General features: G+C 57.9%; 57 protein-coding genes (2 of these 57 cut by a window edge). 14 read left to right on the top strand and 43 right to left on the bottom strand.

Translation table 11 applies throughout. The features are described from left to right. On the top strand, positions 1 to 24 hold the 3' end of the coding sequence (gene arsH, locus ABD735_RS00515) for an arsenical resistance protein ArsH (RefSeq protein WP_344802190.1). The gene continues 702 nt to the left of window position 1, outside the view; 24 of the gene's 726 nt are visible here — the last part of the coding sequence; its start codon lies beyond the left edge, outside the window; the stop codon is at positions 22 to 24. Positions 25 to 27: 3 nt separating this feature from the next. On the opposite strand, the gene ABD735_RS00510 is transcribed toward arsH, so the two are convergent. From ABD735_RS00510 to ABD735_RS00500, 3 genes are read right to left on the bottom strand one after another with little or no spacing between them, the layout of a single operon-like run. Further along, a complete protein-coding gene (locus ABD735_RS00510) occupies positions 28 to 642 on the bottom strand; it encodes a class I SAM-dependent methyltransferase (protein ID WP_344802188.1) in 615 nt (204 codons plus the stop codon). Beyond that, entirely contained in the window at positions 639 to 1,235 is a 597-nt protein-coding gene (locus ABD735_RS00505; protein ID WP_344802186.1) for an ATPase, read from the bottom strand. The genes ABD735_RS00510 and ABD735_RS00505 overlap by 4 nt, the downstream gene beginning before the upstream one ends. Continuing rightward, on the bottom strand, positions 1,232 to 1,642 hold the full coding sequence (locus ABD735_RS00500) for a TA system antitoxin ParD family protein (RefSeq protein ID WP_344802184.1): 411 nt from the start codon (positions 1,640 to 1,642) through the stop codon (positions 1,232 to 1,234). The genes ABD735_RS00505 and ABD735_RS00500 overlap by 4 nt, the downstream gene beginning before the upstream one ends. A gap of 148 nt (positions 1,643 to 1,790) precedes the next feature. Between ABD735_RS00500 and ABD735_RS00495 the strand changes: the two genes are divergently transcribed. After that, positions 1,791 to 2,702 (top strand): fructosamine kinase family protein, encoded by a 912-nt coding sequence (locus ABD735_RS00495; protein WP_344802182.1) that lies wholly within the window; start codon positions 1,791 to 1,793, stop codon positions 2,700 to 2,702. Between the two features lie 3 nt (positions 2,703 to 2,705). Further along, positions 2,706 to 3,710, top strand: coding sequence for a ribonuclease Z (locus tag ABD735_RS00490; protein WP_344802180.1), 1,005 nt, complete (start codon positions 2,706 to 2,708; stop codon positions 3,708 to 3,710). Between the two features lie 3 nt (positions 3,711 to 3,713). Here the strand turns inward: ABD735_RS00490 and ABD735_RS00485 are convergent, their stop codons facing one another. Then, positions 3,714 to 4,727: a LysR family transcriptional regulator gene (locus ABD735_RS00485; RefSeq protein ID WP_344802178.1), complete on the bottom strand. Its 1,014-nt coding sequence runs from the start codon at positions 4,725 to 4,727 to the stop codon at positions 3,714 to 3,716. A gap of 69 nt (positions 4,728 to 4,796) precedes the next feature. Between ABD735_RS00485 and ABD735_RS00480 the strand changes: the two genes are divergently transcribed. From ABD735_RS00480 to ABD735_RS00470, 3 genes are all read left to right on the top strand, one after another. Next, positions 4,797 to 4,955 (top strand): DUF1127 domain-containing protein, encoded by a 159-nt coding sequence (locus tag ABD735_RS00480; protein ID WP_344802176.1) that lies wholly within the window; start codon positions 4,797 to 4,799, stop codon positions 4,953 to 4,955. 96 nt (positions 4,956 to 5,051) lie between these two features. Beyond that, complete coding sequence (gene pyk, locus ABD735_RS00475; protein WP_344802174.1) at positions 5,052 to 6,482, top strand: pyruvate kinase; 1,431 nt, start codon at positions 5,052 to 5,054, stop codon at positions 6,480 to 6,482. A gap of 17 nt (positions 6,483 to 6,499) precedes the next feature. After that, a complete protein-coding gene (locus ABD735_RS00470; RefSeq protein WP_344802172.1) occupies positions 6,500 to 6,994 on the top strand; it encodes a phosphatidylglycerophosphatase A family protein in 495 nt (164 codons plus the stop codon). Here the strand turns inward: ABD735_RS00470 and ABD735_RS00465 are convergent. The 13 genes from ABD735_RS00465 to ABD735_RS00405 form a co-directional block, all read right to left on the bottom strand. After that, entirely contained in the window at positions 6,978 to 8,426 is a 1,449-nt protein-coding gene (locus tag ABD735_RS00465) for an ABC1 kinase family protein (RefSeq protein WP_344802170.1), read from the bottom strand. The genes ABD735_RS00470 and ABD735_RS00465 overlap by 17 nt on opposite strands. Continuing rightward, positions 8,426 to 9,448: a lipoyl synthase gene (gene lipA, locus ABD735_RS00460; protein WP_344802168.1), complete on the bottom strand. Its 1,023-nt coding sequence runs from the start codon at positions 9,446 to 9,448 to the stop codon at positions 8,426 to 8,428. Before lipA ends, ABD735_RS00465 begins: the two co-directional genes overlap by 1 nt. After that, positions 9,445 to 10,161 carry a lipoyl(octanoyl) transferase LipB gene (gene lipB, locus ABD735_RS00455; protein ID WP_344802166.1) on the bottom strand — a complete coding sequence of 239 codons (717 nt, stop codon included), beginning with the start codon at positions 10,159 to 10,161 and terminating at the stop codon, positions 9,445 to 9,447. The genes lipA and lipB overlap by 4 nt, the downstream gene beginning before the upstream one ends. Further along, positions 10,161 to 10,454, bottom strand: coding sequence for an HP0495 family protein (locus ABD735_RS00450; protein WP_344802164.1), 294 nt, complete (start codon positions 10,452 to 10,454; stop codon positions 10,161 to 10,163). Before ABD735_RS00450 ends, lipB begins: the two co-directional genes overlap by 1 nt. 66 nt (positions 10,455 to 10,520) lie before the next feature. After that, positions 10,521 to 11,744, bottom strand: coding sequence for a D-alanyl-D-alanine carboxypeptidase family protein (locus tag ABD735_RS00445; protein ID WP_344802162.1), 1,224 nt, complete (start codon positions 11,742 to 11,744; stop codon positions 10,521 to 10,523). An 80-nt stretch (positions 11,745 to 11,824) separates the two neighbouring features. Beyond that, a complete protein-coding gene (locus ABD735_RS00440; RefSeq protein WP_344802160.1) occupies positions 11,825 to 12,748 on the bottom strand; it encodes a septal ring lytic transglycosylase RlpA family protein in 924 nt (307 codons plus the stop codon). A gap of 66 nt (positions 12,749 to 12,814) precedes the next feature. After that, positions 12,815 to 13,879, bottom strand: coding sequence for a lytic murein transglycosylase B (gene mltB, locus ABD735_RS00435; protein ID WP_344802158.1), 1,065 nt, complete (start codon positions 13,877 to 13,879; stop codon positions 12,815 to 12,817). A gap of 39 nt (positions 13,880 to 13,918) precedes the next feature. Beyond that, positions 13,919 to 15,073 (bottom strand): rod shape-determining protein RodA, encoded by a 1,155-nt coding sequence (rodA, locus tag ABD735_RS00430; protein ID WP_344802156.1) that lies wholly within the window; start codon positions 15,071 to 15,073, stop codon positions 13,919 to 13,921. After that, the gene (gene mrdA / locus ABD735_RS00425; RefSeq protein WP_344802154.1) at positions 15,070 to 17,040 is read right to left on the bottom strand and encodes a penicillin-binding protein 2; all 1,971 of its coding nucleotides are present in this window, start codon (positions 17,038 to 17,040) and stop codon (positions 15,070 to 15,072) included. The genes rodA and mrdA overlap by 4 nt, the downstream gene beginning before the upstream one ends. Positions 17,041 to 17,080: 40 nt before the next feature. After that, positions 17,081 to 17,557: a 23S rRNA (pseudouridine(1915)-N(3))-methyltransferase RlmH gene (gene rlmH, locus ABD735_RS00420; protein ID WP_344802152.1), complete on the bottom strand. Its 477-nt coding sequence runs from the start codon at positions 17,555 to 17,557 to the stop codon at positions 17,081 to 17,083. After that, positions 17,557 to 17,931, bottom strand: a complete 375-nt coding sequence (gene rsfS, locus ABD735_RS00415; RefSeq protein ID WP_344802149.1) for a ribosome silencing factor — start codon at positions 17,929 to 17,931, stop codon at positions 17,557 to 17,559. The genes rlmH and rsfS overlap by 1 nt, the downstream gene beginning before the upstream one ends. 157 nt (positions 17,932 to 18,088) lie before the next feature. After that, positions 18,089 to 18,787, bottom strand: coding sequence for a nicotinate (nicotinamide) nucleotide adenylyltransferase (nadD, locus tag ABD735_RS00410; RefSeq protein ID WP_344802147.1), 699 nt, complete (start codon positions 18,785 to 18,787; stop codon positions 18,089 to 18,091). 2 nt (positions 18,788 to 18,789) lie between these two features. Further along, positions 18,790 to 20,076: a glutamate-5-semialdehyde dehydrogenase gene (locus ABD735_RS00405; protein ID WP_344802145.1), complete on the bottom strand. Its 1,287-nt coding sequence runs from the start codon at positions 20,074 to 20,076 to the stop codon at positions 18,790 to 18,792. Positions 20,077 to 20,253: 177 nt separating this feature from the next. Here ABD735_RS00405 and ABD735_RS00400 point away from each other — a divergent pair, with 177 nt between their 5' ends. Genes ABD735_RS00400 through ABD735_RS00390 form a run of 3 tightly spaced genes read left to right on the top strand, consistent with a single transcriptional unit; the run spans position 20,254 to position 23,736 of the window. Next, positions 20,254 to 21,333 (top strand): GGDEF domain-containing protein, encoded by a 1,080-nt coding sequence (locus ABD735_RS00400; protein WP_344802143.1) that lies wholly within the window; start codon positions 20,254 to 20,256, stop codon positions 21,331 to 21,333. After that, the gene (locus ABD735_RS00395) at positions 21,323 to 22,306 is read left to right on the top strand and encodes a GGDEF domain-containing protein (RefSeq protein ID WP_344802141.1); all 984 of its coding nucleotides are present in this window, start codon (positions 21,323 to 21,325) and stop codon (positions 22,304 to 22,306) included. The genes ABD735_RS00400 and ABD735_RS00395 overlap by 11 nt, the downstream gene beginning before the upstream one ends. A gap of 11 nt (positions 22,307 to 22,317) precedes the next feature. Next, positions 22,318 to 23,736, top strand: coding sequence for a bifunctional DedA family/phosphatase PAP2 family protein (locus ABD735_RS00390; RefSeq protein ID WP_344802139.1), 1,419 nt, complete (start codon positions 22,318 to 22,320; stop codon positions 23,734 to 23,736). Between the two features lie 12 nt (positions 23,737 to 23,748). On the opposite strand, the gene ABD735_RS00385 is transcribed toward ABD735_RS00390, so the two are convergent. The 6 genes from ABD735_RS00385 to ABD735_RS00360 all read right to left on the bottom strand — a co-directional run bounded on the left by ABD735_RS00385 (position 23,749) and on the right by ABD735_RS00360 (position 28,856). Beyond that, a complete protein-coding gene (locus tag ABD735_RS00385; protein WP_344802137.1) occupies positions 23,749 to 24,372 on the bottom strand; it encodes an LON peptidase substrate-binding domain-containing protein in 624 nt (207 codons plus the stop codon). Between the two features lie 55 nt (positions 24,373 to 24,427). Continuing rightward, entirely contained in the window at positions 24,428 to 25,702 is a 1,275-nt protein-coding gene (locus ABD735_RS00380) for an HDOD domain-containing protein (protein ID WP_344802135.1), read from the bottom strand. A gap of 66 nt (positions 25,703 to 25,768) precedes the next feature. Beyond that, positions 25,769 to 26,365 carry a dihydrofolate reductase gene (locus ABD735_RS00375; protein ID WP_344802133.1) on the bottom strand — a complete coding sequence of 199 codons (597 nt, stop codon included), beginning with the start codon at positions 26,363 to 26,365 and terminating at the stop codon, positions 25,769 to 25,771. 2 nt (positions 26,366 to 26,367) lie between these two features. Then, positions 26,368 to 27,201 carry a thymidylate synthase gene (locus tag ABD735_RS00370; protein ID WP_344802131.1) on the bottom strand — a complete coding sequence of 278 codons (834 nt, stop codon included), beginning with the start codon at positions 27,199 to 27,201 and terminating at the stop codon, positions 26,368 to 26,370. After that, on the bottom strand, positions 27,201 to 28,022 hold the full coding sequence (lgt, locus tag ABD735_RS00365) for a prolipoprotein diacylglyceryl transferase (RefSeq protein WP_344802129.1): 822 nt from the start codon (positions 28,020 to 28,022) through the stop codon (positions 27,201 to 27,203). The genes ABD735_RS00370 and lgt overlap by 1 nt, the downstream gene beginning before the upstream one ends. Positions 28,023 to 28,040: 18 nt before the next feature. Then, positions 28,041 to 28,856 carry a sulfite exporter TauE/SafE family protein gene (locus tag ABD735_RS00360; RefSeq protein ID WP_344802127.1) on the bottom strand — a complete coding sequence of 272 codons (816 nt, stop codon included), beginning with the start codon at positions 28,854 to 28,856 and terminating at the stop codon, positions 28,041 to 28,043. Between the two features lie 103 nt (positions 28,857 to 28,959). Between ABD735_RS00360 and ABD735_RS00355 the strand changes: the two genes are divergently transcribed. After that, on the top strand, positions 28,960 to 29,775 hold the full coding sequence (locus ABD735_RS00355; RefSeq protein ID WP_344802125.1) for an NRDE family protein: 816 nt from the start codon (positions 28,960 to 28,962) through the stop codon (positions 29,773 to 29,775). An 8-nt stretch (positions 29,776 to 29,783) separates the two neighbouring features. Here ABD735_RS00355 and ABD735_RS00350 read toward each other — a convergent pair whose 3' ends face one another. Both ABD735_RS00350 and pomA read right to left on the bottom strand, forming a co-directional pair. Next, positions 29,784 to 30,767, bottom strand: a complete 984-nt coding sequence (locus tag ABD735_RS00350; protein WP_344802123.1) for a flagellar motor protein MotB — start codon at positions 30,765 to 30,767, stop codon at positions 29,784 to 29,786. Positions 30,768 to 30,779: 12 nt separating this feature from the next. Next, complete coding sequence (gene pomA / locus ABD735_RS00345) at positions 30,780 to 31,544, bottom strand: flagellar motor protein PomA (RefSeq protein WP_344802121.1); 765 nt, start codon at positions 31,542 to 31,544, stop codon at positions 30,780 to 30,782. Between the two features lie 165 nt (positions 31,545 to 31,709). Between pomA and ABD735_RS00340 the strand changes: the two genes are divergently transcribed. The 3 genes from ABD735_RS00340 to dxs all read left to right on the top strand — a co-directional run bounded on the left by ABD735_RS00340 (position 31,710) and on the right by dxs (position 35,082). Further along, entirely contained in the window at positions 31,710 to 32,012 is a 303-nt protein-coding gene (locus ABD735_RS00340) for an exodeoxyribonuclease VII small subunit (RefSeq protein ID WP_425548543.1), read from the top strand. Then, positions 31,972 to 33,006, top strand: coding sequence for a polyprenyl synthetase family protein (locus tag ABD735_RS00335; RefSeq protein ID WP_344802119.1), 1,035 nt, complete (start codon positions 31,972 to 31,974; stop codon positions 33,004 to 33,006). The genes ABD735_RS00340 and ABD735_RS00335 overlap by 41 nt, the downstream gene beginning before the upstream one ends. Positions 33,007 to 33,129: 123 nt before the next feature. Beyond that, complete coding sequence (gene dxs, locus ABD735_RS00330) at positions 33,130 to 35,082, top strand: 1-deoxy-D-xylulose-5-phosphate synthase (protein WP_344803758.1); 1,953 nt, start codon at positions 33,130 to 33,132, stop codon at positions 35,080 to 35,082. Here dxs and ribA read toward each other — a convergent pair. From ribA to ABD735_RS00290, 8 genes are all read right to left on the bottom strand, one after another. Beyond that, positions 35,049 to 35,678, bottom strand: a complete 630-nt coding sequence (gene ribA / locus ABD735_RS00325; protein ID WP_344802117.1) for a GTP cyclohydrolase II — start codon at positions 35,676 to 35,678, stop codon at positions 35,049 to 35,051. The two genes, dxs and ribA, sit on opposite strands and share 34 nt — an antisense overlap. Positions 35,679 to 35,735: 57 nt before the next feature. Further along, entirely contained in the window at positions 35,736 to 36,683 is a 948-nt protein-coding gene (gene moaA, locus ABD735_RS00320; protein WP_425548567.1) for a GTP 3',8-cyclase MoaA, read from the bottom strand. 78 nt (positions 36,684 to 36,761) lie between these two features. After that, positions 36,762 to 37,025: a MoaD/ThiS family protein gene (locus ABD735_RS00315; protein ID WP_344802113.1), complete on the bottom strand. Its 264-nt coding sequence runs from the start codon at positions 37,023 to 37,025 to the stop codon at positions 36,762 to 36,764. After that, entirely contained in the window at positions 37,022 to 37,510 is a 489-nt protein-coding gene (gene moaC / locus ABD735_RS00310; protein WP_344802112.1) for a cyclic pyranopterin monophosphate synthase MoaC, read from the bottom strand. Before moaC ends, ABD735_RS00315 begins: the two co-directional genes overlap by 4 nt. A 33-nt stretch (positions 37,511 to 37,543) precedes the next feature. Beyond that, on the bottom strand, positions 37,544 to 38,812 hold the full coding sequence (locus ABD735_RS00305) for an NUDIX domain-containing protein (protein WP_344802110.1): 1,269 nt from the start codon (positions 38,810 to 38,812) through the stop codon (positions 37,544 to 37,546). Positions 38,813 to 38,851: 39 nt separating this feature from the next. Then, positions 38,852 to 40,087: a bifunctional glutamate N-acetyltransferase/amino-acid acetyltransferase ArgJ gene (gene argJ / locus ABD735_RS00300; protein ID WP_344802108.1), complete on the bottom strand. Its 1,236-nt coding sequence runs from the start codon at positions 40,085 to 40,087 to the stop codon at positions 38,852 to 38,854. 1 nt (position 40,088) lies between these two features. Beyond that, positions 40,089 to 42,890, bottom strand: a complete 2,802-nt coding sequence (gene secA / locus ABD735_RS00295) for a preprotein translocase subunit SecA (RefSeq protein WP_344802106.1) — start codon at positions 42,888 to 42,890, stop codon at positions 40,089 to 40,091. A gap of 204 nt (positions 42,891 to 43,094) precedes the next feature. Next, positions 43,095 to 44,048, bottom strand: a complete 954-nt coding sequence (locus tag ABD735_RS00290) for a peptidoglycan DD-metalloendopeptidase family protein (RefSeq protein WP_344802104.1) — start codon at positions 44,046 to 44,048, stop codon at positions 43,095 to 43,097. A 102-nt stretch (positions 44,049 to 44,150) separates the two neighbouring features. Between ABD735_RS00290 and ABD735_RS00285 the strand changes: the two genes are divergently transcribed. Then, positions 44,151 to 44,726 (top strand): DciA family protein, encoded by a 576-nt coding sequence (locus tag ABD735_RS00285; protein ID WP_344802102.1) that lies wholly within the window; start codon positions 44,151 to 44,153, stop codon positions 44,724 to 44,726. Positions 44,727 to 44,797: 71 nt separating this feature from the next. Here ABD735_RS00285 and lpxC read toward each other — a convergent pair whose 3' ends face one another. The 10 genes from lpxC to mraY all read right to left on the bottom strand — a co-directional run. Next, complete coding sequence (lpxC, locus tag ABD735_RS00280; protein ID WP_344802100.1) at positions 44,798 to 45,706, bottom strand: UDP-3-O-acyl-N-acetylglucosamine deacetylase; 909 nt, start codon at positions 45,704 to 45,706, stop codon at positions 44,798 to 44,800. A gap of 325 nt (positions 45,707 to 46,031) precedes the next feature. After that, positions 46,032 to 47,198, bottom strand: a complete 1,167-nt coding sequence (gene ftsZ / locus ABD735_RS00275; protein WP_344802098.1) for a cell division protein FtsZ — start codon at positions 47,196 to 47,198, stop codon at positions 46,032 to 46,034. A gap of 73 nt (positions 47,199 to 47,271) precedes the next feature. Next, positions 47,272 to 48,504 carry a cell division protein FtsA gene (gene ftsA / locus ABD735_RS00270; protein WP_344802096.1) on the bottom strand — a complete coding sequence of 411 codons (1,233 nt, stop codon included), beginning with the start codon at positions 48,502 to 48,504 and terminating at the stop codon, positions 47,272 to 47,274. Next, positions 48,491 to 49,654: a cell division protein FtsQ/DivIB gene (locus ABD735_RS00265; RefSeq protein ID WP_344802094.1), complete on the bottom strand. Its 1,164-nt coding sequence runs from the start codon at positions 49,652 to 49,654 to the stop codon at positions 48,491 to 48,493. Before ABD735_RS00265 ends, ftsA begins: the two co-directional genes overlap by 14 nt. Continuing rightward, positions 49,647 to 50,654: a D-alanine--D-alanine ligase gene (locus ABD735_RS00260; RefSeq protein WP_344802092.1), complete on the bottom strand. Its 1,008-nt coding sequence runs from the start codon at positions 50,652 to 50,654 to the stop codon at positions 49,647 to 49,649. Before ABD735_RS00260 ends, ABD735_RS00265 begins: the two co-directional genes overlap by 8 nt. Beyond that, a complete protein-coding gene (gene murC / locus ABD735_RS00255; RefSeq protein WP_425548542.1) occupies positions 50,651 to 52,171 on the bottom strand; it encodes a UDP-N-acetylmuramate--L-alanine ligase in 1,521 nt (506 codons plus the stop codon). Before murC ends, ABD735_RS00260 begins: the two co-directional genes overlap by 4 nt. Continuing rightward, positions 52,164 to 53,276, bottom strand: coding sequence for an undecaprenyldiphospho-muramoylpentapeptide beta-N-acetylglucosaminyltransferase (gene murG / locus ABD735_RS00250; RefSeq protein WP_344802090.1), 1,113 nt, complete (start codon positions 53,274 to 53,276; stop codon positions 52,164 to 52,166). The genes murC and murG overlap by 8 nt, the downstream gene beginning before the upstream one ends. Further along, positions 53,266 to 54,480, bottom strand: coding sequence for a putative lipid II flippase FtsW (gene ftsW / locus ABD735_RS00245; RefSeq protein WP_344802089.1), 1,215 nt, complete (start codon positions 54,478 to 54,480; stop codon positions 53,266 to 53,268). Before ftsW ends, murG begins: the two co-directional genes overlap by 11 nt. After that, complete coding sequence (gene murD / locus ABD735_RS00240) at positions 54,477 to 55,832, bottom strand: UDP-N-acetylmuramoyl-L-alanine--D-glutamate ligase (protein ID WP_344802087.1); 1,356 nt, start codon at positions 55,830 to 55,832, stop codon at positions 54,477 to 54,479. Before murD ends, ftsW begins: the two co-directional genes overlap by 4 nt. Before the next feature lie 28 nt (positions 55,833 to 55,860). Then, positions 55,861 to 56,672, bottom strand: partial view of a phospho-N-acetylmuramoyl-pentapeptide-transferase gene (gene mraY / locus ABD735_RS00235; RefSeq protein ID WP_344802085.1) — the 3' portion only. Its footprint extends 271 nt past the window's final position; the window shows 812 of its 1,083 coding nt (coding positions 272–1,083); the start codon falls outside the window, past its right edge — the gene reads right to left on this strand; the stop codon is at positions 55,861 to 55,863.

Genomic DNA, 56,672 nt, shown 5'->3' with positions numbered 1-56,672 from the left:
CGCGTGAACCAGGGTACGCACTGAGACCTAACTCGCGCGACCCGCGTAATTGTAGGCTGCGAATTTCGGGATCATCGGCAGGTAGCCTTCGTCCATGCCGCTGATGCTGAAGCCGCCTTCGCGCAGCAAGCCTGGAATGTCCCGCTTGATACTGCAGCCGCCAGCCAGTTTGCCCCAGAGTGGGTCGACTACTGACTGCCAACGAGCCACCGCCGCATCAGGCGCCTTGCCGTGTTCACTGAACAACAGCTGTCCGCCCGGCTTGAGCACTCGGCGCATCTGCTTGAGGACCTGCCGCCAGTCGGGAATAGTACAGAGCGTGTAGGTCAGCACGATACTGTCGACACTCTTCGAGTCCAGAGGGATCTCTTCGCCTGGCAGTTCCAGCCACTCCAGCTCAAAGGGCGCAGCCGCTACCTGTGCTGCCGCCTTCCTGCGCATACCCTCCGAAGGCTCCAGTCCCCAGACCTTGGTGACTCTGGTCGGGTCGTAGAGGGGAATATTCAGTCCTGAGCCCATGCCGATTTCAAGCACCCGGCCGGTGGCCTGCGGCACGATGAGCTGGCGCTGATGCATTACCGCGGGGGCGCCACAGGTCAGGTGGATGACGTGCGGTAAAATTCGGTTTTCGTAAAAACTCATGGTGCATCCTTGGCGGGGCCATGTTGTAGCATCGTCTGCGCCCAGGCTGGCAGTGGCTCGACCTTCGCCTCGGGCTTGCCTGCATTTATTCGGGCTACGACCTGATAGGGATTGTCCGCCGAACTGTTGTCCAGCAGATAAGCACTATCGACAATCTGTAGCGCCGTCTGCATGAGTTGCAGCACGCGAGGAATGCGACTGAGCACCTTATCGTCGGGAACATGATGGCCGCCAGTGCTGACCCTGCCGGCGACCCTGGCGAGATTCAGATTATCGTCCGACAGATGGATATACACGAGCGTGATCTTATAGCCAAGCGACTTGGCTTTAGCGATAAAGTCGATCTTTGAAGCATGGGAAAATACGGTTTCGAAGCAGAAGCTGCGACGCTCTTCGAGCAGCTTGTCGCGCATCTTGCCGGCGAGCTTCGCCGCACTGTAAGAAGCTTCAGGGCCGAGGCCTTTGAACATGGCACGCTGAATGAGATCAGCGTTGACGAAAGCGATGCCGTGTTGCTTCAGTCGGGTCTCGAAGAAGGTCGACTTACCTGACCCGTTGCCACCTGCCAGCACCCATAGATGCGGGGGGCTCACGATACGCGCTGGACCTGAAATTCACCGTTGACGAAACGGCCGAGCGTCACGCCCTCGGCATCGATGCGTTCCAGCAAACCGGGGTGACCTGCTGCGGCCTGATAACGAACCGGGGCCAGTTCACTGATGGCACTGGCCAGCGCGCCTGATTCACGGTCCGCCTCGAGACTTGCGAAGACATCTTCCGGGTCGACATCCACATCACCAATCTGTTCCACTTTCAGCGTGGCCATGCCGGATACCAGGCTGGCGAGCATTTCAGGATTGACTCGATCACAGAGGGTGCGGCCGATGCTGGCCCAGTACTCGATCTGCTGTGCCGTGCTGCGATGCTCCTGCACCGAAGTCAGTGCTGCATCCTGCATCAATGAGGCCTGAAGACGAACGGGCGAGGAATACTTGGCCATGGCTTGCTACCTTCACAGTCGATATCGTGGATACACTGCCCTGATTGTAGCATTATGCTACATTGCTTTCAAAGGCAGTCATCGAGATCGTTTCGTGATAGCGTCGAGATCCTGACATTCAGCTTCACACTCATTAAAGTTTCCGCACATGGCACGCGAAGTAGACAGCAGAATTCCCCAGGAAGTCATCGACTTTCTCGATACCCGCGAGCGCTCGTACAGCCGGGGTGGCCGGGGCGGCAAGCCTGCATCCAGTCGACAATTCGACAGCGTCAGTGGCGGCAGTATCAGCACGGCCTTCAAGGTGGCTTCCGGCAGCTCGACGCTGTTCATCAAGACGCACGCCGAGCCACCGCTGGACATGTACGCCATCGAGGCTGAATCGCTCGACCTGCTGCGCGGCGCCGTGAAGACCGAGAGACTTGTGATTCCGGAAGTGCTCTTCCAATCCGAGAACGCCCTGGTGATGAGCTTCGTCGAGATCATTCGTGGCGACGCCCATGCCGAGGCATTGGCAGAGGGCCTTGCAGAGATCCATCGCCAGACCCAGGATGAGTTCGGCTACAGCCGTGACACCTATTGCGGCCTTACCCTGCAGAACAATACACGCACAACTGATGGCCATGAGTTCTTCGCGGAGCGTCGACTACTCTATCTCGCGCGTCTGTGCTACGACATGTCACGCATCTCGCGGCAGGATATGAAGGCGCTTGAAAGATTGCTGCAAGATCTGCCGTCTATCGTTCCCCAGCAAGCGGCTTCACTACTGCACGGCGATCTCTGGACCGGCAACCAGTTCGGCACAACGGGCGGCCGCGCGGTATTGATCGATCCGGCGATCAGCTATGGCTGGCGCGAGGCGGACATCGCGGCGACCATGCTCTTCGGTGCCCTGCCCGAGGCCTTCTACGCCCGCTACGAAGATTGCTGGCGCATGGAGGCCGACTGGCGCCAGCGCGTGCCGGTGTACAATCTCTATCACTGGCTGAACCACCTGCTGATGTTTGGCGATCCCTATTCGACGGCAGTGCAGGCGATACTCAAACCTTACCGGGCGTGACAGATGGAACTGATTTTTCTGGGCACATCGGCTGGCACGCCGACGCTACGACGTAACGTCAGCGGCGCAGCGATTCGCAGGCAACATGCCAAACGCTGGTATCTGGTGGATTGCGGCGAAGGCACCCAGCACCGCATTCTGAAGACGCCACTCAGCCTGTACACGCTCGACGCCATTTTCATCACCCATGTGCACGGCGACCATTGTTTTGGCCTGCCAGGGCTGCTGGCGAGCGCGAGCATGTCTGGTCGCACTGAGCCCATGCGGATCTATGCCCCGCCTGCAATCGAGCAATTCATACGCGTGGCCATCGACACCTCACAGAGCTGGCTGAGTTATGAGATCGAGTTCATCCCGATTACACAGGCCCAACAGGACCTTGACTGTGGCGACTTCACGGTTGACGTCACCGAGCTTTCACATCGCGTGCCATCCTTCGCCTACGGTTTCACCGAAAAACCGGGGCAGCGGAAGCTGAACGTAAAGAAGCTGCGTGCAGACCAGGTGCCTGCAGGACCGGACTGGGGGCTGATTCATCAGGGTAAGGATGTGACGCTGGCGGATGGGCGGCTACTGCGAAGTAATGAGTATCTGCTGCCTGAGCCGAAGCGACGCAAGATCATCATCTGCGGTGACAATGATACACCTGACTGTCTGGCCGACAGCGCGAAAACCGCTGAGGTCGTGGTGCATGAAGCCACCTATACCGAGGACGTGGCACAGGCGCTGAAATTCGACCCACAGCACAGCACGGCGCAGGCTATTGCGGCTTTTGCCGAAGCGGCTGCAGTGAAAAATCTGGTATTGACGCATTTCAGTTCGAGATTTCAACAGATCGGTCGCGGGCCACGCACGATGGCCGAGATCGAGGCGGAGGCGAGAGCCTGCTACTCAGGTCACCTCCATCTTGCCAACGATCTTCACAGGTTCAGGCTTGACGCAGAGGGACGGCTCGAAAGATTCATTCAGCCAGATACAACTACTGCGTCCGAAGACGCAGCATCGTGATCGTTACAAGGCGACCTCCCCTGCCAGCCCGCGCTCGCTCAGCTCTGGCCACAGCTGCGCCAGGACGGTCTGCAGCGCGACGATCAGTGGTTCCTGATCGCGATTCTTCCGCCAGGCGATCGACAGCTCGATGCTCGGTGTCTCCCCCTGCCAGCGCACGCCCCAGCCGGCCGCCTCTGCCCGCTCGACATCGTCTTCGCGCAGAAACGCTATGCCAGCCCCACGCTGCACCAGCGCCCTGATAGCATCTTCACTATCCACGAACGCGGTTTTCTGCAGCTCATAATCCATGCCCTTGAAGAGCGCTCGCTGAAGCTGGAAAAAGGGGCAGCGTGGCGTGGTGTAGATCCACGGCAGCTGCACCAACTCTGCCAGCGAGGCGTGCTCGAAGCGGTCGCGCCAGTCTATCGGAGCGACCAGCGCCATCTTCGTAGTGCAGAGTGAGCGCAGCTGGAGATCGCCGGGGTTGTCGCAAGGACCGAAATAGAAACCGGCATCCATGGTGCCTCGCCTGACCTGCTGAACGATATCGTAGGACATACCGTTGAGCAGCGAGAGTTCGATACCACTGTACTGCTCGTTGAAGGCCTGGGTCATATCGCCCAGCTTCAGGAAATCAAAATCCGAATTGATGCCGACTGACAGCTGCCCGAGCGTTTCCCCACGGAGCGCTTTCGCCTGCTCCATGACGGCACCCGCAGCGTCCAGTGCGGCGCGGGCCTGAACCAGCAGACGCTCACCGGCAGGCGTCAGCTTCATGCCCTTGGGCAGGCGGTTGAACAAACTCACGCCGAGCGTCTCTTCAAGCGCCTTCAACTGCGCAGACACCGCTGGCTGGCTGGTAAAGAGCCGCTCCGCCGCACGGGTGAGGTGGGCCTCTTCGGCAACAGCCACGAAGGTCCGTAGATGTGTCAGTTCCATAGCCTTCATCCCCTGTTCGATGCTACTCACCTGAGCCTCATATTCAAGCGCATCCGGCACACGGACGCCATCGCAATAGCGGATGACGTTCATCATGAATGACGATTGGATGTCGTCAGAGCACTCGCCGCACACTATGGACTCAGACAACACGAGGACAGGATCATGACACTTTTCAGGGCACTCAAGGTCATCAAACAGTGGTATCGACGCAGTCGCGAACGCGACGAACTCCGCCGGCTCAGTCCTCACCTGATGAAAGATATCGGGCTCAGACAGTGCGATATCATCAGGGAGACCAGCAAGCATTTCTGGCAGCGGTGAGGACTGCTTACAAAACTGCTGGGCTATGCGAGACTGTGGGGCGTAACTTACTCAGGTACACCAGGTACCACGACTCCCGCTCACAAGGACAAGACGATGCGCCGCACGAAGATCCTCGCCACCCTCGGCCCAGCCACCGACTCAGAAACGACATTGGAAAACCTGCTGCTGGCCGGTGCCAATGTCGTTCGGCTCAACTTCTCCCATGGCTCGGCCCAGGACCATATCAAGCGGGCTGAGCTGGTTCGTCATTGTGCGGAAAAGCACCAGCTCAATGTGGCGATACTGGTCGACCTGCAGGGCCCGAAAATCCGTATTGGCCGTTTTGAAAACGACAGCGTGAAACTGAAGGAAGGCGATACCTTCGTGCTGGATGCCTCCGACGAAAGCATCATGGGCAACGAGCAGGGCGTCTCCATTGCCTATCCCGAACTACCGCGGGACTGCAAGAAGGGTGATATCCTCATGCTCGACGATGGCCGCATACAGCTGCGCGTCGAATCGGTCGATGGCCTGAAGCTGAACTGCCAGGTACGCGTTGGCGGCAAGCTGTCGAACAACAAGGGTATCAACAAGCAGGGTGGCGGGCTCTCGGCACCGGCCCTGACCGACAAGGACCGCGCCGACATCAAGACCGCCAGCGAAATCGAAGCCGACTATGTCGCCGTGTCCTTCCCCAAGACCGGCGATGACATCCGTGAGGCACGCGAGCTGCTCGAGGCTGCCGGATCGAATGCGGCCATCGTTGCCAAGATCGAACGCGCAGAAGCCGTCATTCATTCCACACTCGATGACATCATCGAAGCTTCCGATGCCGTCATGGTGGCGAGGGGTGATCTAGGTGTGGAGATCGGTGATGCCGAACTGGTCGGCACGCAGAAACACATCATACGCCGCGCCAATGATCTCAACCGGCTGGTCATCGTCGCCACACAGATGATGGAGTCGATGATCACCAGCACGATGCCGACCCGCGCCGAGGTCTTCGATGTCGCCAACTCGGTGCTCGACGGCGCCGACGCCGTCATGCTCTCAGCCGAAACAGCGACCGGCGAATATCCTGTCGAGGTCGTGCGCGCAATGTCGCGTATCTGTGTGGGCGCCGAGAAGAACCCTATGGCGCAGCTGACCGACCATCGCATGAGCCGCAAGTTCGAGCGTACTGACGAGATGATCGCCATGGCCACCATGTACACTGCGAATCACCTTGGCAGCGTGAAGGCCATTATCTGCCTGACCGAGTCCGGAGACACTCCCAAGTGGATGTCTCGCATCAGTTCCAGCCTGCCCATATACGGCCTGACGCGTCGCAAGCCAACCCAGCGGAAGATGGCGCTGTTCAAGGGCGTTCAGGCATTGTACTTCGACTCGACTGCCATGGAGAGCAATCAGGTCAACGAGGCCGCAATCGATTTCCTCAAGCAGCGTGGGGCCATCTGCTCTGGCGACCGGGTCATCTACACCAAGGGCACACAGATGGGTCTGCATGGCGCGACGAACGCGTTGATGATTCTTCAGGTTCCCTGATCACAGCGAGTCCCTTGATGACAGAAAGTGCGGTTCTACTGGTCGCGACCGGCTTTGGAGCAGGTTGGCTGCCGATTGCGCCGGGAACCATTGGTACAATGATTGGCCTACCTCTGGCGTGGTGGCTGCTTGATCTATCGCAGGGGCGGCAGCTAGCCGTCATGGCGCTATTGCTGGCCATGGCTGTTCCGCTCTGCTATTTGGCTTCCGTCTGGCTCGGGGGTGGGGACGCTTCGCAGATCGTTGCCGACGAATATCTGGCTTTTCCCGTCGCCGTCATGGCGCTTTCGATGAAGCGTCGGCTCTGGGTGCTGGTTCTGGCTTTTCTGGTCTTTCGACTATTCGATATCACCAAGCTGCCGCCAATCAATTACCTCGAGATGATTGGTGGCGGCTTTGGAATAGTCATGGACGACCTCATGGCCGCCATGTATACGTGGATCGTGCTGGCGATAGGACTCGTCTTCTGGCGTCGTTACCAATCGATGCAGCAGCTCAGGCAGAAGCCCTGAAACCCTCACTTCGCGTCTTCACATCTTCGTCGTAGAGATACTTCTCCAGTAGCGGGGCACCGTTGAACTCAGCTTCCATGACGGCGATGAAGGTATATACGCCGATCAGTTTGCGATTGAGGAAAACGAACTCCTTGGGCGGGATCTTGAAGTAACGGCTGATCGCTGAGCGGGTTGCACGACGTGCAATCCGCGACGGCAGATCACTCTGCTTCCAACAATATTGCCCTTCGTCGTTCAGCACCACACCGGGCTGGCTGCCGTCGATGTTCTTCATCAACGGCTCCAGCGTTGCCATGCAGACTTCGGCAAATTCACACAATACTGGCATCGGCCACTCGGCACGCATGAACCTGAGCTCGACAGCACCGCTGACGACGGCATCCAGATCACGTTCATAGCTCGCGCGAATCATCTCGCAAACCGGGTCCAGAAAGCTGGCCGGATAGCGCTGCACGGCACCAAAATCGAGCAGAATCAATTTGTCAGGCTCAGCGGGACCATCGCCTTCATCACCCAGGCGAACGCGATAGTTACCGAAGTTGGGGTCAGTCTGCAGCTCGCCCCAGACGAAGAGCTCTTCCAGGAAGAGCTCCAGCGCGGCTTTCGCCAGATCATTGCGGCGTGACTGCGGGAGTGCATGCACCTTGGCATGGTTCGGACTGATGCCGGACTCATAGGACATGCACATGACCTGGGATCCTGATAACTCCGGGAACACCTCAGGCACGATAAAGCGGTGATCGTCCTTCAGCTTTTCGTGAAAACGTCGTGTGGTGCGCAGCTCAAGTTCATAGTCCACCTCGCGATGCATCATGCTGCGAACTTCTTCGAGCCACTCATTGAACTCGGGCCCGCGTGAAACCAGTCGAGCGACCTTCAATATGCTGGCTACCGCATCGAGATCTGAATCGACCGCTGCAGCGACACCAGGATACTGAATCTTCAGACACAACTGCCGGCCATCTGATTTGCGCGTGGCGCGATGCACCTGCCCAAGCGACGCAGCCCCAATGGGCGTGTGCTCGATCTCGAGCTGATCGAGCTTGTCATGGCCGAGCTGATCAATCAGTACCTTCTCGATACTGCGCCAGTCCAGCGCCAGATTCTGGTCTTCAAGGGTATGTAAGGCTTCAGTCACTTCTGGCGGGAGGAAATGCTCGCCATACAGCGCCATCACCTGACCAATCTTGACCACGCTCCCTTTGAGGTGACTGAGCTCCTTGACCAGATAGGCCGCCTGTTTGGCATAAGCATCACGTCGGCTTTGTGCCTTTTTTTCCTTGCCTGAAAACATCGAACCAGCCATGGAGCTGGCAAGCCGACCACCGGCTACGACGCCAGCTCTGGTCAGACTGAGTCTTCTCTCGAAACTGCCGGTCTTGAGACCGAGCATTGGCTTGTCATCCTGACTACTTTTGCGGAAAACCATTACTGCACTTTTTCCCCTGCGGCTTGCTTGTCGGCATGATATGACGAGCGGACCAGCGGTCCGCTGGCCACGTGATTGAATCCTATCGATTCGGCGTAGTGTCCGAGTTCTGCGAACTCATCCGGTGTAACAAACCTTACGACGGGCAGGTGTGAATTGGATGGGGCCAGATATTGCCCTAAGGTAATACGATCGATGTCATGCGCACGCATATCGCGCATGACTTGCTTGATTTCATCGATCTCTTCCCCAAGCCCAAGCATCAGACCGGACTTGGTGGGCACTTCCGGCCTCAGCGCCTTGTAACGCTTGAGCAGATCCAGCGACCACTGATAGTCGGCACCTGGCCGAGCTTTCTTGTAGAGTCGCGGCACGGTTTCGAGATTGTGATTCATGACGTCGGGCGGGGTGCCAGCGAGGATCTCCAGCGCCACATCCATACGCCCCCTGAAGTCCGGCACCAGCACCTCCACCTTCAGGTCCGGTGAGAGCGCCTTGCTCTCACGAATGCAGTCCGCAAAATGTTGTGCGCCACCGTCGCGAAGATCGTCCCGGTCGACAGAGGTGATGACGACGTAGCGCAGCCGCATATCGGCAATGGCCTCCGCCAGGTTGCGAGGCTCTTCGGCATCCAGCGCCAGCGGGCGGCCGTGAGCGACATCGCAGAATGGGCAGCGTCGGGTACAGATATCACCCATGATCATGAAGGTGGCGGTGCCATTGCTGAAGCATTCCGACAAATTCGGACAGGTCGCTTCTTCACACACGGAATGCAGTTTATGGTCGCGCAGCTTTTGCTTGATCTGTTCAACACGCGGAGAGGTGCTCAAACGAATACGCAGCCAATCGGGCTTGCGCAAGGCAGCGTCGGTCGCGATGATCTTGACCGGGTTCCGACTGACCTTGTCAGCGCCGCGAAGTTTTTCACCAGGAATGATTTTCGCTCGGCGTGCTGGCTGAGGCGCTGCTGGCTCGACCAGTGGCGCGGCGGCATTTACTGAAATATTGTCGGGTGTCGTCATGCGACAGACTCCTTATGGGTGTCGGCGAGCAGTGCCAGAAAATGCAAGCGCCAGCGAGTAGCCACGGCTTGCAGGGCTGCATGGCGATCGGCCGGTAGCAGCGTAGTGTCTTTGCAGTAATCCCTGATCTGTGACATGGCAAGTCCGGCATAGCCACAGGGATTGATCAACCGGAAGGGCGTCATGTCCATGTCTACGTTGATGGCGAGCCCATGATAACAGTAGCCCCGGGTGATGCGCAGCCCGAGACTCGCTATTTTCGAGCCATCTGCGGAAACATACACCCCCGGCGCCTCGCGTTTCGCCGCAGCCTCGATACCAAAGTCGGCGAGCGTGCTGACGATCGAGGCTTCGAGCAGGCTGACCAGTGATCTTGGTTGCAGGCGGTAACGGGACAGTTGGAGAAGTGGGTAGATCACTAGCTGGCCGGGGCCGTGGTAGGTCACCTGCCCGCCACGGTCAGTCTGCACCAGTGGAATGCCGGCCACCATCAAGGGGCCACCGCTCGCATCAGGCTCGGTCAGCAGATGCTGCGGCTTGCCAGCCTGCCCCTGGGTGAAGACGGGCGTGTGATCCACTATCCAGATTTCATCAGGTGTGGCGTCAGTGCGTTCGCGACTGAAAGTCTTCATCGCTTCAAAAACTGGTTCGTAACTATCCGCCTGCCGCTCGCGAAACACCAGCTCGGGCAAGCCTGCGGCGGCGGCAGTCATCAGAGAACCATGTGAATGTTCTTGAGGGTCTTGATGGCAGTAAAGATATCGGCGACGTGGGTTTCGCTGCGTGCAACGATAGTGAAGCGGAGCGAGACGAAGCGCTGGTTGCGCGAATCCTTGATATCGAAGTCGCTGGCCTGCAGATCTGGCAGTTCAGGCCGCAACACCTGGATCAGCTCGGCGATGAGCGACTCCCTGGCATCCGCGATGACCTTGAGCGGGTACTGACAGGGAAACTCGATTTTCGGCGGCTTCTGCTCACCGGCCGTCGGCTCGTCTGCAATGCTCACTCAACCCTCCCATGTTTCAACCCAGTCATCTATCAGCCCACTCACAGCCCATCATAGGCCCAGCACTTAGTCAAACAGGCCAGTTACAAACAGCCAGATGGTGTGCCACAGCCGTTTGAAGATGCCCGCCTCAGCGACATCCTGCAGCGCGACCACCGGCCGCTTCGCCAGAACGTTGTCTTCAAGTGAGACAACGAGGGAGCCCAGCACCTGCCCTTTGGTAATCGGCGCGGTAATACTCTCGTCGATATCCAGCTTGATATCGAGCGCTGCTTTCTGCCCTTTCGGAATAGTCAGGGTAACTGCTTCACCAGTACCAAGCGCCACGAGGTCTTCAACGCCCATGAAAATCTTGCTATCGACCAGCTTGGCCCCCGCCTGATACAGCGGCAACGTTTCAAAGAACCTGAAGCCATAGTTCATCAGCTTCATGGTTTCCTGCGCTCTCGACTCCTGGCTTTTCGCACCAAGCACCACGGTAATGAGACGCATTTCATCGCGCACGGCAGAGGCGACCAGACAGTACCCCGCCTCCTCGGTATGGCCTGTTTTCAAGCCATCGATAGACTTGTCCCGCCAGAGCAGGAGGTTCCTGTTCGGCTGGCGAATCTTGTTGTATGTGAAGTGCTTTTCCGAATAGATCGGATATTGCTGCGGGAAGTCGTAGACGATGGCCTGTGCAAGCAGCGCCAGATCGAAGGCCGTAGAGTAGTTGTCTGGGGATGGCAGACCAGTCGCGTTGGAGAACTGCGTGTTCTGCATGCCGAGGCGTTGCGCATGGCCGTTCATGATGGTCGCAAAGGCCTGCTCACTGCCAGCGAGATATTCGGCCACAGCAACGCTGGCATCGTTACCGGATTGAATGATGATACCGCGTAGCAGATCTTCAAGCCGGACCCGTGTGCCTTCCTGAATGAACATCTTCGAGCCGCCGGTCTTCCATGCGCGCACAGAGATGGGCACTTCGTCGTCAAAGCCGACATTTCCGCGTGCGACTTCGTAGTCCAGCACGTAAGAAGTCATCATTTTGGTCAGACTGGCGGGCGGCAGGCGCTCATCAGCGTTCTTCTCCGCGATGACCACGCCTGTTCTGGCGTCCATGAGCACGTAAGCAGTGGCAGCCACCTGAGGGGCGGCAGGAATGATGACCTGCGACGGTGCTTCGCTGCGTGATGGCGGCGTGGCAAAGGTGGGCACTTCTTCTGCTGCGCCAGCTGGGTATGCGCCAATCAGCGCGGCGCCCAGTAGCAATCGGCTCAAAGCCAAAGACATGGAATATCTGGAATTCATGTGTGTCCTAGGTGTACTGCCTTTCTCGTAATGTAAGGGTCGGCGGGTTGATGGCTCCGGCCAGCGGCCACGGTTTACATCTACTGAACGGTTTCGGCGGACGCTTGCGGATTCGCCGGAATGACAAGGGTACCAGAATAGCTCGTTTTTGCGAGCCTCGACTGAAAGCGCGGCAGTTCGCCTGATGATTCAAGCGGACCGATTCTCACCCGGTGCAACATCCGTTCAGCACTCGCAATTTCTTCTATGAAGACATCAGGCCCTTTCGGCTTGACCAGACCCTGCAGCATCGATTGCAATTCACCCTTCACCTGAAGCGCACGTTCGCGTGTGGAAAACGCGCCGACCTGCAGGAACATGGGTTCGTTACTGTGTTCAAGCTGGCCCGAGGGCAAGGCAGGCTGGACGGGCTGGGTGACGGAAATTTTTGCTTCAGTGGACCCAGGCAACTGCGTGGCCGGTGTCGTCGCCTGTTGTAGCGAATCCATTGGCGAGAGCTCGTCCTGAGGGAGGAGTGCTTCAACGCGGACTGGCGCAGTACCGGTTTTGACCACGTCTAACGAAAGCGCAGCGGCATAGGACAGATCGATCAATCGGTCTTCATGAAAGGGACCGCGATCGTTGACGCGCACGACGATCGAGCGCCCATTCTTCAGGTTCGTGACGCGTGCAAACGTCGGCAAGGGCAGGTTCTTGTGTGCTGCCGAAAACGCATACATGTTGTAGATCTCGCCATTGGAGGTGGCGTGACCGTGAAATTTCGCGCCATACCAGCTCGCCAGCCCGGTCTGGTTATAACCCTGAGCGGAGTCCATCACGGTGTACTGCTTGCCCCACACTGTGTAGGGCGACTTGTTACCACCTCGGCTCTTCGGCTCAGCGGTCGGGATGACGGGCGGTACGTTCGTGGGGTCGAAGCCACCTTCCGGCTCGACGTCCTGCTTGATCGAGTAGCGTGAGCTGCTGGTCGGCGTGGATGAGCAGCCGACCAATGTCAAAAGCATTGCGATGGCCACTGGCAGAACTGCTCTACCCTGCCATCCCCGACCATTGTTCAGCAACATCCCGAATCAGGCCCCTGCCAGTTCGCGACTGAGCTGATAGACCGCCATGGCATATCGATCGCTATGGTTGTATCGGGTAATGACATAGAAGTTGTGCGTGACCAGCCAGTGCTCGATGGCGTCGGTATTTTCATAGCGTACCAGGCGCACCGGTGCGTCCTTGGCAATGCTGTCAGGCGCCTTGACGCCGACCTTGGCAACATCGGCAAGCTTCTGTGCAGGCTTGCGGTTTTCAGGGAGCAGTTCGGCTGGCACCGGCTCCTTGACATCAACCGGAAAAGCGACCGGCTCATCAGTCTTCCAGCCGTGGCGCTTGAAATAATTCGCCACACTACCAATGGCATCTTCGACATTATTGAGGATGTCCGCCGTATCATCGCCATCGAAGTCGACCGCATAGGCGCGATAGCTGCTGGGAATAAACTGACCATAGCCCATGGCGCCTGCATAGGAGCCCTTGAGAGCCATGGGATCGAATTTCTGTTCCCGGCTCAGCAGCAGGAGCTCTTCGAGTTCCTTGGAAAAGAACTTGCTGCGGGCCGGATAATCAAAGGACAAAGTACTCAACGCGTCGACTACGCGATATCGGCCCATGATCTGACCGTAACTGGTTTCAACGCCAATGATGGCGGCTATGATTTCCTTGGGTACGCCAAACTCCTTTTCGGCGCGCTCGAGTGTGTCCTTGTGCTCTTCCATGAATTTTTTGCCACCGGAGATACGCTTCTCTGTGAGAAAGATCTTGCGGTATTCGCCCCAGGTCAGCATCTTTTCGGCAGGTCTGCTGATGGCGTCGATGATGCTCTGTTGCTTCGAGGCATCGTCAAACAATCCCTGGAGATAGGGCCGATCAAAGCCATGCTGCTCCACCATGCGATCGATGAAGCCAGCGACAGCTTCGTGCTTGCCGTAGTTGATCATTTCTGGCACTGCGGCCTGGCGGGTAGTCTCGTCGGCGAAGCCCTGAACTGGTAGCACACTGAGCATCACACCAGCCAGCAGTCCGGCGATTCGAAGAGAGGGCGTGCGTGTCAGTTGAATGTTGTTCTTGTCTGAAAGACAGGCGGTCATAGTAAGTTTCCAGTCATTGCGGGAGTCGAAGCATTCGAATCAGCGCTTGAGTATTTTCTTGTGAGAGTGAACGGACATCAGGACGCCGAAGGACGCCAGGAGCGTGAGCACCGATGTGCCCCCATAGCTCACCAAGGGTAAAGGTACCCCTACAATTGGGAGTATGCCACTCACCATACCCATATTAACAAAAACGTATACAAAGAAGATCGATGTGAACGCCCCTGCCACGAGTCGGGCGTAGGTCGACTGTCCGTTAATGGCAATATAGAAGCCGCGCAACACTATCGCAACGTAGAGCGCCAGAATACTGAGCACGCCGATGAAGCCGAATTCTTCACCCAGCACGGCGATAATGAAATCGGTGTGGCCCTCAGGCAGGAAATCGAGCTGCGACTGCGTCCCCGACAGCCAGCCCTTCCCCCCCATGCCGCCGGACCCGATCGCTGTTTTCGACTGTATGATGTTCCAGCCCGCGCCGAGTGGATCGCTTTCCGGATCGAGCAGGGTGAGCACGCGCTGCTTCTGATAGGGTCGCATCACGAAAAACCACATCAGTGGCGCAGCGATACCGGCCACTACCGCCGAACCCATGATCCAGCGCCAGCTGAGCCCTGCAAACAGCAGTACGAAGATGCCGGATGAAGCGATAAGAATCGAGGTACCGAGGTCTGGCTGTTTGAGAATCATCACCGTCGGGACGAAAATGATCAGCAGCGCCACCATCAGGCGACGCGGCGACGGCGGCAGCACACGGTCGGACAGGTACCAGGCCACCATCATGGGCACCGCCAGTTTCATGAATTCGGAAGGCTGCACCCTGAAGCCGATGAAGGGAATCTCCAGCCAGCGCTGCGCGCCTTTGGCATCGATACCGACCACCATGACGCCAATGAGACCGAGCAAGCCGGCACAATAGACCCATGGTGACCAGCGCCTGAGATGGTCCGGGTCTATCTGGGCCACCAGCAACATCAGAATAAGTCCGAGCCCGAAGTGAGCGCCCTGACGCTTCACATCGCTCACATCCTGGCCACTGCCACTGTAGAGCACAAACAGGCCACTACCAATGAGCATCAGCAGCAACATCAGCAATATCGCGTCCATATGCAGCCAACGCACCAGCAATGAGGGGCCATTGAAGCGCTCATCATTCTGCGGCAACTGACGAAGGAAATCGGTACTCCGGCTCATTGCACGACTCCGCCGACGTCTGCCGCAGTGCCAGCTACCCCAGGCACGATCACGCCCTCATTCTGCCGCGGGCGCGCAGGTTGCTCGACGCCGTCGGGGAGCAGCCAGTCTATGAGCTCTTCAGTCACTTCATATTCACCCTTGAGGTGGGCATCGAATATGACACGCGCTACCGGCGCAGCGGCCGTACTGCCACCACCACCGTTTTCAACGATGACAGCCACCGCGATGGTGGGATCATCGGCGGGTGCGAAGCCAATGAAGAGGCCATGATCCCGGTGCCATTCGGCGATGGCATCGGCGTCATATTTCTCACCCTGCTTGATTCCAATGACCTGCGCCGTGCCGGTTTTCCCGGCGATCCTGTAATCGGCGCCGCGGCCACTTCGATTGGCGGTTCCCTTGCGCGTATGCATGACGTCTTCCATGGTGTTGATGATGTACTCCCAGTACCAGTCTTCACGCAGCACGATATCGTTGCCTGGCGACTCCGGCACCGTCATGCTTTCCCCGCTCATGGTATCGACGAGGCGGGGCGTGACCCATCGCCCCCTGTTGGCGAGAACGGCCGTTGATGTCGCCAGCTGAAGCGGTGTCATCAGCATGAAACCCTGACCGATACTCATGTTGAGCGAATCACCGGGAAACCAGGATTGGCCGCGTGCAGCGCGCTTCCAGTCTCGCGAAGGCAGATTGCCCTTGCGTGCTTCCGGCGCGTCATAGGTGGTTCGTTGACCCAGCCCGAACTGATGCAGGTATTCATACATGATATCGACGCCGGTCTTGAAGCCGGTATCGTAGAAAAACACATCACAGGATTCGACGATTCCGGTGCGAAGATCCACCCAACCGTGACCCTGGCGCTTCCAGTCGCGATACTGGCGTTTGTCGTTCTTCAGCGTGTAGAAACCTGGATCCCAGACCTTGGTCTGCAGATTGATCTTGTCGGTATCCAACGCTGCAAGGGCCACCATCGGTTTGATGGTTGACCCGGGCGGATACTGCCCTTTATAGGCGCGATTGAACAGCGGCAGCTCGCGCGAATCCTGCAGGCTACGGTAGCTGACGGTATCGATGCCAGTCACAAACAGGTTGGGGTCGAAACTCGGTGTGCTGACCAGCGCCAGTATGCCGCCGGTACGGTTATCGATGGCCACCACTGCGCCACGACGCCCGGCCAGAGCGTCCTCTGCGGTCTTCTGCAGACGGGCATCAAGGAAGAGCTTGAGATCCTTGCCTGGCGCCGGCGGTGTGGCGGCCAGCTGACGCAGCACCCTGCCCCGGGCATTGGTCTCGATGGTCTCATGCCCGGTCAGGCCATGGAGCTCATCTTCATATCGTTTTTCGATGCCGAGCTTGCCGTAATACTGCGTGCCACTGTAATTGGCGGCATCGACCTGCTGCAGCTCAGGCTCACTGATACGCCCGACGTAGCCGAGCACATGGGCGAAGAGATGCTTGTAGGGATAATAGCGAATGAGCTCGGCGCCAACGTCCACACCCTTGAGCCGATACCGGTTCACAGCGAGCGTGGCGATTTCGTCTTCGGTGAGGCGTGAGCGCAGGGTCACCGGCTCATAGGGTCTACGGCGCTGACGAATACGCTTGCGAAAATCGGCGATGTCGTCTTCGCTGATGGCGACCAGAGAGGATAAGGTGGCCAGTGTCTCATCAAGATCGCCGAGCAGCTCGGCAGTGAGCCGCAGGGAAAAGGTCGGCTGGTTATCAGCCAGCAACAGCCCCTGACTGTCATAGATCAGCCCGCGTGTCGGCACCACTGAACGCAATTGCATTCGGTTCTGATCAGACAGGGTCTCGAAGACTTCATGCTGATTGACCTGCAGGAAATAATAACGCGCACCTAACAGGCACGTCAGGACCAGGATGACCAGAAGAGCCAGTACTGCGCGTACCAGGAAGGTTTCCTGCTCCTGGCGGTGGTCTTTGAAATCGGAATGGGTACTCATGCGGACCTTGGAATTTGGTCTTCAACAACGCAACCTGGCTTCAGGCACGATGATACGGATGTCCTTGATTATAGCTCCATGCGCGATAAATCTGTTCCGCGAGCATGATTCTGACAAGAGGATGGGGCAAAGTTAATCTGGAGAGCGAGAATTTTTCGCTGGCGCGTTTGAGTACCGCGTGCGAGAGCCCGTCAGGGCCGCCGATCGCCAGGGCCAGCGGCTTGCCGGTCAACTGCCAGTGCGACAGCCTGTCGGCAAAGGCTTCGGTGGTAAATTGCGTACCTTTAACGTCGAGGGCGACAAAGGTCGCTTTGGGGTCGAGCTTCGCGAGCAGCTTCTCGCCCTCCCAGTCGTTGAGTCTGGATGGCGGCATGCTGTTGCTGCCCTGCCGGGGCGCGAGTGGCAGTTCCACGAGTTCGAGCCTGACGTCTCTGGTGAGACGCCTGCTATATTCGTTGAAGCCTGTTTCGACCCAGCCCGGCATCTTGCTGCCGACAGCAAGGATCTGAATCAGCATCAGACGAGATGGGCTGAACTGCCTGTGGCGCTTCCTGCAGAACTATCGACTGGCGCATCACGCCAGAAGCGCTCGAGATCGTAGAACTCGCGTGCCGACGGCATCATAATATGCACGACGACGTCACCGAGATCGACCAGCACCCAGTCAGAGGCATCTTTGCCCTCTTCACCAAGTGGACGCTCTCCGGCTTTCTTGATTTCGAGAATCAGGTTGTCTGCGAGGGATTTGATGTGCCGGCTCGATGTTCCGCTGGCGATGATCATGTAATCGGTGACGCTGGTTCTGTCTTTGACATCGAGGACACTGATGTCTTTACCTTTCAGGTCTTCGAGTATCTTGACTACCAGGTCTTTCAGGGGTTCTGTATCCATGCGTGTGGTGTGCACCTCTCTCGTGCTTTCCGGTTATGGCCCTCTCATGATACGACTGATAGCAGCGAGTCACCAGCGCGAAAACCCCAGAATGGGGCCTCAGTCACGTGACAAGTAACAATAACCCTTTTAAAACATAAACTTACTAGATTACAAATTAGATCAAATTGTGATCAGCGGCGCAAGAATACAGATCATTTCTGGCGATATAATCCAGGACCGCCGGCGCCGTGAGGTAACTGGCGGGGCGGCCACGGCTGATGAGCGCGCGAATTCGCGTGCTTGAAATATCGAGCAGACTCAGCTGTACGAGGTGGATATGGCCTGCTGGCCGCTCAAGCAAGACACCGGGCTCTTCGACGAAGGCGCCTGAGAATTCATCGAGCTGCCTGAGCTCGGCCAGCGCCGCGCTGCCAGCCTCATCTTGACTGCCTGGCCGCCCGATCACCAGCAGATGGGCATGGCGGGTGAGCTGCGACCACTGATGCCAATCACGAATATTGAGAAATGAATCCATACCCATGACAAAGATGAGTGGCTGTTCCTGCGGCAACTGCTGCCGATAGCGGCTCAAGGTATCGATGGTGTACACAGGACGGAGGTCATCTGCACTGCGCAGATCGACTTCGCTGCGGTCGGCCCGCAATGGCGGCTGCTTCAGGGCGTTTGCTTCGGCAAGCGCAAGCTGCAACATATCGACCCGCTGCTGAGCCGTAGCGCGATTCCGCTTACCTGCCTGAGCCGGACTTGGTAGCAGTCTAACCTCCGCCTGCAACAACTCCCCGACTTCCACGGCCATGCGCAAATGACCATAATGGACCGGATCGAAAGACCCGCCGAAGAGTACACAGGGCATGCTCACCCGCGGATATGACCGTCGCCGAATACGATGTATTTCTGTGAGGTCAAACCCTGTAGACCGACCGGACCACGGGCATGCAGCTTGTCCGTCGAAATACCAATCTCTGCACCCAGACCATATTCAAAGCCGTCGGCAAAGCGTGTGGAGGCATTCACCATGACCGAGCTGCTGTCGACTTCGGTAAGAAAGCGCCGTGCCCTGGTGTAGTTTTCGGTGACGATGCTTTCGGTGTGGTGCGAACTGTAGGTATTGATGTGCTCGATGGCCTCATCCAGGCCGCTGATGACCTTCACCGCAATGATGGGCGCCAGATATTCCTCGAACCAGTCTGCCTCGGCAGCAGCGCTGGCATCAGGCAGATAGCGCCGTGTCTGGTCGCAGCCACGAATCTCTACGCCGGCCGCCTTGAGTCGCTCACCAATCTGTGGCAAGAAGGCTTCGGCAATGGCGGCGTCAACCAACAGGGATTCAGCTGTGTTACAGGTACCGTAGCGATGGGTCTTGGAGTTGAAGGTGATCGCCAAGGCCTTGGTGAGGTCTGCGTCGGCGTCGACATAGACGTGGCAGTTGCCGTCGAGATGTTTGATGACCGGCACTTTCGAGTCGCGGCTAATCCGCTCGATGAGTCCCTTGCCGCCTCTAGGTACGATGACGTCGACATAGTCCGGCATGGTGATGAGTTCGCCTACGGCGGCCCGATCAGCGGTATTCACGATCTGCACGGCAGCCGCGTCCAAACCTGAGCTCGCCAGCGCGGCGCTGATGCATTCGGCAATGGCCAGATTGGAATGCAGCGCTTCGGAGCCGCCCCGCAAAATAGTGGCGTTGCCGGACTTCAGGCACAAGCTCGCTGCTTCTACGGTCACGTTGGGTCGGGACTCGTAGATGATGCCGATAACGCCGAGCGGGACGCGCATCTTGCCGACCTGAATGCCGCTGGGGCGATAGCTCATATCGCTGATTTCACCGATCGGATCTGGTAATGCGGCGACTTCGCGCAGACCGGTGATCATGGCGTCTATTCGAGAGGGCGTCAGTTCGAGCCGATCGAGCAGCGCGGCATCAAGCCCGCTATCACGGCCAGCGGCCATATCGAGACGGTTGGCTTCGGCCAGCGACTCGCGGCTATTGCCAAGCTGCTCGGCAATCGCCAGCAATGCATCATTGCGCATTTTCGTGCTGGCGCGCGCCAGTTGCCGGGAGGCTGCTCTCGCAGCCTTGCCGACGCTCTGCATATAAGCCTGCACGTCCTGCTGCGCGGCTTCTGAACTGACTGTAGTCACTCGTACCTTCCTGCCTGTAAATCCTGAATCATCCGAGTATACCGTCCGGCACGACTGCGAGCCAGACTGCCGCCGCGCATTAAAGTGGCGGATACGCATGACTACGCTGACTTGCCGGCGGGCTTGGACTAAGCTGTAGGCAAACAACAGCTAACGGCAAGTCCGACCCGGGTCAATATGGAACTGACTGAATTCAATGAACAGCTGCGCGCCAAGGCGTACGGCTATGGCGCCCTTGCCTCCATTCTTCTGGCCATTGCCGCCGCCTTTGCAGGGCACTGGGTGCTTGCTGTCGTCTGCGTCGGCATGATGGCCCTGCTCATGGCCAATCATTTTGTATATCGCCGACAGGCAGCGATCGTGAAGCGGCTCGAGGAGATACAGGCCAACCCGCGCAACCCTCGATCGGTCTACAACGTCAGAGGATTTCTCGGCGCGCAACAGGGCGTGCACTGGCTATCCCATACTGTATTGCTGGCGCTGATGCTGGTCACGACTGCCGGCGCCATTTACATGCCGCAGGGCATCACGCACTGGAGTTATTTTATCCCGCTGCTGGCCTTCCTGAACTATCAGATGCATGTCGCGACCGTAGTGACCGCGATCTATTCCGTAGTGTTCTCGACCATACTGATTTTTGCCGTCGATGGTTTCGAGCGCATACAGGTATTCTTTATTTACCTCGTCAGCCTGTCGATCACACTGGCCTTCGTATATCTGCGCGAAATCAAGGAGCAGCAGCTCAAGCCGCTGCGGCGTACTGACCACCTGACGCTGGCCTCCACACGCGAATATCTGACGCAGGATCTCGAGAAGGAGATACAGCGCAGTGAACGCGAAGGCACGGACCTGAGCGTGTTTGCCCTCCGCGTCGACGATATCAGTCTCGAGGACCTGGACGAACCCAGGCGAAATGCCCTGCTCCAGCAATTGGGTCAGCTTCTGCATGAAAATCTGCGACTGTTTGAAGGCTATTATCGCTACGAGCCTGAAGAGTTCATCGTCGTGCTGCCACTCATAGGTTCCAGAACAGCGGAAAAGCGTGCGACCGGGCTACGCCAGCAGATTCGGGCGGTCTTCGACAAGCAGCGCAATCCCGTCACCGTAGGGATCGGCATTTCGACTCTGAATGTCGACGACACAGCTGAATCGCTGATCGAGCAGGCGCGACGGGCACTGAAGCACGCACGGCACAAGGGCCCGAACCAGTCTGTCTCGTTCAGTCAGATTTCCCAGGAGGGTAGCCTTGCTCACTGAATCACAGCTCCGTAACCGGGCACGCATCTACCTCTATCTCATCGGCGCTGGTCTGTTTTTCATCCTGGCCCTGCAAAACGCGCGATATGGGCTTTACGGTCTCTTCTATGCCGGATTGCTGCTCTTGCCTCTGCTGATCTCGGGCGCGGTGTATGCCTGGCAGAAGCGTAGCGAGCTCGACGCCTACAAGGGACATGTGGTCATCCTCAGCGCGGCACAATGCATCATCCTGTGGCAGTTCCTCAGCGGACAGGCGGAAGTCATTCACTGGTCCTATGCACTGGCGCTGCTCAGCTTTCTACTGCTGTCACAGTCGCTGGCACTGCTCTACAACTGCGTGTCGCTGTTCATACTTGGGCTGTCGTCACTATTCACCCAGAGCTTCTTCGAGTCGGTGAATTTCTTCGTCAGCTATGCCCTGCTCATCGGCATGGCGGGGCTGTATGCCTGGCTGTACCACCACAAGAGTCGCTTTCTCCGCGAAATCACCATCAAGGATCCGCTCACCGGGGCCTACAACCTGCGGCATCTGGAATTCACCCTGCGACAGGAGATTGCGCGTTCGGCGGCCGTTGGCCATCCGCTGTCGCTGGTCGTGATCAACATCGATTATTTCGCCCAGATCAGTGAGATGCACGGGCTCAACAGCATCAACGAACTGCTGGCCGAAACCGGGCAATTGCTGCTGAAGGAGACCCGGGCTGGCGACAGCCTGTATCATGGGCGGGGTAGCATCTTCTATCTGTTGCTGCCGTTTACGCCCGAAGAAGGTCTGCTGGTGATCGCCGAACGACTGCGCCGTGCCATCGAAGCCTACAAGTGGAAACTTGGAGATCCGATCACCGCCAGCGTGGGCTGTCTGACCCGTGAACCTGACGAGAGCGACGAACTGGCCCTGCTGAAGCGTCTTGAAAATTCGCTGCAGCAGGCACAGTCAGCCGGCGGCAACAGGGTAGTCTTTTCCAAGCCCTGAACTGAGACATCGTGACTGAACCCCTGACTGCTCTACTGGACTGGCTACAGGCCAATTCCGGCTGGATAACCGGCGCCATCGCACTCACGGCCTTTGCCGAATCGCTGGCCATGGCTGGCATCATCGTACCCGGCGTCATCATGCTGTTTGGTTTTGCCGCCCTGGCCGGCTTTCTACAATTCGATATCATGACGATTCTTGCCGCCGCCTTCGTTGGTGCAGTGGCGGGCGACGCCATCAGCTTCGCACTGGGCCGGCATTACAAGGCGCAGACGCGTCAGCTCTGGCCCTTGAGCCGCTATCCGATGCTGGTGGCCAGGGGAGAAGCCTTCTTCCTCCGTCACGGCATGCTCAGCATTGTACTGGGGCGCTTTATCGGGCCTATCAGGCCCATCGTGCCGATGATTGCGGGCATGATGCTGATGTCACCTCGCAAGTTTCTCATCGTGAATGTATTGTCGGCCCTGGCCTGGGCGCCATTCTACATCTTTCCGGGCTTTCTCACCGGCAGCAGCCTCGAGGCGGCGGGCTTCGACTTCTCCCTCGACTCCGCGGTCTCCTATTCTGCGGGGCGACCTGGCGAAAATACAGGCCCGGTAGCGCAGCTCTGGGCCTTCTGGCACCTTTGGTCACCGCTGGCCGTGCTGGCCGCCGGCGCCATGACTGGCGCATTGGCGAGCTATCTGCTCAGGGCCTTTGAGACGAGGCTCTGGCTGCCTGGCACAGCCTTCCTGATCGCCTTGCTGTGCTGGACGCTGATTGTCATCGAGTCGCTATTCAGGCTGTCGACCATCGACATCATCGATCAATCCATGTTCAATATCGCACAAGCCATCAGCATAGAGTGGGTGCGTCTGCTGGCTATTGGACTGACATTGCTGGGAGATACGATCTGGCTCTATATTCTCCTGGGCACGAGCTGCGTGTGGCTGTGGTTCCAGGGTCATCAACGGCTGGTCGTCTGCATCGCGCTCGGGGGCCTGGCTACCCACGCGCTGACTTCGGGACTGAAAATGCTGTTCGATGTCGTGCGACCCGAGGTGACCTATCTACCTGGCAACGCGGCTTACCCAAGCGGACACACCAGCGGCGCCGTGTATACCTACACCGTGCTGGCGATGCTGTTTGCCCGCAAGCAGCGCTGGCTAATCCTGTGCCTGGCGCTGGCGACACTGGTTGGCACCAGCCGGCTGCTGCTCGGCGTTCACTGGTTCTCGGATATCGTTGGCGGTAGCCTGCTGGGACTCGGAACGGCCTGTTTCGCCTTGCAGGCGGCACGAGTCCCGCTGGGCGGATTTCTCTTCAGACACCACCGCAGGCAGAAAAACCATGCGGTGATGGCATGCGTGCTGGTGGCTGCAGCCATCTATGTGAGCGTAAGGATGAGTCAGGTCGGGCAGCAATATCTGGCAAACTGGAGCGGCGCCTGAGAGCCCGCACACCTAGCTTTCCTCACCATGCTCGACGATGGCATGCAGCATATAGCGCATCTGTTCCAGCCGATAGGCAGGGCGCTGCAGGCTTAGTAGATACTGCTTGTCTTCGTTTCGCAGAGGCAGGAGTTCGAGCAGTCGATAGCCGACCTCTCTGCAATCATCATAATCGATGTCCAGGTCCAGCCGCTTGACGGCCGGATGCTTCTGCAGGTCCCGCAGCAGAGTTACGAGTTCTGCATAATCGTCACCGACGGCGACTTCGGGCTCGGGCGGCATGGTGGCCACCTCTCCGATAAACAGCCCGGTGTCATCCTGCCTGAATGACTTGATCCTGACCTTTTCCCGCCCCTGAACCGTGATCCCGAGCAGGCCGTCCTGCAGCTGCTGAAAATCGCTGATCCGCCCATAAGTGCCGAGATCGAAGAAACCGCTTTCAGCGTCTGTTCTGGTGAGCACGATCACGAAGCCCATTTCATGCTTGAGGCAGTCGCTGATCATTTTCAGATAGCGTTGTTCAAATATCCGCAGGGGCAGTTGTCCGCCTGGGCAAAGTATGGTGCCCAGCGGAAAGAGTGGCACCTCCATCTGGTGCCCGGTCTGAGCTGATTGTGACTCGGATCGGTCCGGCATGACATCGAGCGCCTTTGGCTGGTGTACATGAGTGAAGAGGCTGAGGCCGTGCGGCTCAGCTTGTCACTTCAAATACGGTCGCAGACTGTGCACGGGCCAGTTCTATGATATTTAAACTTTCCTGCGGCGTGATGTTGAAGCGGGCCAGACGCTTGAAGGCCGGTATGCGATTCATCGGCGGAAGCGAGGCCTGCTCTGCCGTACCAATGAAAGCGTGAACCTGTGCCAGCGTCACGATATCGGCGCATAGTGGCACCGCCTCACTGAAATCGCCGGTGTAGCGTTCCGCATGTTCGACACTGGCGATCACGCTATCCGGAAAGCCCCACTCCCTGAGCATGGCCACACCGATCTCCTCACGCAGATCGGTAATGAGATGTTCGAGCAGATCGTCATGCCGTCGCGCTGCTGGCAGTGCGGCTGCCTGCTGTATGACTGGAATAGCGCCGATATCATGCAGTAGACCCGCGAGCAAAGCCTGCCCCGGGTTCACCCCTGGAACGCGCTCGGCAATCACGCTGGCAAGCGTGCCAACCTCGATGGAATGTTGCCACAGTTTTTCCATGCGGATGCGCAACTTTTCATGGCGGGTGGTGAACAGTTCGCGCACTGTGAACAGCGCTACCAGTTGCTTGGTGGTTTCGACGCCGAGGCGAATGACCGCATCGCGACAGCTCTCGATTTTTCTGAATCCGCGAAATAAGGGACTGTTGACCGCATAGATGATCTTCGCAGTGATGGCGGGATCGGTTTGCACGATATCGGCAATACGAGCGACATCACACTCAGGGTCGGCTGCCGCCCTGCGGATGCGATCGGCTGCCAGTGGCAGTGATGGCAAACTCAGACAACGGTTCTGCAGGTCCCGGCTGATCTGGACGACGATGCGGTAGCCCTGTGAGGCTTCATCGGCGGCATCGGCCACATCGAGCCTCTTGGCCTGCCCGTTGTTAAGCGCTGCCGAATCGTCGTCGATACCCGGTTGGGGCGCCTGCTTCATCAACTGCGTCAGCTCCAGGTCATCTACCAGCAGCAGTTGAGCAGCTTTGGTAGCCGTGAGCATGTGACCTTCGGCCAGACGGAGCGGACTTCTCGCCGCCTGCGCACCTGCGGCCAGTCTGACCTGTGGAAGCTCGGGGGCCTGCAATTCAACTTCGCCGGTCAACAGGAAGAGCACTTGCTTGGCCGACTCTTCACTACCCCGACGAGCGTCACCAGGCTCCAGTGATACCCGCCCGGCACGTGCGGCCAGCAGTACCCGCTGTGCGCGGGACAGTCGATAGAGGGGATGAAAGAGTTCCAGCGAGTCCGCTGTCAGCTCGGTATTCAAATCGGAGACCCTTCTGCTTTGCGAGCGGTGAACGGGAGACGCCCCCTCACTGCAGCGCGGGCGGTCTCAGATGGCGGACAACTGTTCGACCTGCGTGTCGGAACGGGTATAGATGGCAAAGCGATGAGCGTAAGCGTTTCGCTCATCGATCTGGCCCTCTGTAAGCTCACTGAGCTGCCAGCCTGTACCAGAAGCATAGCTTGGAAAGAAGGTATCGCCAGCAACGTCCAGATCGATCTGAGTCACGAAAAGCGCTTCGCAGTAAGGCAGAAGCTGCTCGTAAATGCCGCCCCCACCAATGACGAAACAGTAGTCCTGACGGGCTTCCGCGGCACGCTTGAGGCCTGCGCTGGCAGCTTCGAATGGATCCTGCCACCAGCTTTCGGTAGTTTGCTGATTCGTGGGCTGCGTCTCAAACTGACCAGTCACCTTCCGTGGGTGGCCAGAAACGATCAGATTATCCCGACCGGGCAATAGTCTTCCTATTGAGTCGAGGGTTTTGCGACCCATGACGACCGGGCTGCCGAGGGTACAGGCCTTGAAGTATTTGAGGTCTGCTGGCAGATGCCACGGCATCTGCCCATCACGACCGATCACCAGATCGTTGGCGTGGGCGACGATGGCAGCAAGCTTCGGTTTTTTCGGCGTGGTGCTATTGGTCATGATCAGATCGCTATAGCGGCTGGTATGTGCGGCTGAGGCTCATAGCCCTCGATCTCGAAATCTTCGAAGCGATACTCGAACAGGCTGTCAGGCTTGCGCAGAATCTTCAACTGCGGCAGCGGACCTGGCGTGCGGGTGAGCTGCAGCCGGGCCTGTTCAAGATGGTTGCTGTAGAGGTGGGCATCGCCAATCGAAAGAATGATATCGCCGGGCGTGTAGTCACACTGTTGCGCCAGCATATGCGTCAGCAAGGCCAGCGAAGCGGTGTTGTATGGGTTGCCGAGAAAGAGATCATTCGAGCGGATATAGAGCGAGGCGCTCAGACGACCACCAGCTACATAGAACTGGTACAGCACGTGACATGGCGGCAGAGCCATCTTGCCGGCGGCTGCATTTTCCCAGGGTTTGAGCTGCTCATCCGGCAGATCGGCCACGTTCCAGCCACTGAAGATGTGTCGACGGCTATCCGGATTGGTTTTCAGTCCATGGACCAGACGGTCGAGTTGGTCGACATGGCTGCCATCCGGGCAGGTCCAGTTGCGCCATTGCGAGCCATACACCGGGCCCAGCTCTCCGTCCTCTGTCGCCCATTCGTTCCAGATTGAAACGCCGTTTTCCCGCAGGTACCTGATATTGGTGTCGCCGCTGATAAACCAGAGCAGTTCGTGGGCAATGCTCTTGAAATGCAGTTTTTTCGTGGTCAGCAGCGGAAAGCCCTGGGCGAGATCATAGCGAATCTGCCGGCCGAAGACGCTGCGGGCTCCGGTGCCGGTGCGGTCGTTCTTGTCGTAACCGTTGTCGAGGACGTCCTGTAGCAGGTCTAGATAGGCACGCATCAGTTGGGAGCTCCTGTTGTAGTACGGGCGTCAGCCCAACGGTAAGCCAGCACCATGAGCACGATACCAGCGATGATCATCGGTATAGACAGTAGCTGCCCCATGGTCATCCACTGAAAAGCGACAGGACCAAGGTGGGCATCCGGCTGGCGGAAAAATTCTACGACGAAGCGTGAACAGCCGTAAACCAGCAGGAACAGACCTGAAACGGCCATGGTGGGGCGCGGCTTTCTCGAATATACCCACAACACCGTAAATAGCAGCACACCTTCCAGCGCAAACTGATAGAGCTGCGAAGGATGCCGGGCAATCTGAAGCGGGTCAGTCGGGAAGACCATGGCCCAGGGTACATCGGCGGCCCGACCATAGAGCTCTGAACCGATGAAATTACCAATGCGCCCGAGGCCCAGGCCGATCGGCACCAAAGGGGCGACGAAATCGATCATGTTCCAGAAACGTATATTCTGTGAGCGTGCATAGAGCCAGATGGCAATGATGACACCGAGGAGACCGCCATGAAAGGCCATGCCGCCAGTCCAGACCTGAAATAGCCAGAGCGGATCTTCGAGGAACTTGTCGAAGTTATAGAATATGACATAGCCGAAGCGCCCGCCGAGCACGACACCGATCGCGCCGTAGAAAATGACATCGCCCACCTGCTCTTCGCGTAACGGCGTATGCGACTGCCTGGCCCGATACCGACCCAGCCACCAGGCGGCCAGGAAGCCGATCAGATACATCAGCCCGTACCAGTGCACCTTGAGTGGCCCTATGGCCAGTGCAACGGGATCAATTTCAGGGTATTCGAACCAACGTTCCATGAAGTATTCCGTCAGTAATTAGAATGACTGGGTCAGCAAGCGAAGACCAACCACGATGAGCAGGCAGGCGAACAGCCTGGAGAGTAACTTCGCCGGCAGACGATGAGCCAGGCGGGCACCCGCCTTTGCGGTCACCATGCTGGTCAGCACAATACCGAAGAAGGCCGGGAGATACACGAATCCTAGCGCAAAATTGGGCAGATCAGGCTCATTCCAGCCGGCGACGACGTTGGTGAGGGCCCCTGCGATGGCTATGGGCAGGCCGCAGGCTGCAGATGTGGCTACTGCATCCTGCATACGTACATTATGCCAAACCAGCCAGGGTACTGTCAGCGTTCCACCACCGATACCAAAGATTGCCGACCCCCAGCCAATGAAGGCGCCGCCGCCGGCAAGCCCGGGCCAGCGGGGGACGACCCGGGTTGGTGCGGGCTGGAAGCCGGTGAGCATCTTCGCAGCCACCGCAAGGGCGAACAGGCCGATAATCAGTTTGAGTGCTGAGCCGCTGAGACTGCTTGCAGTGAAGACGCCCAGCACGGCCCCCAGCACGATGCCGCAGGCCATTGGCCTGAACAGGTCCCAGCGCACCGCCTTGTACGCGTGATGTGCCTTTATGCTGGACATCGAAGTCAGCATGATCGTGGCCAGCGAGGTGCCAATCGCCAGGTGCATGCTGACGTCCGGCGAGACATTCTGCATGTCGAAGGCGAGCAGAAGCAGCGGTACGATGATCAGCCCGCCACCAATACCGAACAGACCGGCCAGTAGACCGGCAATGGCCCCTATGGCAAGGTAGCCTGCCAGAGTGATGGCCAGTACCAAGGCTTCGTTCATCTTGCGGTCCTGATGTGCTGCAGCTGCGGCCGCATATGATGCCTACCGAAAGCCCCGAGCTCAATGTCACTGTTCATTCAAATCGAGATCTGCGGACAACACCATGTGCCTGATAGCGCTTGCCTATAAAGCTACGCCCGACTTCGAGTTACTCGCCCTCGCGAACAGAGACGAATTCTATGCGCGCCCAGCCGCCCCTCTACACCTTTGGGAGCCATCCAGTCAGCACGGGCCCGTTGTTGGGGGTCAGGACCTGCAGGCTGGCGGCACCTGGATGGCCGTTTCAAGATATGACGGGGTCAGACGCTTCGCCGCCGTGACCAATTATCGCAACCCTGATCAGGCGCTGGCAGCGCGCTCACGTGGCGAACTGGTCTCTGATTTCCTGGAAGGCGAGCTCAATGCCGCTGACTTCGCGGCGGGGCTGGGCCGCACCGCCATGCAGTATGGCGGTTTCAACCTGCTGCTGCAGGACGACAGCGGCCTGCACTATTGCACGAATCGCTGGCCGCGCCAGGGTGAGCCGGCGGGCTTCCAGGTGCATTGCAGGGCGCTCGAGGCCGGCGTGTATGTCCTGAGCAATCACCTGCTGGATTCGCCCTGGCCGAAGTCGCTTCGATTGCGGCAGCAGGTCGATGAGCTATTGCGCGGGCGCAGTGCTGGCGATGCGCTCGATTCGACAGCCTGGCTGGACCTGATGCTCGATCGCTCCCAGGCCGCTGATGAGGCTTTGCCTCTGACTGGCATGCCGGTCGAGATGGAACGCCAGCTGTCCAGTGCCTTCATCGCCCTGCCCGGTTACGGCACGCGCTGTAGCACACTGGTGTCGATCGGCGATAGCAAGGCAGCGTTGATGACAGTGACGGAACGTCGTTTTAGCCAGGCAGGCATCGAAGGGGAAACAACGCTACGGCTTTGAGGAGTTGCCTAGAAGATCTCGTCTGCCGAGAGTCCCCTGAACTGCAGCTGCTGGCGGATATTCGGCAGCGGAGATGTGTTCTCCCTGATAGTCTCAAGCTTTTCAGCCAACTCTGGATCCAGCGGTTGCTGCACGATGATCTCCACCCGGCGATTACGAGCACGTCCTTCAGGGGTGTCGTTCGACATCAGCGGATTGGTGTCGGCAGCGCCCGTCACCGTGAAGCGGTCCTGACCGATATCTCCGCTCTCGAACAGGGCATGGGCGACTTCGAGGGCACGGGCCGCCGACAGATCCCAGTTTGAACGGAATCGCGCGGTCCTGATTGGTATGTTATCGGTATGACCCTCCACCGCGATACCGCCTTTGTACTCTTTGAGGATGTTCACCATATTGTCGATGACGGGGAAGAAATCGGGATTGAGGCTTGCACTGCCTGAAGAAAAAGCGCCGCGCTCCTGCACCCTGATGATGATCTGACGCCCGCGGGTTTCCACTTCGATCTGATTGTCCCTGACCTGCGGCTCGAGTGCAGTCGCCAGCTGGACAGCGGTCGATTCGGCTTCGTCTGCCATTGCTTCCAGTTTCTCGACTATCTCGTCGCTGAGCTCGGCCTGAGTGGGCACCGGGCACTGATCTGCCAGCGCCTTTTCGACAACCTGCTCGCACAGCTGCTCGAGATTGGGCAGATCAGCGTTGGAGGTCTGCTGCATGATCATCTGCAGAGGCGTGGGTTCGGGCTTGCCAGGGCTGAACTCCTGAGCGATGACGCTGGTGCCTTTTGGTATCGATGTAACGTCGACCTGATTCTGCACACCGAAGGCATCACGCATCGACCCGGCCAGACGCTTGAACTCCATGGCATCCATCTGCGCGAACGACAACAGCAATACGAAGAAACACATCAACAGCGACATCAGGTCGGCGAATGTCGCCATCCAGGCGGGGATGCCGGTAGGACACTCGTGCTTCTTTTCTTCCTCGACGATCATCGCAGCGCCTGATCAGGCATCGTCAGCGGCGCTGGGACGCTTGCCTTCCGGCAGGTAGTTCCGCAGCATCGACTCGATGACGCGAGGGTTCAGACCGGCCTGTATGGCCATGAGGGCGTCAATGACCATATTCTTGGTCTGCTCTTCCTCGGCCTGGCGCACTTTTAACTTATCCGAAATGGGAATGGCGAACATGTTGGCCAGCATCGCTCCGTACAGCGTGGTCAACAGGGCTACAGCCATCGCTGGACCGATCGATTTCGGATCGTCCATGTTGGACAGCATGGCCACGAGGCCTACCAGGGTTCCAATCATACCCATCGCAGGACCGACATCGCCCATGGAGCTGAACACTTTGGAACCCATGCCATGCCGTTCCACAGCCATGTTCTTGTCTTTCGTCATGAGATTTCTCACAACATCGGCATCGTGACCGTCGATGAGCAGGCCGATACCCTTGGCCAGAAACTTGTTTGGAATCTCCTTGCCTTCGAGCGACAGCAGACCACCCTTGCGGGCAGCGTCAGCCAGTTCGACCACAAGGTCGATCAGCTCTTCAGGATCATCGGACTTGAACATGAAGGCCTTCGCAGCCACCTTACCAGCTCCAAGAAACTGGCCCAGCGTGAACTTCATCAACACGACAAAAATACTGCCAACGATGACGATCAGAACGGACGGCACATCCACAAACATCATCAGTGTGCCACTCAGGAGCATCGCCATGATAATAATGGCAAATGCGCCGAGCAGGCCCACCAGGGTTGCTATATCCACCAGAAATCCCCGGAAAATCTATGTGTTGAGGTAGAAATCGAGCCTACCCAGGCATGGGTAAGAGTATAGACAGGGTTGGTGAATTTTCCTGAAAAAGGCTAGCATGGCGCCCAGGCACCACCGACAGCTACCCAAGCGCACATCAAACGTCAGCAGGAATCTCTTATGGCCGCACGGAAGTCACCGCAAGCTGCTGAAAGCAAGGCAGCCGAGCCCATGAAACTTGCCGATTTCGAGAGCACGCTACAACGACTCGAAAGTCTGGTGCAGAAGCTCGAACGGGGCGATCTCAGTCTTGATGAGTCATTGAGCGTGTATGAGCAGGGCATTTCCCTGTCGCGACATTGTCAGCAGGCACTGCAGACCGCTGAGCAGAAAGTCAGCCTGCTGTCGCGCGAAGCCATTGCTGCACTGCAGAATTCAGGTCATGGCGCCGCGCCTGACCCTGAGGACGATGCAGGTCGATAGGTTCATGCAGCAGGAAGAGACCGCCGCTCAGGCGCCGAAGAACGCCACGGTGAATCTGGATTTCGATACATTGAGACTGGAGATCGATCGCGAACTCGATCGCCTTCTGCCAGTTGACGATGCTGCGCAGTCAGATCCGCAACGGAAAACCGTTCTGATTGATGCCATGCGCTATGCCCTGCTCACCGGTGGGAAGCGTATCAGACCTATGCTTTGCCTGCTGACCGCAGATGCACTGACGGCCGCAGGCACTGCCGTTCAGGCCGAACGGGGATCGGTAGCCGGCGAGGCTGCGCGAATGGCCGGTTGTGCCATCGAAGCCCTGCACGCCTACTCGCTGATCCACGACGACCTGCCGGCCATGGATGACGATGACCTTCGCCGTGGAGAACCCACCTGCCATATTCGCTTTGGCGAGGCCATGGCGATACTGGCAGGAGACGCGTTGCAAACCCTGGCCTTCGACATTCTGGCGGGCCCGGGGCTGACCGCCCTGGGCGTGGAACCGTCGTCACAGCTACGCATGTTGCACCAGCTCGCTGCGGCCAGCGGTGCAGCGGGAATGGTCGGCGGCCAGGCACTCGACCTGACCGCGGAAGGCCGGGACCTGAATGAAGACGCGCTCAGCGCCCTCCACGCCATGAAGACCGGCGCACTCATTGAAACAGCCGTGATCTTCGGGCTTTGCGTACACAATATTGACGACCAGCGCCTGGAGGCGGATCTGCGCCGTTTCGGCAAATTGATCGGACTGGCATTTCAGGTGCAGGATGACATTCTCGACGTCGCCTCTGACACAGCCAGTCTGGGAAAGACAGCCGGCAAGGATGAACAGCAGGATAAGTCGACCTTTGTCCGGCTGATGGGCCTCGACGGTGCGCGCCAGCATCTGGATGCACTGTTTACCGAGGCTGACGAAATCCTTCGGCGAAGAGCCATGGACCAGACGCCGCTCGGCGCCTTCACGCGACAGCTGGCGACTCGAATACGCTAGCCTGATACACTTGTCAGGCTGGGTCGGCAGTCGGTGAAGAATCCCGTGCCCGTAGAGTGGAACACCGGGCAGAACAACCGGATTTACAATTGGATAGAAGCATTGGAACAGAGCAAGCCACACATTTTTCAGGCCATACCATCTCAGCGCCCGAACACCCCGTTGCTGGATGCAGTCGATTCGCCTGAAGACCTGCGCAAGATGAGCACGGAAGATCTACTTCGCCTGGCCTACGAGTTGCGCTCCTTCCTGCTCTACAGCGTAGGACAGAGTGGCGGCCATTTCGGCGCAGGCCTTGGCGTCATCGAGCTGACCATCGCCATCCATCACGTGTTCAACACGCCGCATGACAGGCTTGTCTGGGACGTCGGCCATCAGGCCTATCCTCACAAGATTCTGACCGGTCGCCGCGAACGTATGCCGTCGGTGCGCCAGCAGGGCGGACTCGCCGCATTCCCCCTACGCAGCGAAAGTGAGTTCGACACCTTTGGTGTTGGCCACAGCAGCACATCTATCAGCGCAGCGCTCGGCATGGCTCTGGCGGCCCGTCTGCAAGGCATAGATCGCAAGTCCATCGCCGTTATCGGCGATGGTGCCATGACTGCAGGCATGGCCTTCGAGGCACTGAACCACACCGCCGATGAAGAGACCGACCTGCTGGTCATACTCAACGACAATGACATGTCGATTTCACGCAACGTTGGTGGTCTCAGCAAGTATTTCGCGCGTTTGCTCTCGAGCAGCACCTACAACAGCGTGCGCGACGGCAGCAAACGCATGCTGCAGGGCGCACCCGGTCTGATGGAATTTGCACGGAAGACCGAGGAGCACCTCAAGGGTCTCGTCGCCAGCCCGAGTACCTTGTTCGAAGAGCTTGGCTTCAATTATATCGGCCCCATCGATGGGCATGACCTGCCCCTGCTCATCGACACGCTGGAGAACATCAACCGGCTGAGCGGCCCGCAGTTTCTGCATGTGGTCACCAAGAAAGGCAAAGGCTACGCCCCGGCCGAATGCGATCCGATTGGCTACCATGCCATCAACAAGATCGAACCCAAGGCTGCTGAAAAACCGACGAGTGTTCAGGCGCCTGCAGCCAGTCGAAAACCGGCCCTGAAGTATTCAAACGTTTTCGGTACCTGGCTCTGCGACATGGCTGCAAAGGACGAGCGTTTGATCGGCATCACGCCTGCCATGTGTGAAGGCTCCGACCTGATTGCCTTTGCCGACCGCTACCCGAAGCGCTATTTCGATGTCGCCATTGCTGAGCAACATGCGGTCACCCTTGCTGCCGGTATGGCTTGCGAAGGTGCCAAGCCGGTCGTGGCTATTTACTCAACCTTCCTGCAGCGCGGTTATGACCAACTGATCCACGACGTCGCCATCCAGAATCTCGACGTGCTCTTTGCTATCGATCGAGCCGGACTGGTCGGTGAAGACGGACCAACCCATGCGGGCTCCTTCGACATTGCCTACCTGCGCACTGTGCCAAACATGGTCATCATGGCGGCTTCAGACGAAGCCCAGTTACGAGCCATGCTCAGCTACGGCTTTCAGCACGAAGGCCCCGCGGCCGTGCGCTACCCTCGGGGCACGGGGCCGGGCGTAGCGCCGGGCAACTCCCTTGAAGCCATTGAGTTCGCAAAGTCTGCCATTGTTCGCAAGGGTTCAGGTACGGCCATCATCGCCGTTGGCAACATGCTGTCGACAGCAATCGATGTGGGCAAGACCTTGGGCGCAACAGTAGTAGACCTGCGTTTCATCAAACCACTCGATGAGACGCTGTTGCTGGAACTGGCAGATACGCATGAATTGATCGTGACCGTCGAGGATCACGCCAGGGCCGGCGGTGCCGGCTCGGCCATCATGGAACTACTGCATGACAACAGGCGCAGTGTCCCAGTTCTTTGTCTCGGCCACCCAGACGTGTTTGTCGAACACGGCAAGCCTGAGCAGTTGCTGACAGATATTGGGCTCGATGCCGCAGGCATTCTCAGGCGCATCGAGGACTACTTGCAGCCCTCGTCAACACCGCTGCGGAGCTATCTGCCGACTACGGCGACGTCATCGTCCTGATGCGTGGTCAGCAGATGACCCAGCTTGCCGGCCTTGGTACTGAGGTAATGGGTATTGTGCGGATTGCGGCCCACTTCTAGCGGCACGCGGTCTGCGATATTGATACCCAGCGCCTCCAGAGATGCAACCTTCCTGGGGTTGTTCGTCATCAGGCGTAGTGAGGCTACCCCAAGGTAGTCGAGCATGGGTTTGCAGATCGAATAATCCCGCAGATCATCCGCAAATCCCAGCGCCGCATTGGCCTCAACGGTATCAGCGCCCTTGTCCTGCAATGCGTAGGCCTTCACCTTGTTGAGTAAGCCGATGCCCCGGCCCTCCTGCCGCAGATAGAGCAGAATACCCCGCCCTTCCCTTGCAATGCTTCGCAAGGCTTCATCCAGCTGATAGCCGCAATCGCAGCGCATACTGAACAGGGCGTCGCCGGTAAGACATTCAGAGTGCGTTCTTGCCAGGGGCGGCTCAATGCCATCGCCCGTGGTCATGACATCACCGAGGGTAATAGCGAGATGTTCCTTGCCGGTCGCCCCTTCTTCGAAGCCATGTATGGTAAACACAGCATAGGGCGTAGGAAGCTTGCAGCTGGCTACGTAGGTCATTGACTGCTTTGTCGACTCATTATCTGAGTTACTAACTGACTGATTCACTGACACGAACTATCCACCTGTCATATTCATGAAACGGACGATCTGAGGCTCATCATCGAGATCGAAATGATGACGCTCTGGCTTGACGTCCATTGAGGCCACGATCGCTGCTTTCAGTGCAGCCCTGTCGTTCGGATACTGTCGAACAATTTCCCTGAGATCTATCGAGTGCTCATTGCCGAGGCACAGCAGGAGACGACCTTCGACGGTCAACCGGACCCGGTTGCATGTAGCGCAAAAATTCTCGCTATGCGGTGAAATGAAACCGATCCTCGACTCATGGCCCGGTATCCGCCAATAACGACTCGGGCCGCCGAGCGCCGTCTGCTGCAGCATGGGCTGAAGCTGGTATTCGCTGGTGATCAATTGTCTGAGCGCTTCACTTGATACGTAGACACTCGCTCTGTCGTGCTCTGTAATTGCGCCAAGTGGCATTTCTTCTATGAATGAAAGGTCGAGCCCCTTGCTCAGCACGAAGCGAACGAGATCGAGTACTTCATCTTCATTGCGACCCTTCATGATCACGGCATTCAGTTTGATCGAAGGAAAGCCGGCCGCTTTCGCTGCATCGATGCCACTAAGTACCTGTTGCAGATCGCCAGTGCGGGTGAGTTCCCTGAAGCGCTCAGGAATCAGGCTGTCGAGACTGACGTTGAGACGTGACAAGCCAGCCGCACGCAACGGCTGAGCCAGTTTGACGAGCTGAGAGCCGTTGGTGGTCATGGTGAGCTCCTTGAGCCCCTCAAGACGCCCCAACTCGGTGACCAGGCTCATGACATCCCGCCGGACCAATGGCTCACCGCCGGTGAGCCTTATTTTCTGCACGCCAAGCTCAACGAAGGTCGAGCCGATGTGCGCGAGCTCTTCGAGCGTAAGCACACTGGCCTTCGGCAGAAAAGTCATGTCTTCTGACATGCAGTAGACGCAGCGAAAGTCGCAGCGATCTGTCACTGACATCCGCAGATAGGTCACGCGCCTGTTGAAGCGGTCGATCAATGCCTGGTCGTTACTCAAATACCAACCTCGATTGACAGGCTAACCGCCTGTAACTGGTGGGAAGAACGCCACTTCGTCGTTGTCTTCGACGCGTGCGCTGAAATCACTCATGCTCTGGTTAATCGCGCAGCGCAAGCCTTGACGGCTGTCCGCCGTGCTAGCCTCTTCGCCGCCGAAATAGTCGAAGGCTGCTGCGAGCACCTGCTCGGCTGTCGGTTCCGAGCCGATTGTCCCGAGGTCAAGCTGCCAGCTTGCGGCGCCCATCGTTTCGCGCAGTTTACCGAAAAACAGGACTTCAATCATATGTCAGACGCCTCCTGCCGATGCCACTCTCCACTAGCGCCACCGGTCTTGACCACAAGCGCGGTGTTCTCGATGCGGATGCCCTTGTCTACAGCCTTGCACATGTCATAGACAGTAAGCGCTGCAAGACTGGCCCCCGTAAGCGCCTCCATTTCCACACCGGTCTGACCACTGGTACGGACCCGACACTCGATACGCACGGCATGCCGTTCCGGCAAGACCTCAAGCGTCACTTTTACACTGCTCAGGAGCAGAGTATGACACAGCGGAATCAGATCTGCGGTGCGCTTGGCAGCCTGAATGCCAGCAATACGAGCGGTAGCGAAAACGTCACCTTTCTTGTTATTGCCGGCGATCACCTGCTCTAGTGCCGCAGACGACATAACGACCAAACTTTCGGCGACGGCAGTACGACTCGTGACGGCCTTGTCGCCGACATCGACCATATTGGCCTCTCCGTGCTGGTTAAGATGCGTAAGGTTCATGACTGCGCTGACTCTCCCGGCAGCAGATGAGTATCAGGTATCGGAAAATCCGAAACCTCGAATGGCAGCAATGCCCTGACCACCGCGAATGATGGCTGTTCCAAAGTCCTGGTCTGTCAGACCGCCCAATGCGAAGGCCGGCACCGGGCACTCGCGGGTGAGATGCGCAAAACCACTCCACCCCAGAGGCCTGACCTCGGGATGGCTCTGGGTTCGAGCCACCGGCGAAATGAAGACCTGGTCCACGCCCAGCAGCACGGCTTGCCAGAGCGCCTCCTGGCTATGTACCGAAGCACTCAGCAGACAAAAATCGGGCAACTCGAGCATTTTCCTAAGCGGTCCGTAGCCGCCCGTGGCTGAAGCCTCGTTGGCCAGGCAGTAATACTCGTCGCGCGCGGTGCCAGTATCAAGCCGATCGCTCCAATACTCGCACTGAGCCGATGTGAGGTGTATGAACGCTGAAGCTCGAGGCAAACTCTGCTCTGGGGTCGACTTGCCTGAAAATGCCCGTAACCAGCGCTGCAGGTCCCCTGCCGACAGACCCCCGCCATTACCGTGATCAAGGTAGATACCGAGAGGTACCGGCTGCTGATCCCACGCCTCAGTGAACACCTGCTTTTGCAACAGCGCTGCCTGCTCGGCGTAATCTCGCGCCGACAGATGCTTTGCCCGTAGCAGAATACTCAGGCGACTCCTCAATCGTTGGATCGGCGGAGACATCAGCCAGCTCGAGAGGCTTGCAGCCAGATCTGCGGTGCGCTCACGCCGCACAGGTGCAATAGCGCTGTCCGTCAGCCGCTGCCGGCTGGCCTCTAGGGCGCGCAGCGATGGGAACTCAGGCGTAACCTGCACGAACACGGACGCCTGAAGCGCAATGATGATGCCGCGATTCGCCGCTGGAAAATGGCGCGGATCCAGATCTGCGATGCGCATCCAGGCCGCTTCCTGCGCCTCTACTCCGCGAGGCTCTCCTGTCCAGTGCTGAACTTCCAGCACATTGAGGTGCACGCGTTTCTGGGAAAGGCCGACGCCATAATGCCAGGGAATTTCGATGAGCGGTCTGAGCGTCGTTCTTTCACTGAATACGATGCCCAGCTCTTCACGGAGCTCTCTGGCCATCGCCAGCTCGATGGATTCGCCTGCTTCGCACTTGCCACCTGGAAATTCGAGCAAGCCACCCTGGTGCTGATGCGAGCCCCGCCTGGCGACAAAAACCTCGCGCAACGCTCCAGAACCACGGATCAGAACGCCGACAGCGACCTGAATGACCTGGATATTGTTCGAGATCGCATTGACTTGCATGGCAGCGCCTTATTCAAAAGCCGAACCGACGGGTCAGACTCAGCTGCGGTATTCTGCGTTGATCTTGACGTAGTCGTAAGACAGGTCGGTTGTCCAGACTCTGTCACTGCAGGATCCGCGACCCAGCCGAATCGTGATGGTGATGAACTCTTCCGCCATGACCGCCTGTCCTGCAGCTTCAGTATACGCCGCGTCTCGCCCGCCATTGCTGACGATGCAAACCTCATTGAGATCAATACGCACAGCGCGGAGGTCGAGACTGCCATTGCCGTGGCTCGCATCGAAGCGGGCGCGGCCGACAGCGGCCAGTATCCTGCCCCAGTTCGGATCCGCCGCAAAAAATGCAGTCTTGACCAGTGGGGAGTGTGCAACAGTGTAGGCAACCTCGAGCGCCTCTCCTGGCGTCGCCGCATCGTCAACCTGAACCGTGATGAACTTGGTCGCGCCCTCGCCATCAAGAACGATGGCCTGCGCCAGCTCAGTCATCACGGCCTCGACAGCCTCGGCGAATGCTTCCCAGTCGGCATGATCAGGATGCAGTGGCTCTTCACCTCTCACACCGGTGGCAATAAGGACACAGGCATCGTTAGTGGAAGTATCCCCATCAACCGTTATCCTGTTGAAGGTTTTCGCGCTGGACTCGCTCAGCAGCAGCTGCAAAGCTTCAGGGGAAACACGGCCGTCACAGGCCACGTAGGCCAACATGGTGGCCATATTCGGGCATATCATGCCCGAACCCTTGCTGATGCCCGTAATGGTAATGGTCTCTTCGCCCAGCTGCACCTGACGCGAGCTGCCTTTGGGGCGAGTGTCTGTAGTCAGAATGCCTCTCGCGGCGCGAGCCCAGTTGTCCGGGGCCATAGACGCCAACGCTTCAGGCGCAGCATCCATGATCTTCTCGATAGCCAGACGCTCGCCGATAACACCGGTAGAGAACGGCATGACCATCTCGCGTCGGTCGCTCAGGGTTTCACACATCTGGTAGGCAGTCGCCAGCCCCTCATCCCCAGTACCTGCGTTGGCGTTCCCCGTGTTCACGATCAGATAGCGAACGTGACCAGGCATCATACCTTTTTGCAGGTGCTCACGAGCTACTATGACTGGCGCAGCGCAAAACTGGTTACGGGTAAACACCGCAGCCACTTCACAATCCGGAGACAGCTCGAACACGATGATATCGTCGCCCTCAGGGCGCTTGATCTGGGCGTTTGCCGCTCCGATGCGGATACCTTCTACTGGCAACAGCTCACACAGTTCATCTGGACCGATAGCCATATCAGGCAACCACCTTGCCATGACATTGCTTGAACTTCTTGCCTGAACCACAGGGGCAGGGTTCGTTACGACCAACCTTTCGCGTATCACGCTTGAAAGTGCCGGGTGCCTGTTCGTCATCACCTTCGTCTTCGCCCTGTGAGTCGCCACGCGACTGGCCGGACTCCTCCATCAGACCTGGCGCCTCGGGATGTTCTGCCTTCGAACGCATCAATTCACGCGCAACCGCTTCCCGCCGCTGATTTTCCAGCGCTTCGATTTCTTCCGGAGCACGCACCTGCACTTTTGACAGCCAGCGGATAACGTCCTGCTTGATCGAACTCAACATGGTCTGGAATAGCTCGAAAGCTTCGCGCTTGAATTCCTGCTTTGGATTCTTCTGAGCATAGCCGCGCAGATGGATGCCCATTCGCAGGGTATCCATGTTGTGCAGGTGCTCTTTCCAGAAGAAATCGAGCTTCTCGAGGAAGAGCTGTTTCTCCAGCGAACGCGCGCGCTCCGGTCCGATCTGCTCGACCTTGTTCTGATAGACCTCAGTCAGTGACTTCAGGATCTTCTCGCGGAGGGTCTCTTCCATGAGTCGCTTGTCATCGTTCAGCCACTGTTGAATTGGCAAGGTGATAGCGAACTCTTCCTTCAGACTGCGCTCCAGGCCAGCGACATCCCACTGCTCCACCATGCTCATCGGCGGGATGAACTGGCTGATGAAGGCATCGACAACGTCGACCCGAATGGTCTCGATCATGTCCGAAATATCTTCACGGCTCATGACTTCATTGCGCTGATCGTAAATGACGCGACGCTGATCGTTGGCGACGTCATCATATTCAAGAATGGTCTTACGAGCATCGAAGTTACGACCCTCGACCTTCTTCTGAGCCTTCTCGATCGCGTTGCTCACCATTCTATGCTCGATGGCCTCGCCCTGCTGCATGCCGAGTGCCTGCATCATGCCCTTCATGCGATCCGACGCGAAAATTCGCATCAGATTATCTTCGAGGGACAGGTAGAATCGGGTGGAGCCCGGATCACCCTGGCGTCCTGATCGACCACGTAACTGATTGTCGATACGTCTCGATTCGTGACGCTCACAGCAGATGACATAGAGGCCGCCAGCCTTCAATACGGACTCGTGACGCTTGCGCCACTCCTCTTTCGCGACGTCGATCTTGTCCTGTGATGCACCGGCCGCTTCGAGCTCGGCCAGTTCAGACTCCCAGCTACCGCCCAGCACGATGTCGGTACCACGGCCAGCCATGTTGGTGGCAATCGTGACCGTACCCGGCCGACCTGCTTCGGCGATAACGGTGGCTTCGCGCTCATGCTGCTTGGCATTGAGAACGTTATGCGGCAGCCCTTCCTTTTTCATCAGACTGGACACCAGCTCACTCGACTCGATAGAGGCTGTGCCAACGAGAATTGGGCGGCCTTCAGCGATGCCTTCCTTGATATCTTCTATGATCGCTGCATATTTTTCGGTCTCGGTCATGAACACGAGATCGTTATGGTCGATCCTGCTGACAGGTTTGTTGGTCGGAATGACGACGACGTCGAGGCCGTAGATCTGACGGAATTCGAAAGCTTCGGTATCGGCCGTACCAGTCATACCGGCAAGTTTTTCGTACAGGCGGAAATAGTTCTGGAAGGTTGTAGAAGCCACGGTCTGGCTTTCGGCCTGAATGTTCAGGCCTTCCTTCGCTTCGATGGCCTGATGCAGACCGTCGCCCCAGCGGCGGCCAGGCATGGTCCGACCGGTATGCTCATCGACAATGACGACCTGCTCGTTCTGAACGATGTACTCGACGTTCTTGGTAAACAGCTGATGCGCCTTGAGCGCAGAGTTGACGTGATGCAGCAGGTTGAGGTTGGAGGCGGAGTATAGCGACTCACCTTCTTCCAGCAGGCCTTCTCCGATAAGGAGCTCTTCCACAAAGGCATGACCGGCTTCGGTCAACTCTACGCTTCGCGCTTTTTCATCGATCGTGAAGTGGCCTGTAGCCTCGGCACCGGGCTCGCCCAGCTTGGCGGCGATGGCTGATGCATCCGCAGCTGGCTCACCACGTTCGAGCTTCGGTACGAGCGCATTGATGCGGCGATACAAATCTGAACTGTCTTCAGCCTGACCACTGATGATCAGCGGCGTTCTGGCTTCATCGATAAGGATGGAGTCGACCTCGTCCACGATGGCATAGGTCTGGCCGCGCTGCACCTTGTCCTGCATGCTGAAGGCCATGTTGTCACGCAGGTAGTCGAAGCCGAATTCGTTGTTGGTACCGTAGGTGATATCAGCTGCATAGGCCGCGCGCTTGGTCGTCTGATCCTGACCGCTGACGACGATGCCGATTTCGAGTCCAAGGAAGCGATAGAGCGGCGCCATCCATTCGGCATCACGTCGCGCGAGGTAATCGTTGACCGTGACGACGTGAACGCCCCGACCTGACAGAGCGTTGAGATAGACCGGGAGCGTTGCGACGAGGGTCTTGCCCTCGCCTGTTCGCATTTCTGCAATCTTGCCGTCATGAAGGACCATACCGCCAACGAGCTGAACGTCGAAGTGACGCATGCCCATGACTCGCCGGCTGGCCTCGCGAACCACTGCAAAGGCTTCCGGCAGGAGCTGATCCAGCGTTTCGCCTTTGCCTATACGCTCGCGGAAGCTGGTGGTTTTCGCCTGCAACTCGGCGTCGTCGAGCTTTTGCAAACCCTCTTCGAGCTCATTGATCTTGCGAACGGTCTTACCCATCCGTTTGACTTCACGGGTATTTTTGCTACCGAAAACTTTCTTGGCTACTGAAGCGAACATAGATAAATCTGACCTGCTGTTATCGGGTAAGTGGCAATTCAGACTGCCTGCCGCCCAAAATCCGAGAAAATGTACAGATGCCCCTGGCTTGGGCATATCTGCGCCGCATGATCGGCCCAGTCGACCGAGCTTACGGAAAGCCGAGCATTGTAACGCTGAATCGAGGCGTGGATAAAGGGCAGCGCGTTTAGACCGGCGCCCACATCAGCGGCTCGCACGCTGAACGTACTTCTGCGGGCTCACGCCCTTGCCATCCTGCAGCACCTCGAAGTGGACGTGAGGACCAGTAGATCGACCACTCGAGCCTAGCAGGGCCACCGTCTGGTCTGCCTGCACCACGTCGCCGACCGACACCAGAATCTCCTTGCAGTGCGCGTATCGGGTTACCAGCCCATCGCCGTGAGCGATCTCGACGGTATTGCCATATCCGTAGCGGGAGCCGGCAAAAATCACCACGCCACCAGCCACAGCGATGATGTCGCTTCCGTCCTGGCCAGCGAAATCGAGGCCATTATGCCAGGCACGCTTACCGGTGAATGGGTCTGACCTGAAACCATACTGAGACGACAACCATCCTGTTCTCACAGGCTTGCCCGCGAGAACCTGCTGTCGCGCGATTTTATCGTAGACCAGCACGTCACTCATGACACCGAGTTGCTGCTGCCGGGACTCAGCCTGCAGCTCAAGCCGGCTCAGCGCACTGTCGAGGTCTGCAAGATTGAAGGACTCCGGCGCGACGATATCTTCGGGTCCACCAACAGAGGGCAATGAGTCGAAATCGAACTCGCCTTCGGGAAGTTCGGACATCGAAGTCAGCCGCTGCCCAAGCGCGTCAAGACGCAGCAGCCGCGACTGCAGTTCGCCGAGCCTGAGCGTAAGCATGTCCATCTGCTGACTATACTGTTGCCTGGTGGCTTCGATCGCGGTCGCCTGATCTTCGAGCGTCTGACGCCAGTTCTGAACGACCTGTTGTTCCAGAACGGCATTTTGAGAACTGATAACAGCGTTTTCGCCAAGTCGCTGGCCGACTGTAAAACTCAACAGGCAAAGCGCTGCGATGAACGCTGTGCCGAGAATAATCCACCGTCTGAGGTCTCGAGAGGATACCGCAGCCGTTTTCGAGGTGTGCGAATCCATGCGCATTATGAGAAAATTCATCCTGTCTCCACACTTGGTTATGGTACTGGCTAATTACACTCCATAAGCATCACACTTATATGACTGCAGTCTGTGCTGCGAAAAACCACAAGCAGGTGCGCCATGAAGAAGTCGAAATCGCTCCCGCAGTCAATTGACGCACTGCTCAATAGTCAAAAAAACGCAAGCGATGATAGCACGGTTGGCAGAGCCAAGGGGAATAGCCCCTATAGACGTCCCATCCGTAAGCAGAAGCTTTCGTCGATTGTGTCACAAGCCAGCGCCTATGCCGATTATCAAGCCAGTTTCGAAGCGGCCTTGCCCGCGCGCCTCCGGGGCAAGGTTCGGGTGCTCTATACTGACAACGGTTTGCTCCACGTCGAGTGTGAAGAAGCCTCTACAGCAACACTGTTGAGGCTGCAACAACACGGCATCGTGGCTGCACTGGCCGAGAACCCGCATTTTGAAGGCGTTATCGCGCTCAAACCGAAAATACGGCCGGTAGAAAGACGCAAGACCTTCAGGCAGGGCTTTCACCTGCCTGATGCCGCAACCCTGCAGTGGCTAGCCAATACTACGGATACCGCTGATCTGGTGGATGCCCGCAAGGGCGCGGATGAAGAAGGTGATGTGGTTGATCGGGCGCTTTCGCAGCTCGTCAAGGCCTTGCAGCAGGCGGCCCGGCGACAATCGTCCTGACAAAAAAAAGCGCCACCTCAGGTGACGCTTCTCTTGTACAACCGATCGATCGGATCGATTGAAGTTCCGGTTCAGGCCCAGCCTGGCTGAAGAACGCCCTGCACTTCTGTCGCAGGATCTTCGAAAGTGACCATTTCCCAGGCATCTGATTGCTGAAGCAGTTCGCGGGCCAGCATGTTGTTCAAACCGTGGCCAGACTTGAAGCCTCTGAATTCACCCAACAGCGAATAGCCGAGCAGATAGATGTCGCCGATAGCATCGAGAATCTTGTGCTTGACGAACTCATCTTCGTAACGAAGACCTTCCTCGTTGAGGATCTTGTAGTCGTCGATCACGATGGCGTTATCAGTACTGCCGCCAAGGGCCAGGTTCATGGAGCGAAGTTTTTCGATATCGCGCATGAAACCAAAAGTTCTCGCCCGGCTGACTTCCTTCACGAAAGAAGTTCTGGAAAAGTCGATGCTGGTGCTCTGTGAATAGTTATTGATGACCGGGTGATCGAAGTCGATCGCAAAGCTCATCTTGAAACCGTCAAAAGGCAGGAAGCTGGCTACCTTGTCTCCGTCGGTCACAGTTACTTCGCGCTTGATGCGAATGAATTTCTTCGCAGCGCTCTGCTCCTGGATACCAGCAGACTGGATCAGATAGACAAACGGGCCGGCACTGCCATCCATGATAGGCACTTCTGCCGCACTCAACTCGACGATGCAGTTGTCAATACCCAGGCCTGCGAAGGCTGACATCAGGTGCTCAACAGTCGATACGCGCACCTGGCCATTCACCAGGTTGGAAGACAATACAGTATCCCCGACGTTGCCGGCCTTGGCATCAACTCTGTTTTGTCCCTGCAGGTCTGTGCGCACGAAAACGATGCCGTGATCGACCGGGGCTGGCTTCAGAGTCAGGTAGACCTTGTCGCCAGAGTGTAAGCCGACACCGGTCGCCCGAATTGTATTCTTGAGAGTGCGCTGTCTAATCATTGCGTTGCTCATCCAATCAAGATGCAGGTTGTCTGTTAGTAGAAGCAGACCCTATTCCTGGACCGCGAAGTCATGTTAACAGTTGTCATCATGACGTAATCATTCTGTGACATCAGTATAGCCAGAGTGTGGCGGCTAGAAAGGCCCTGCGCCTTAGGTAATTACCGGCACAGCGCGGGCTGCCACAACGATATCTGACGGACTGATGCTGGCTGTGACGAACGCTTTTTACAATTTCATCACAGCAAAAATCGAAATACTTCAGGTCGCCGACCCCGCCCCCATAATGGTATGGAGGCGGAGAGCGACTTCTGCAAGGCCTGTATTAATCAGCCTGACGACGTAAGAATGCCGGAATATCAAGGTAATCGATATTGGGGGATTCTCCTACAGCGCGTCGATCCAGTGCCGCATTACCGACTGAACCACCGCTATGGCCGCGCTTGCGCATGACTGCAGGGCGGTCCAGCTGATGGTAATCGGTAGTGCCATTTGGCTGGCGGGTGCTGTTGTCAACGACCTTGACCGGCTTTTCATAGCCACCGAGACCAGTTGCGACGACTGTGACGCGGATCTCATCCTTCAGCTCGTTATTGATAGCCGTACCGATGACTACAGTCGCGGAATCAGAAGCGAACTCTTCGATAATGGCACCCACCTCGGCAAATTCTCCCAGAGAGATGTCCATACCTGCCGTAATGTTGACCAGTATACCGCGTGCGCCCTGCAGGTTGATGTCTTCGAGCAGCGGGCTTCTGATCGCATGCTCAGCCGCTTCCTTGGCTCGGCCTTCGCCTGACGCCACACCAGAGCCCATCATCGCCATGCCCATTTCAGACATGACCGTCTTCACGTCGGCAAAGTCGACGTTGATCATGCCAGGATTGACGATGAGGTCTGCAATGCCCTGCACTGCGTTCAGCAGGACATCATTGGCCGCTGCGAAGGCGTCGAGCAGGCTGGTGTTCTTGCCCATCACGCTCAACAGCTTCTCGTTCGGGATGGTGATCAGCGAATCGACATACTGACCCAGCTCCTTGAGGCCGGCTTCAGCGATCTTCATGCGCTTGGCGCCTTCGAAGGGAAACGGCCGGGTGACGACCGCAACGGTGAGGATGCCGAGCTCCCGAGCAACTTCAGCAACGACTGGCGCACCACCGGTACCCGTACCACCACCCATACCGGCAGTGATGAAGACCATGTCAGCACCGGCAATGACTTCTGCGATGCGTTCGCGGTCTTCTATGGCTGCCTGACGACCCACATCAGGATTGGCGCCCGCACCCAGGCCCTTGGTGATGTTGCCACCAAGCTGGATGACGTGTTTCGGATCGAGATCGCGCAGTGCCTGGGCATCAGTGTTGGCGCAAACGAACTCTACGCCAGCGACCTGATTTTCCAGCATGTGACGGACGGCGTTGCCACCGCCACCACCAACACCAACGACCTTGATAACTGCATTCTGTGTAACACTTTCGACGAGTTCAAACATATCCCAATCTCCCACAACAGTGATGTTGATTATCTTGTTATTGATCTAGCTTCTTTTTTCATGACTGAACGTTTTAAAAATTGCCAGCGAACCAGTGCTTCAGTCTCTGCAACCAGTTCGTGGAGTGATCTGTTTTCTGCGAATTACCCCGTCCGCTGTCGAGTTGTCTGAATCCGTACTGCAACAGGCCGACGGCCGTGCTGTATTTCGGATTACTCACCACATCGGACAAGCCCGTGACGCCCTGGGGCGACGCAAGCCTGACAGGCATGTGGAAAATTTCTTCGGCCAGTTCGACCACACCTTCCATGCAGGCAGTTCCTCCGGTCAGCACCATGCCAGCCGCCACGAGGTCCTCAAAGCCACTGCGTCGGAGCTCGTTCTGCACCAGGGTGAACAGCTCCTCGTAACGTGGCTCGACGACTTCAGCCAGGGCCTGCCTGCTGAGATCTCGTGGTGGCCTGTCGCCGACGCCACTGACCTTGATCTTTTCGTCTGCACCTGCGAGCTGTGTGAGTGCGCAGGCGTATTTGATCTTGATGTCCTCTGCATGCTGAGTTGGCGTGCGAAGAGCCATGGCGATGTCGTTGGTGACCTGATCACCGGCAATTGGTATCACTTCGGTATGCCGAATTGCACCGCCAGTAAAAATAGCGATATCAGTAGTGCCGCCGCCGATATCAACCAGGCACACGCCCAGTTCACGCTCATCGTCTGTCAGCACCGCATAGCTGGAAGCCAACTGCTCGAGAATGATCTCTTCGACCTCCAGATTGCAGCGCTTCACGCACTTCTCGATGTTCTGATAGGCATTGACGGCACAGGTCACGAGGTGGACTTTCGCTTCCAGCCTGACGCCGGACATGCCAAGAGGTTCCTTGACACCTTCCTGGTTGTCGATCACGTACTCCTGCGGAATCACATGCAGGATGCGCTTGTCCGCTGGAATGGCAGCCGCCTGAGCGGCATCCAGCACACGATCCAGGTCGGCCGGGACGACTTCACGATCACGCACCGCGACAATGCCGTGGGAGTTGAAGCTCTTGATGTGACTGCCAGCGATGCCGACATACACAGAATGAATGCGGCAGCCGGCCATCAGTTCGGCTTCCTCGATTGCGCGCTGTATCGCCTGCACCGTGGCTTCGATATCGACCACGACGCCGCGCTTGAGCCCACGCGAAGGCTGCGAACCTAGTCCGACGATTTCTATGCGCCCGTCATCGGTTTTCTGACCAACGATGGCGACGACTTTTGAAGTCCCGATATCCAGGCCAACAATCATGTTTCCGTTAGGACTTACCATTTTTTCCCAATCCCTGAAGCTTCTTGTCTGTAAGGTCCTGCTCGGCCTGTTTCTGCCAGCCGATCGCCAGCCCGCTGGTGTATCGCAGGTCGGCGTAGGCAATAGTGCCGGCATCCCGGTGCAGGCCCCGGTTATAGATAGTCACGAAACGTTGCATGCGGCTCTGCAAATCCTTTGAACCAAGTCGCAGCTCGAAACTGACTGGTGCAGGCGTCAGGTCTGACCCGCTCCCCGAGTCAGTCGACTCGAGTTGCACAGACCAACTGCCAGCCGCCGAACGATGCAGGCTGGCGACGCTGAGATCGATGTCCCCGGTTTCGAGCAGACGGGTGATCTTCTGATACTGCGCAAGGAAATCATCGCTCTGACGTTGTGTGGCCGGAAACTCACCGCTCCACTCGAACACGGGCAGTGCACTGATGGCGCTGCGCAGGCTCTGAACGGCTGAGATTCCGGCCGCCGTGCGCTCGAATACGTCCCCAGCAGGCACATCGACCAGACTGCCATCCCGGCTGACGAAAGCAGAGATGCGGGTTTCGGCATCGCCCGGCGCTTGGCCAGACTGGCGCGTCAGGTCAGCCAGCGCGAAGGCGGGGATATATTCTTCAACCGACACCTTCAGCTTGCCCGACCAGCCACGCAGAACAGAGGCACTTCGAACCCATGGCAGCTCACTCAGATTCCGCTGTGCCTGGCGCAGGTCATAAAGATAGAAGCTGGTTTCGGAACCAGAGGGCACCAGCTCATCCACCAGGGCCTGACTGGTGAACCTGTTGTCCGACATCAGTTCAACCGCACTGACGGGTTTGTCGAGCGCTCGCAGTCCAGCGTAGGCTCCACCGAAAATGAGCAGCCAGAATGCGAAAATGCCACCATGCACGCAGGTCTGCCTGACACCGGTGGACGATGAAAACCGCGTCAGCGCCTGCCAGCATCGGCCAACTGCAGCACCAAAACGCTGCCATGCCGATGGTCCGACACGGCTTGCACCACGCGTGTTCGGCCTGCCCGGCCGGCTGAAATACCGGGTATGACCGCTCGTGGCCTGTGCAGACACCGCGCCACGACGATACAGGCCGGCAGGTGCCGACTGTCGTCGAAGTGGCTGTCTTGGCAGTCGTGGAGACTGTTGCGTCTGCGGTCTAGCCAATGTTCTGTGCCCTCCAGCTGTCCAGCAGATGAGTGAGATGACTATTGATATGTATGGCTGTGGCATCGGCCAGCGTTTCCGCAAGCACGAGCACGACAAGACTCTGGAAATCGAGACCAATGGCGGCAGCTGCCATTGGTACCAGGCTGTGATCAGTCATGCCCGGCACGGTATTGACTTCGAGCAGCCAGACCGTGTCGTGCTGGTCGATCATGAGATCGACTCTGGACCATCCTCTGGCGCCTACGGCCTGATTGGCCTGCAGTGCCAGCGCAGCCACTTCCGGCTCACGCTTGCCCAGGTCACACGGCAGACCGTACCGGGTCGAATTGAGCTCGTACTTCGCCGCATAGTCGTAGAATGCTTCCCCGGTGCTGAGACCGATGATCGGCAGGGCCTGATCGTGCAGGACCGCCATCGTGTACTCCCGCCCACGGATATACTGCTCTGCGATGACGACCGAATCGTAAGTCGCTGCATGAGTCCAGGCCGCCTGAAGCTCATTGGCAGAGTGCACTCTGCGCATGCCGATGCTGGAGCCTTCATGCACCGGCTTCACCATGGCTTCGCCACCAAGCTGAGCGATAGCTGCTGACCAGTCGGTATCGGCTTGCAGGACCACGAATGCCGGCGTCGGCAACCCCTGGCTCAACCAGAGTTGTTTCGTTCGCAACTTGTTCATGGCGAGCGCCGAAGTGAGCACGTCGCTACCCGTATATGGCTTGCCCATGAGCTGGAGCAGGCCCTGGATGCTACCGTCTTCACCGCCGCGCCCGTGAAGCAGAATCAGGGCCCGGTCGAACGAGCTATCGACAATGGCTGACAGCCCATCGGCGGGGTCCAGATGAAAGCAGTCGATGCCTGCATCAAGCAGTGCCGCATGAACGGCCTTGCCGCCTTTGAGACTGACGGGGCGCTCAGCCGAAGTGCCGCCATACAGCAACAGCACCCGACCAAAATCTGCAGCCATGATGTTCAGTGTCTTCAGTATGGAGCTCATACAGTCCTCCCGGCAGTATCACCAGCTTCATTCGACTGCGCTTCGAACGCCGCCGCCAGCTCGGAAGCCAGAGCACCAACATCGCCGGCCCCCTGCGTAATGACCAGATCGTGCGGCTGCAGCATCGCCATGAGCTTACTCATCAATGTCGTTCTGTCTGTCAGCAGTACCGGGTCGACCGTACTTTGCTGGCGGATGCTTCTGGCCAGGCTTCGACTATCTGCACCCGGGATTTCCTTCTCCCCAGCCGAGTAGACGTCGAGCAGAATAAGCACATCGACCTTGCTCAGCACCTTGACGAAATCATCGTACAGCTCGCTGGTTCTGGAATAGCGATGGGGCTGAAAGATCATGACGATGCGACGTTCCTGCCAGCCTGCCCGAATGGCTTCGATGGTCACCGTCACTTCACGCGGATGATGGCCGTAGTCGTCGACCAGCATGACATCGTCGACCGGTGTACCAACTTCGTTTCTGAGTCGGAAATTACCATACATCTGGAAGCGTCTACCGACCCCTTCGAAACTCGACAGGGCCTTGATGACCGCTTCGTCGTCAATGCCTTCGTCCATGGCGAGGGCAATGGCAGCCAGCGCATTCAGCACATTGTGCTGTCCGGGCATTTTCAAACAGATGTCCAGATCGGGCAGACCGGCAGGTCGCTTGGCGTTGAAGCAGGTGATATTACCTTCCTGCCGGATATTCTCGGCTCTGAAATCAGCGCTCTCGTGTACGCCGTAGGTCACTACTGACCGACCAATCTGACCTCGGATCTCTCGGAGCACTGGGTCGTCGATACAGATAATGGCGAGTCCGTAGAACGGCAGGTTATGCAGGAACTCGATAAATGTCTGCTTCAGTCGGCCAAAATCGCCGCCGTAGGTATGCATGTGATCAGCATCGATATTGGTCACAATGGCGACCATTGGGGTCAGGTGCAGAAACGAGGCATCGCTTTCATCAGCTTCAACCACCAGGTAACGCGAGCCGCCAATTTTTGCGTTAGTGCCAGCACTATTCAATCGACCGCCAATCACAAAGGTAGGATCGAGCCCAGCTTCGGCCATTACCGAGGCGACGAGGCTGGTGGTAGTGGTCTTCCCATGCGTACCAGCGACTGCGATGCCGTGTCGATAGCGCATGATTTCGGCCAGCATCTGCGCGCGCGCGATGACAGGAATGCGTAAACGGGCCGCTTCGAGCACTTCAGGATTTGTCTCACTCACAGCTGTTGACGCTACAACCACGTCAATACCGGTGACATTGGCTTCGCTGTGACCAATGGCGACACTGACACCGAGCTGGCGCAGGCGCCTGGTTACTGCAGTGTCCTGCAGATCCGAGCCACTGATGTCATAGCCCTGGTTGAGCATGACTTCGGCAATACCGCACATACCTGAGCCGCCGATCCCGATGAAGTGGATCTTTCTGACCCTGCGCATCTCGGGCGGCAGCCAGGCTGGTACTGGCTGGTCCAGTGTCGAAGTCACAACGGTTTCCTTGCTGGCATCAGGCATGTGCGAGCTCCCTGGTGCAGACGGAGAGGCAGTAGTCGGCAACCGCGACTGCGGCGTCAGTGCGGGCCACAGCCTCGGCTGCCTGTCCCATGTGGCTAAGTTTTTCATGATCTTCCAGTAATCCTTTCAGTAGTTGAGCCAATCCCTGAGCATTCAGATCCCGCTGATCGACAATTCGGGCCGCACCTGCAGCCACCATTGTTTCTGCGTTGCGTGTCTGATGATCGTCAATCGCATGTGGGTACGGCACCAGAACCGCGGGAACACCGGTCACCGCCAGTTCTGCGAGGGTCAGTGCTCCAGCACGGCATACCGCTAATGCAGCCTGCTCGTAGGCCTGGGCCATGTCATCGATGAATTCGACAACCTCGGCCTTTACGCCGAGCTGGTCATACAGTGCCTGACAGGCGGCTGCCTTGCCGGCACCCGCCTGATGAAGAATCTTTGGCAGCACATCCACGCTCAGTTGAGCCAGCGCCTGCGGCAGCACTTCATTGAGCACCTGGGCGCCGCGACTGCCGCCGAGAATGAGTAAATGACCAGCCTGAGGCTGCTGTCGGCGTCTTGCCGCCACGCCCAGCAATTCAGCTCGAACGGGGTTGCCGACCCACTCGGCGCGGTCTCTGGCCTTGCCGTGAAACGTGCCTTGAAAGCCTTCGAAGACCTTGTCGGCAACGGTCGCCAGCCAACGGTTGGTAGTGCCCGGCACCGCGTTCTGCTCATGAAGAACGAGCGGGCGATTCATCAACCAGGTCGCAATGCCACCTGGGCCAGAGGCGAAGCCGCCAAGTCCCAGTACGCAGTCGGGCTGCTCCTGGCGAATGATCAGACAGGCCTGAACGACAGAGCGCATCAACTGGAAGGGCGCCTTCAGCCAGCTGCTCATGCTCTTGCCCCGTACGCCGGAGATATCGAGCAACTTGAGCCGGAAGCCGTGCTTCGGAACGACCTGCACTTCCATGCCGGCCTTGGAACCCAGCCAGACCACGTCGACGCCCTGAGCCTCGAGCACCCGGCCTACAGACAGCCCTGGAAAGATATGCCCGCCAGTGCCTCCGGCCATGATCAGCACAGCAGGGCTACGATCGAGTGCTTCAGCTCGCATGCTGCACCTCCTGCATACGACTTCTGGCCGCTCGTGGCATGCGGGCCGATGGCTCGGCGCTCGCGGGATCCTTCGCTTCAGATTTCAAGCGCAGGTTTTCTCGTTCTATACGCACCAGCAGCGCAACTGCCAGCAGGCTGCCCACCAGGCTGGAGCCGCCGTAGCTGATGAAGGGTAAGGCCAGACCCTTGGTAGGCAACAAGCCGGTATTCACACCGAGATTCACCAGCACCTGAATGCCAAGCAGGATGGAGACTCCGTAGGCCAGGTAAGCCTGGAACAGTCGCTCCAGACGCTCGGCCTTCCGGCCAATCTGAAGTCCGCTGACGACCACAGCGGCAAAGGTCAGCAGCAGCATCAACGCGCCTATCAAGCCAAACTCTTCTGCGGTAACGGCAAAAACGAAATCGGTATGAGCTTCAGGCAGGTAGCTGAGTTTCTGCACCGAATTGCCGAGACCGACGCCGAACCACTCGCCCCGCCCGAAAGCGATGAGGGCCTGGGTCAGCTGATAGCCGGAATCGTACTGGTCGACCCAGGGGTCGGTATAGGAGGTCAGGCGGGCCAGTCGATAAGGCTCGGCCACGGCCAGCAGCGCAAGCGCCGCTAGCGTCACCAGCATCAGGAGACTGAAGTGGCTGAGCTTGACGCCACTCAGAAATATCATACCGAGCACCGCGGCCAGCACCACGACCAGGGCACCGAAATCAGGCTCGCTCAGCAACAGCAGCGCGCACACCAGGAACACCAGCAGAGGCTTGAAGAAGCCCCACCAGCTCTGACGAACCTCTTCGACCTTCCGTGCCAGATACCCGGCGATATAGATGATGAGACCGAGCTTGGCGAATTCCGAGGCCTGCAGGTTGATCGGCCCCAGATTGATCCAGCGTGTGCTGCCATTGACCGTCTTGCCTATGCCTGGAACCAGAACCAGCATCAGAAGAATGATCGACACCGCCAGCGCCAGAACACTGAGCTTGAGCAGCCGCTCGCTTGGAGTCTTCAATACCACCGCCGCAGCCGCACAACCGATGACCAGGAATGACAGGTGTCTAACGAGGTAATGCGTCGAATCCAGATTACTGTCCACCGCATAATCGATACTTGAAGAGAACACCATGATGACGCCGAACAGCGACAGCAACAGGGTCGCAATGGAAATGGTCGTGAGCAGTGATGGCCACACAGGCTTGAATGCTGTCATTCGCGCAGCCCCTTCACCATCGCGGCAAAACGATCGCCACGGTCTTCGTAACCGCTGAACTGGTCGAAGCTGGCGCAGGCTGGTGACAGCAGGATCAGGTCTCCGGCCCGGGCTTCTTCCCGCGCAGCCTCGAGCGCCGAAGCGAGATCGCTCGAGATCGTCAACGAACGTGGCCGTTCGCTTGCGGCAGAAAATGCGCCTTGAAGCAACACTGCGTCACGGCCATACAGATGCACGCTGGCCAACAGTCGACTGGACTTCGCCAGTGGTGCGAAATCCTGCCCCTTGCCGTCGCCACCACACAGCAGATGAATACGCCCGGAATATTCGGTAGAAAAGCCATCGACTGCGGCCAGGGCAGCACCAACATTGGTAGCCTTGGAGTCGTTGATAAACACCACGCCATCGACTTCGGAGACGAAGGCGCAGCGATGGGGAAGGCCGTTATACTGTTTCAGCGCCGCGAGACAGGACCCCTGATCGAGTTCGAACTGCTCTGCCAATGCCAGGGCTGCCAGGGCGTTCAGCCAGTTGTGGCGCCCCTGGATCTTCAGTGCTGACGTCGACAGCAGCAGTGTCCGGCCCTTCGCCAGATACCACTGCCCATCTTCATTGCGCAGACCGTAGTCGCTTGGTTCGGGCTCACGGCTGGTGAAGCCTATGGCCGCACGGTCTCGCGACAGCGGCGCCTGGGCGAGTGGATCGTCGCGGTTGAGCACCATCTTGCGCGCACCATTGAACACGCGGATCTTGGCATTGTGATAAGCCAGCATGTTGTCGTAGCGATCCATATGATCCTGCGACAGGTTCAACACAGTGGCCGCGGTGGCGGCCAGATGTCGTGTAGTTTCGAGCTGGAAACTGGAGACCTCGAGAACATACAGCTCTATCTCCGGCTGCAGGAGGTCGAGGGCGGGCGTGCCGAGATTACCTCCGGCGACACTACGAACGCCACAAGCCTCGGCCATGGCCTGAAGTAGCGTGGTCACCGTGCTCTTGCCGTTCGATCCGGTAATTGCAGCGAACGGCACCGTTACACTTTCGCTGAACAGATCGATATCTCCACGCAGCGGCTTCTCTTCGGCCAGCCTCCTGAGCAGCGCATGACGCAAGTCTATGCCAGGGCTTACCCAGATTTCATCGGCCTGCTGCAGCCAGGCTTCGTGTAAGCCACCAAAATGAAAGGCCACATCTGGCCAGGCTTGTTTGAGCTGGGTAAAAGCGAGCGTTTCCGGCCGAGTGTCCATGAGGACGACCTGATAGGCACGCGAGCGGGCATAGCGCAGCAGCGACTGACCGGTGACACCTGCCCCGATAATCGCTACTGCCTTGTCTGCTGCCAATATGCTCACGCCTTGCTTCCCTTGATGACTCTCATGACTATCTGATTTTCAGTGTCGCCAGGCCCACGAGGACCAGAACGACGGTAATGACCCAGAAGCGCACGATAACGCGCGGCTCAGGCCAGCCTTTCAGCTCAAAATGATGATGAATAGGTGCCATCCGGAAAATCCTGCGGCCAGTCAATTTGAACGAGGCCACCTGCAAGATGACGGACACAGTTTCCAGAACGAAAATGCCCCCCATGATGAAGAGCACGATTTCCTGTCGGACGATGACGGCCACTACGCCCAGTGCCGCACCCAGTGCCAGAGCGCCAACGTCGCCCATGAAGACCTGCGCTGGATAGGTGTTGAACCAGAGAAAGCCCAGCCCCGCGCCCACCAGAGCAGCGAGGAAGACCATAAGCTCACCTGTCCCCGGTAGATAAGGCACGAGCAGGTACTCGGCAAAATTCACGTTGCCTGACACATAGGCGAATATGCCCAAAGCGCCACCCACCATGACGGTAGGCATGATGGCGAGTCCGTCCAGTCCGTCCGTGAGGTTGACCGCGTTGCTGCTGCCTACGATGACGAAGTAGGTCAGGGCTATGAAGCCCAGGCCCAGCGGAATGGCGACTTCCTTGAAGACCGGAATGATCAGCGTGGTTTCTGCTGGCGACGCTGCAGTGACATAGAGCAGAACCCCGGCCAGCAGACCGAACACAGACTGCCAGAAATACTTCCAGCGAGCAGGCAGACCGCGGCTATTCTTTTCGACGACCTTGCGCCAGTCATCTACCCAGCCAATAGCACCAAAGCTGACGGTAGTCAGCAGGGTGATCCAGATATAGCGGTTGCTGAGGTCCG

This window comes from Allohahella marinimesophila (assembly GCF_039538005.1).
Taxonomy (GTDB): domain Bacteria; phylum Pseudomonadota; class Gammaproteobacteria; order Pseudomonadales; family Oleiphilaceae; genus Allohahella; species Allohahella marinimesophila.
This window is presented reverse-complemented; position numbering and strand designations above follow the sequence as displayed.

Excerpts from the sequence above, each read along its gene's own strand:
- ABD735_RS00510 (WP_344802188.1), bottom strand. The coding sequence starts at position 642 with ATGAGTTTTTACGAAAACCGAATTTTACCGCACGTCATCCACCTGACC.
- ABD735_RS00500 (WP_344802184.1), bottom strand. The coding sequence starts at position 1,642 with ATGGCCAAGTATTCCTCGCCCGTTCGTCTTCAGGCCTCATTGATGCAG.
- ABD735_RS00495 (WP_344802182.1), top strand. The coding sequence starts at position 1,791 with ATGGCACGCGAAGTAGACAGCAGAATTCCCCAGGAAGTCATCGACTTT.
- ABD735_RS00490 (WP_344802180.1), top strand. The coding sequence starts at position 2,706 with ATGGAACTGATTTTTCTGGGCACATCGGCTGGCACGCCGACGCTACGA.
- ABD735_RS00485 (WP_344802178.1), bottom strand. The coding sequence starts at position 4,727 with ATGATGAACGTCATCCGCTATTGCGATGGCGTCCGTGTGCCGGATGCG.
- ABD735_RS00480 (WP_344802176.1), top strand. The coding sequence starts at position 4,797 with ATGACACTTTTCAGGGCACTCAAGGTCATCAAACAGTGGTATCGACGC.
- pyk (WP_344802174.1), top strand. The coding sequence starts at position 5,052 with ATGCGCCGCACGAAGATCCTCGCCACCCTCGGCCCAGCCACCGACTCA.
- ABD735_RS00470 (WP_344802172.1), top strand. The coding sequence starts at position 6,500 with ATGACAGAAAGTGCGGTTCTACTGGTCGCGACCGGCTTTGGAGCAGGT.
- ABD735_RS00465 (WP_344802170.1), bottom strand. The coding sequence starts at position 8,426 with ATGGTTTTCCGCAAAAGTAGTCAGGATGACAAGCCAATGCTCGGTCTC.
- lipA (WP_344802168.1), bottom strand. The coding sequence starts at position 9,448 with ATGACGACACCCGACAATATTTCAGTAAATGCCGCCGCGCCACTGGTC.
- lipB (WP_344802166.1), bottom strand. The coding sequence starts at position 10,161 with ATGACTGCCGCCGCCGCAGGCTTGCCCGAGCTGGTGTTTCGCGAGCGG.
- ABD735_RS00445 (WP_344802162.1), bottom strand. The coding sequence starts at position 11,744 with ATGAATTCCAGATATTCCATGTCTTTGGCTTTGAGCCGATTGCTACTG.
- ABD735_RS00440 (WP_344802160.1), bottom strand. The coding sequence starts at position 12,748 with ATGCTTTTGACATTGGTCGGCTGCTCATCCACGCCGACCAGCAGCTCA.
- mltB (WP_344802158.1), bottom strand. The coding sequence starts at position 13,879 with ATGACCGCCTGTCTTTCAGACAAGAACAACATTCAACTGACACGCACG.
- rodA (WP_344802156.1), bottom strand. The coding sequence starts at position 15,073 with ATGAGCCGGAGTACCGATTTCCTTCGTCAGTTGCCGCAGAATGATGAG.
- mrdA (WP_344802154.1), bottom strand. The coding sequence starts at position 17,040 with ATGAGTACCCATTCCGATTTCAAAGACCACCGCCAGGAGCAGGAAACC.
- rlmH (WP_344802152.1), bottom strand. The coding sequence starts at position 17,557 with ATGCTGATTCAGATCCTTGCTGTCGGCAGCAAGATGCCGGGCTGGGTC.
- rsfS (WP_344802149.1), bottom strand. The coding sequence starts at position 17,931 with ATGGATACAGAACCCCTGAAAGACCTGGTAGTCAAGATACTCGAAGAC.
- nadD (WP_344802147.1), bottom strand. The coding sequence starts at position 18,787 with ATGCCCTGTGTACTCTTCGGCGGGTCTTTCGATCCGGTCCATTATGGT.
- ABD735_RS00400 (WP_344802143.1), top strand. The coding sequence starts at position 20,254 with ATGGAACTGACTGAATTCAATGAACAGCTGCGCGCCAAGGCGTACGGC.
- ABD735_RS00385 (WP_344802137.1), bottom strand. The coding sequence starts at position 24,372 with ATGCCGGACCGATCCGAGTCACAATCAGCTCAGACCGGGCACCAGATG.
- ABD735_RS00375 (WP_344802133.1), bottom strand. The coding sequence starts at position 26,365 with ATGACCAATAGCACCACGCCGAAAAAACCGAAGCTTGCTGCCATCGTC.
- ABD735_RS00370 (WP_344802131.1), bottom strand. The coding sequence starts at position 27,201 with ATGCGTGCCTATCTAGACCTGCTACAGGACGTCCTCGACAACGGTTAC.
- lgt (WP_344802129.1), bottom strand. The coding sequence starts at position 28,022 with ATGGAACGTTGGTTCGAATACCCTGAAATTGATCCCGTTGCACTGGCC.
- ABD735_RS00360 (WP_344802127.1), bottom strand. The coding sequence starts at position 28,856 with ATGAACGAAGCCTTGGTACTGGCCATCACTCTGGCAGGCTACCTTGCC.
- ABD735_RS00355 (WP_344802125.1), top strand. The coding sequence starts at position 28,960 with ATGTGCCTGATAGCGCTTGCCTATAAAGCTACGCCCGACTTCGAGTTA.
- ABD735_RS00350 (WP_344802123.1), bottom strand. The coding sequence starts at position 30,767 with ATGATCGTCGAGGAAGAAAAGAAGCACGAGTGTCCTACCGGCATCCCC.
- ABD735_RS00340 (WP_425548543.1), top strand. The coding sequence starts at position 31,710 with ATGGCCGCACGGAAGTCACCGCAAGCTGCTGAAAGCAAGGCAGCCGAG.
- ABD735_RS00335 (WP_344802119.1), top strand. The coding sequence starts at position 31,972 with ATGGCGCCGCGCCTGACCCTGAGGACGATGCAGGTCGATAGGTTCATG.
- ribA (WP_344802117.1), bottom strand. The coding sequence starts at position 35,678 with ATGACCTACGTAGCCAGCTGCAAGCTTCCTACGCCCTATGCTGTGTTT.
- moaA (WP_425548567.1), bottom strand. The coding sequence starts at position 36,683 with ATGTCAGTGACAGATCGCTGCGACTTTCGCTGCGTCTACTGCATGTCA.
- ABD735_RS00315 (WP_344802113.1), bottom strand. The coding sequence starts at position 37,025 with ATGATTGAAGTCCTGTTTTTCGGTAAACTGCGCGAAACGATGGGCGCC.
- moaC (WP_344802112.1), bottom strand. The coding sequence starts at position 37,510 with ATGAACCTTACGCATCTTAACCAGCACGGAGAGGCCAATATGGTCGAT.
- ABD735_RS00305 (WP_344802110.1), bottom strand. The coding sequence starts at position 38,812 with ATGCAAGTCAATGCGATCTCGAACAATATCCAGGTCATTCAGGTCGCT.
- argJ (WP_344802108.1), bottom strand. The coding sequence starts at position 40,087 with ATGGCTATCGGTCCAGATGAACTGTGTGAGCTGTTGCCAGTAGAAGGT.
- secA (WP_344802106.1), bottom strand. The coding sequence starts at position 42,890 with ATGTTCGCTTCAGTAGCCAAGAAAGTTTTCGGTAGCAAAAATACCCGT.
- ABD735_RS00290 (WP_344802104.1), bottom strand. The coding sequence starts at position 44,048 with ATGAATTTTCTCATAATGCGCATGGATTCGCACACCTCGAAAACGGCT.
- ABD735_RS00285 (WP_344802102.1), top strand. The coding sequence starts at position 44,151 with ATGAAGAAGTCGAAATCGCTCCCGCAGTCAATTGACGCACTGCTCAAT.
- lpxC (WP_344802100.1), bottom strand. The coding sequence starts at position 45,706 with ATGATTAGACAGCGCACTCTCAAGAATACAATTCGGGCGACCGGTGTC.
- ftsZ (WP_344802098.1), bottom strand. The coding sequence starts at position 47,198 with ATGTTTGAACTCGTCGAAAGTGTTACACAGAATGCAGTTATCAAGGTC.
- ftsA (WP_344802096.1), bottom strand. The coding sequence starts at position 48,504 with ATGGTAAGTCCTAACGGAAACATGATTGTTGGCCTGGATATCGGGACT.
- ABD735_RS00260 (WP_344802092.1), bottom strand. The coding sequence starts at position 50,654 with ATGAGCTCCATACTGAAGACACTGAACATCATGGCTGCAGATTTTGGT.
- murC (WP_425548542.1), bottom strand. The coding sequence starts at position 52,171 with ATGCCTGATGCCAGCAAGGAAACCGTTGTGACTTCGACACTGGACCAG.
- murG (WP_344802090.1), bottom strand. The coding sequence starts at position 53,276 with ATGCGAGCTGAAGCACTCGATCGTAGCCCTGCTGTGCTGATCATGGCC.
- ftsW (WP_344802089.1), bottom strand. The coding sequence starts at position 54,480 with ATGACAGCATTCAAGCCTGTGTGGCCATCACTGCTCACGACCATTTCC.